The organism is Pseudomonas antarctica (assembly GCF_900624995.1).
GTDB classification, from domain to species: Bacteria; Pseudomonadota; Gammaproteobacteria; order Pseudomonadales; family Pseudomonadaceae; genus Aquipseudomonas; species Aquipseudomonas antarctica.
This window is the reverse complement of record NZ_UYXQ01000012.1, coordinates 57672-100490: the sequence shown is the minus strand read 5'-3', so window position 1 is coordinate 100490 and position 42819 is coordinate 57672. Positions and strand designations below refer to the sequence as shown.

Annotated in this window: 41 protein-coding genes and 1 pseudogene (1 of these 42 cut by a window edge); 23 read left to right on the top strand and 19 right to left on the bottom strand. The window is 60.4% G+C overall.

Annotation, left to right across the window (positions count from 1 at the left end):
• Positions 1–769 (bottom strand): PLP-dependent cysteine synthase family protein (locus tag E0F99_RS10915; RefSeq protein WP_130908762.1); only part of this gene is annotated, 769 nt, incomplete at its 3' end.
• Between the two features lie 216 nt (positions 770–985).
• Between E0F99_RS10915 and nhaA the strand changes: the two genes are divergently transcribed.
• From nhaA to E0F99_RS31090, 3 genes and pseudogenes are all read left to right on the top strand, one after another.
• On the top strand, positions 986–2161 hold the full coding sequence (gene nhaA, locus E0F99_RS10910) for a Na+/H+ antiporter NhaA (protein ID WP_083359762.1): 1176 nt from the start codon (positions 986–988) through the stop codon (positions 2159–2161).
• A 207-nt stretch (positions 2162–2368) separates the two neighbouring features.
• A pseudogene (locus E0F99_RS31095) lies at positions 2369–3133 on the top strand (MCP four helix bundle domain-containing protein); the annotation flags it as partial.
• Positions 3128–3991 (top strand): methyl-accepting chemotaxis protein, encoded by an 864-nt coding sequence (locus E0F99_RS31090; protein ID WP_408003452.1) that lies wholly within the window; start codon positions 3128–3130, stop codon positions 3989–3991. The pseudogene E0F99_RS31095 and the gene E0F99_RS31090, both read left to right, overlap by 6 nt.
• Before the next feature lie 390 nt (positions 3992–4381).
• Here E0F99_RS31090 and E0F99_RS10900 read toward each other — a convergent pair whose 3' ends face one another.
• The 6 genes from E0F99_RS10900 to dinG all read right to left on the bottom strand — a co-directional run bounded on the left by E0F99_RS10900 (position 4382) and on the right by dinG (position 12872).
• Complete coding sequence (locus tag E0F99_RS10900; RefSeq protein WP_016970370.1) at positions 4382–4846, bottom strand: outer membrane lipoprotein; 465 nt, start codon at positions 4844–4846, stop codon at positions 4382–4384.
• A gap of 263 nt (positions 4847–5109) precedes the next feature.
• Positions 5110–5757, bottom strand: a complete 648-nt coding sequence (gene pdxH, locus E0F99_RS10895) for a pyridoxamine 5'-phosphate oxidase (protein ID WP_083359764.1) — start codon at positions 5755–5757, stop codon at positions 5110–5112.
• 27 nt (positions 5758–5784) lie between these two features.
• Positions 5785–6960: an OmpA family protein gene (locus E0F99_RS10890; protein ID WP_083359765.1), complete on the bottom strand. Its 1176-nt coding sequence runs from the start codon at positions 6958–6960 to the stop codon at positions 5785–5787.
• Between the two features lie 143 nt (positions 6961–7103).
• Positions 7104–8249, bottom strand: coding sequence for a serine hydrolase domain-containing protein (locus E0F99_RS10885; RefSeq protein ID WP_083359766.1), 1146 nt, complete (start codon positions 8247–8249; stop codon positions 7104–7106).
• Positions 8250–8331: 82 nt separating this feature from the next.
• Positions 8332–10629 (bottom strand): beta-galactosidase, encoded by a 2298-nt coding sequence (locus tag E0F99_RS10880; protein WP_083359767.1) that lies wholly within the window; start codon positions 10627–10629, stop codon positions 8332–8334.
• A gap of 98 nt (positions 10630–10727) precedes the next feature.
• A complete protein-coding gene (gene dinG / locus E0F99_RS10875; protein WP_083359768.1) occupies positions 10728–12872 on the bottom strand; it encodes an ATP-dependent DNA helicase DinG in 2145 nt (714 codons plus the stop codon).
• A gap of 99 nt (positions 12873–12971) precedes the next feature.
• Here dinG and E0F99_RS10870 point away from each other — a divergent pair, with 99 nt between their 5' ends.
• On the top strand, positions 12972–13436 hold the full coding sequence (locus E0F99_RS10870; protein ID WP_083359769.1) for a CopD family protein: 465 nt from the start codon (positions 12972–12974) through the stop codon (positions 13434–13436).
• Between the two features lie 102 nt (positions 13437–13538).
• Here E0F99_RS10870 and E0F99_RS10865 read toward each other — a convergent pair whose 3' ends face one another.
• From E0F99_RS10865 to E0F99_RS10855, 3 genes are all read right to left on the bottom strand, one after another.
• Positions 13539–14297, bottom strand: a complete 759-nt coding sequence (locus E0F99_RS10865; RefSeq protein ID WP_083359770.1) for a collagen pro alpha-chain precursor — start codon at positions 14295–14297, stop codon at positions 13539–13541.
• Positions 14290–14583, bottom strand: a complete 294-nt coding sequence (locus E0F99_RS10860; protein WP_083359771.1) for a DUF1145 domain-containing protein — start codon at positions 14581–14583, stop codon at positions 14290–14292. The genes E0F99_RS10865 and E0F99_RS10860 overlap by 8 nt, the downstream gene beginning before the upstream one ends.
• Before the next feature lie 160 nt (positions 14584–14743).
• Positions 14744–15439, bottom strand: coding sequence for a PA1041 family peptidoglycan-binding anchor lipoprotein (locus E0F99_RS10855; RefSeq protein WP_083359772.1), 696 nt, complete (start codon positions 15437–15439; stop codon positions 14744–14746).
• 190 nt (positions 15440–15629) lie between these two features.
• Here E0F99_RS10855 and E0F99_RS10850 point away from each other — a divergent pair, with 190 nt between their 5' ends.
• The 4 genes from E0F99_RS10850 to E0F99_RS10835 are packed head-to-tail and all read left to right on the top strand — an operon-like array spanning position 15630 to position 17308.
• Entirely contained in the window at positions 15630–16127 is a 498-nt protein-coding gene (locus tag E0F99_RS10850; RefSeq protein ID WP_083359773.1) for a DUF6231 family protein, read from the top strand.
• A 2-nt stretch (positions 16128–16129) separates the two neighbouring features.
• Positions 16130–16600, top strand: a complete 471-nt coding sequence (locus E0F99_RS10845; protein WP_083359774.1) for a YchJ family protein — start codon at positions 16130–16132, stop codon at positions 16598–16600.
• Positions 16601–16619: 19 nt separating this feature from the next.
• Positions 16620–17102 carry an LEA/WHy family protein gene (locus E0F99_RS10840; RefSeq protein ID WP_083359775.1) on the top strand — a complete coding sequence of 161 codons (483 nt, stop codon included), beginning with the start codon at positions 16620–16622 and terminating at the stop codon, positions 17100–17102.
• Positions 17099–17308 carry an SEC-C metal-binding domain-containing protein gene (locus E0F99_RS10835; RefSeq protein ID WP_065890089.1) on the top strand — a complete coding sequence of 70 codons (210 nt, stop codon included), beginning with the start codon at positions 17099–17101 and terminating at the stop codon, positions 17306–17308. Before E0F99_RS10840 ends, E0F99_RS10835 begins: the two co-directional genes overlap by 4 nt.
• Positions 17309–17372: 64 nt before the next feature.
• Here the strand turns inward: E0F99_RS10835 and E0F99_RS10830 are convergent, their stop codons facing one another.
• Entirely contained in the window at positions 17373–18758 is a 1386-nt protein-coding gene (locus E0F99_RS10830) for an ATP-binding protein (protein WP_083359776.1), read from the bottom strand.
• Positions 18755–19465, bottom strand: a complete 711-nt coding sequence (locus E0F99_RS10825) for a response regulator (RefSeq protein ID WP_083359777.1) — start codon at positions 19463–19465, stop codon at positions 18755–18757. The genes E0F99_RS10830 and E0F99_RS10825 overlap by 4 nt, the downstream gene beginning before the upstream one ends.
• Before the next feature lie 265 nt (positions 19466–19730).
• Here E0F99_RS10825 and E0F99_RS10820 point away from each other — a divergent pair, with 265 nt between their 5' ends.
• The 14 genes from E0F99_RS10820 to pdeM all read left to right on the top strand — a co-directional run bounded on the left by E0F99_RS10820 (position 19731) and on the right by pdeM (position 36681).
• Positions 19731–20846, top strand: coding sequence for an ABC transporter substrate-binding protein (locus tag E0F99_RS10820; protein WP_083359778.1), 1116 nt, complete (start codon positions 19731–19733; stop codon positions 20844–20846).
• Between the two features lie 79 nt (positions 20847–20925).
• Positions 20926–21984: a FecCD family ABC transporter permease gene (locus tag E0F99_RS10815; RefSeq protein ID WP_083359779.1), complete on the top strand. Its 1059-nt coding sequence runs from the start codon at positions 20926–20928 to the stop codon at positions 21982–21984.
• Positions 21981–22766: an ABC transporter ATP-binding protein gene (locus E0F99_RS10810; protein WP_083359780.1), complete on the top strand. Its 786-nt coding sequence runs from the start codon at positions 21981–21983 to the stop codon at positions 22764–22766. Before E0F99_RS10815 ends, E0F99_RS10810 begins: the two co-directional genes overlap by 4 nt.
• 93 nt (positions 22767–22859) lie before the next feature.
• A complete protein-coding gene (locus E0F99_RS10805) occupies positions 22860–23504 on the top strand; it encodes a glutathione S-transferase N-terminal domain-containing protein (protein WP_083359781.1) in 645 nt (214 codons plus the stop codon).
• A gap of 209 nt (positions 23505–23713) precedes the next feature.
• Entirely contained in the window at positions 23714–26155 is a 2442-nt protein-coding gene (locus E0F99_RS10800) for a penicillin acylase family protein (protein WP_083359782.1), read from the top strand.
• A 211-nt stretch (positions 26156–26366) separates the two neighbouring features.
• Complete coding sequence (locus E0F99_RS10795; protein WP_083359783.1) at positions 26367–27371, top strand: ligase-associated DNA damage response exonuclease; 1005 nt, start codon at positions 26367–26369, stop codon at positions 27369–27371.
• Positions 27368–29002 carry an ATP-dependent DNA ligase gene (locus tag E0F99_RS10790; protein WP_083359784.1) on the top strand — a complete coding sequence of 545 codons (1635 nt, stop codon included), beginning with the start codon at positions 27368–27370 and terminating at the stop codon, positions 29000–29002. Before E0F99_RS10795 ends, E0F99_RS10790 begins: the two co-directional genes overlap by 4 nt.
• A gap of 310 nt (positions 29003–29312) precedes the next feature.
• On the top strand, positions 29313–30092 hold the full coding sequence (locus E0F99_RS10785) for a transporter substrate-binding domain-containing protein (protein ID WP_083359785.1): 780 nt from the start codon (positions 29313–29315) through the stop codon (positions 30090–30092).
• 59 nt (positions 30093–30151) lie between these two features.
• Positions 30152–30880, top strand: coding sequence for an ABC transporter permease (locus tag E0F99_RS10780; protein WP_083359786.1), 729 nt, complete (start codon positions 30152–30154; stop codon positions 30878–30880).
• A complete protein-coding gene (locus tag E0F99_RS10775; RefSeq protein ID WP_083359787.1) occupies positions 30877–31587 on the top strand; it encodes an ABC transporter permease in 711 nt (236 codons plus the stop codon). Before E0F99_RS10780 ends, E0F99_RS10775 begins: the two co-directional genes overlap by 4 nt.
• A 9-nt stretch (positions 31588–31596) precedes the next feature.
• Positions 31597–32715 (top strand): succinylglutamate desuccinylase/aspartoacylase family protein, encoded by a 1119-nt coding sequence (locus E0F99_RS10770; protein ID WP_083359788.1) that lies wholly within the window; start codon positions 31597–31599, stop codon positions 32713–32715.
• Between the two features lie 13 nt (positions 32716–32728).
• Positions 32729–33493: an ABC transporter ATP-binding protein gene (locus E0F99_RS10765; protein ID WP_083359789.1), complete on the top strand. Its 765-nt coding sequence runs from the start codon at positions 32729–32731 to the stop codon at positions 33491–33493.
• Positions 33494–33550: 57 nt separating this feature from the next.
• Complete coding sequence (locus E0F99_RS10760; protein ID WP_083360490.1) at positions 33551–36031, top strand: ligase-associated DNA damage response DEXH box helicase; 2481 nt, start codon at positions 33551–33553, stop codon at positions 36029–36031.
• Positions 36031–36681 carry a ligase-associated DNA damage response endonuclease PdeM gene (pdeM, locus tag E0F99_RS10755; protein ID WP_083359790.1) on the top strand — a complete coding sequence of 217 codons (651 nt, stop codon included), beginning with the start codon at positions 36031–36033 and terminating at the stop codon, positions 36679–36681. Before E0F99_RS10760 ends, pdeM begins: the two co-directional genes overlap by 1 nt.
• Before the next feature lie 29 nt (positions 36682–36710).
• Here the strand turns inward: pdeM and E0F99_RS10750 are convergent, their stop codons facing one another.
• Positions 36711–36908 (bottom strand): hypothetical protein, encoded by a 198-nt coding sequence (locus tag E0F99_RS10750; protein WP_083359791.1) that lies wholly within the window; start codon positions 36906–36908, stop codon positions 36711–36713.
• Positions 36909–37015: 107 nt separating this feature from the next.
• Entirely contained in the window at positions 37016–37582 is a 567-nt protein-coding gene (gene dcd, locus E0F99_RS10745) for a dCTP deaminase (protein WP_003189215.1), read from the bottom strand.
• Positions 37583–37971: 389 nt separating this feature from the next.
• On the opposite strand from dcd, the gene E0F99_RS10740 reads away from it, so the two are divergent.
• A complete protein-coding gene (locus E0F99_RS10740; protein WP_002554837.1) occupies positions 37972–38181 on the top strand; it encodes a cold-shock protein in 210 nt (69 codons plus the stop codon).
• 203 nt (positions 38182–38384) lie between these two features.
• Here the strand turns inward: E0F99_RS10740 and rpoS are convergent, their stop codons facing one another.
• The 5 genes from rpoS to truD all read right to left on the bottom strand — a co-directional run.
• Entirely contained in the window at positions 38385–39392 is a 1008-nt protein-coding gene (rpoS, locus tag E0F99_RS10735; protein ID WP_083359792.1) for an RNA polymerase sigma factor RpoS, read from the bottom strand.
• A gap of 106 nt (positions 39393–39498) precedes the next feature.
• A complete protein-coding gene (locus E0F99_RS10730; RefSeq protein ID WP_083359793.1) occupies positions 39499–40335 on the bottom strand; it encodes a peptidoglycan DD-metalloendopeptidase family protein in 837 nt (278 codons plus the stop codon).
• 209 nt (positions 40336–40544) lie between these two features.
• A complete protein-coding gene (locus tag E0F99_RS10725; RefSeq protein ID WP_169850588.1) occupies positions 40545–41180 on the bottom strand; it encodes a protein-L-isoaspartate(D-aspartate) O-methyltransferase in 636 nt (211 codons plus the stop codon).
• Positions 41181–41221: 41 nt separating this feature from the next.
• On the bottom strand, positions 41222–41971 hold the full coding sequence (surE, locus tag E0F99_RS10720; protein WP_083359794.1) for a 5'/3'-nucleotidase SurE: 750 nt from the start codon (positions 41969–41971) through the stop codon (positions 41222–41224).
• Positions 41959–42819: the 3' portion of a tRNA pseudouridine(13) synthase TruD gene (gene truD, locus E0F99_RS10715; protein WP_083359795.1), read on the bottom strand. 198 nt of this gene lie beyond the right edge of the window; the window shows 861 of its 1059 coding nt (coding positions 199–1059); its start codon lies beyond the right edge, outside the window — the gene reads right to left on this strand; the stop codon is at positions 41959–41961. Before truD ends, surE begins: the two co-directional genes overlap by 13 nt.

Here is a 42819-nt window from a genome sequence, read left to right as displayed (position 1 = left end):
TCACCTTAGGCAAAAAACTTGCCTCGACCCGTGGCCGGCCGATCCCCTCGATGCGCGAGCCACACTCCAGACGCAGGCTGGCGTCGCCGCTCTGGTAGAAGTCAAAGAACACCGAACGCTCGGCATCGGCACACAGCACGCGGGTGCAATGCTGGCGATAGCGCACATAACGCCCCAGGGTCGCCGTGGTGCCACCGGTGCCGGGGCTGGAAATCAACCAGCTCGGCTCAGGGTAATGCTCAAAACGCATCTGTTGGAAGATCGACTCGGCGATGTTGTTGTTCGCACGCCAGTCGGTAGCGCGTTCGGCGTAGGTGAATTGGTCCATAAAGTGACCGCCACTTGACTGCGCCAACCGTTCCGACTCGGCGTAGATCTGCGTCGGATCCGTCACTAGATGGCTCTTGCCACCGTAAAAGGCGATCTGGTCGATCTTCGATTGGGAAGTCGTGGCCGGCATCACCGCGATAAACGGCAGGCCAAGCAAACGCGCAAAGTACGCCTCCGAAACCGCTGTAGAACCGCTGGACGCTTCGATCACCGGCGCGCCTGGTTTTAGCCAGCCATTACACAGCGCATACAGAAACAGCGATCGCGCCAGCCGATGCTTGAGGCTGCCGGTGGGGTGGCTGGATTCGTCCTTAAAGTACAACTCGATACCCGGCAGGCCCGGTAATGGCAAAGGAATCAGGTGCGTGTCGGCGCTACGCTGGAAGTCCGCTTCAATGATGCGAATGGCTTCGCGGGCCCAGGTACGGTGGTCGCTCATAAGGTGCGTCTCTAAAGATTTCAGCCTTAATTTTAGGGGTTTTCCTAAACGACACACAGATACAGTGACGACTCAAATAGACGCACAATTGCTAGGCTTTGCTGCAATACCAAAGCGGCCTGCCGTTTATAACAAATAAGAATATAAATTTTGTTTTAACAACTAACAGTACGGGTTAGGGTAGCCACTTATTGAACCTGGATTGGAGAGCGTCCCTTGCCTCTGCGTAGCACTTTCACCCGTTTCTTCCAGCTGGAAGCCGCCAGCGGCCTGTTGTTGATCGCCGCTGCCGCCTTGGCGCTGATCATCAACAACTCACCGTTGTCGCACCTGTACAACGCCTTCCTCGACGTACCGGTGGTGGCACAAATTGGTGCGCTGAAAATCGCTAAACCCGCCCTGCTGTGGATCAACGACGGCCTCATGGCCCTGTTCTTCCTGCTGATCGGCCTGGAAGTTAAGCGCGAGCTGCTCGACGGCCACCTGTCCAAACCCTCGCAAGTGGTGTTGCCAGGCGCTGCGGCCATTGGCGGCATGGTGGTTCCGGCGCTGATCTACTGGGCGATCAACAAGGACTTCCCGGCGGCGCTCTCCGGCTGGGCTATCCCAATGGCTACCGACATTGCCTTCGCCCTGGGTGTGTTGGCGCTGCTGGGCAAGCGGGTTCCAGTGTCGCTGAAGCTGTTCCTGATGACCTTGGCCATTATCGATGACCTCGGTGCAATCATCGTCATCGCCGTGTTCTATTCGGCCGACTTGTCGGGCGCCGCCTTGGCGGGTGCAGGCGCTTGCCTGATTGCTTTGATCGCGATGAACCGACTGGGCGTGATCAAACTCGGGCCCTACTTGATCATCGGCCTGATCCTGTGGGTGTGCGTGCTCAAGAGTGGCGTGCACGCCACGCTGGCCGGGGTAACGCTGGCCTTCTGCATTCCGATGCGCACCAAGAATGCCGAGCCCTCGCCGTTGATGACGCTGGAACACGCCCTGCACCCGTGGGTGGCCTACGCTATCCTGCCGCTGTTCGCGTTCGCCAACGCCGGAGTGTCCCTCACCGGCGTCAGCCTGGAAAGCTTCACCCATCATGTGCCTCTGGGCATCGCTGCTGGCCTGCTGATCGGCAAAACCGTCGGCGTGTTCGGCCTTACCTGGCTCGCGATCAAGACCGGTCTTGCTGCCCTGCCCAGTGGCGCGAACTGGGGCCAGGTGTTCGGGGTGGCGATCCTGTGCGGTATCGGCTTCACCATGAGCCTGTTTGTCGGCTCACTGGCCTTTGTGCCGGGCGCCAGCGAGTTCGCGGGTGAAGATAGAATGGGCATCCTTACCGGGTCGATCCTGGCGGCTTGTATTGGTTATGCAGTAACGGCGATGGCGAGTCGCAAGAAAGCCTGAGCCCCTGACACACGCCAAAAACCCCAATCGGTCATCCGGTTGGGGTTTTTCTAGTTCCGCAGCCTACGTTTAGCCAGTAATCCGCCTGTGCGGCCTAAAGACTTTCATCCTCGCGCCGACTATCTGTTGTGGCGATTTCACCGTCCCGGCCTGGGATGCCCGCCCGACCTTGCTCCCCAACGCGTTTCCAGCCCGAGCGACAAGCCTATGTTCCTGAGAAATATAAGAATCGCAGCCAGAGCCTTCATCGGCTTCGCCGCTATTGCGTCACTGAGTGTGTTTCTCGGCCTGTTCGCCCTCAAGCAGATTGGCGAAGTCCAGTCCCAGGCAACAGACATTCAAAACAATTGGATGCAGCGCGTCCGGCTGCTGGCCTTGGCGAATGCTTCACTCGATCGTTTTCGTCTCGGAGAAATGGCGCACATCCTGTCCTCAAGCGATGCGGATATGCAGACCTATGAAGACAAATCCGCAGGCCGCTTGAAAGCGGTTAAGGAGCAGATGGTTCACTATGCAGGGCTACTGCGTACCTCAGAGGAAAAATCACGCCTCGACGCGTTCAACCAGAGCCTCGAGGGCTATGCCAAGAACCACACCGAGATGCTCAAGCGCTCACGCTCAGGCGACAAAGCCGGCGCCCGCGACTTTCTCAACAGCATTCGAGAAAGCTATGAGCAGATGACCAAGAACTTCGACCAACTGATAGACCTCGCCAACAAAGGCGCAGAACACGCCGCACGCATGTCCGAAGACGCTTACCAGCACGCGGTGAACGGTATCGCGATCGTCATCCTGCTGGTGAGTGCCGGCACTGTCTTGGTAGCGTGGTTGCTGACCCGAAGCATTACCGGGCCGATCATGGAAGCGGTACAGGTGGCCGAAACCATCGCCAAGGGCGACCTCACCCAGCCCATTACACCCACGGGCAACGACGAGGCTACCCGCCTGCTCCGCGCGCAAGAAACCATGCGTAATAACCTGGTGCAGACCCTGCGCCAGATTACCGGATCATCCAGCCAACTGGCCGCGGCCGCCGAAGAGCTTAATGCCGTCACCGCCGAAGGTAGCCGCGACCTGCAGCAGCAACACGGGGAGATCGAGCAGGCGGCCACCGCCGTCACCGAGATGACCACCGCGATTGAAGAGGTGGCGCGCAATGCGGCCTCGACCTCTGACCTTTCGCAGGAGTCGCGCAGCATTGCGTTGAAAGGCCAGCAGCGCATGGTCGAGGCGTTGAATGCCATCCAGGCGCTGACCCGTGGTGTTGAGGTCAGCTCCGGGCAAGTGGGCGGCCTGGCTGAACAAGCCAAAGGCATCGGCAAAGTACTTGATGTGATCCGCACCATTGCCGAGCAAACCAACCTGTTGGCCCTGAACGCGGCCATCGAAGCGGCGCGTGCCGGTGAGGCCGGGCGTGGTTTTGCAGTGGTCGCCGATGAAGTGCGCGCCCTAGCCCACCGAACGGCCCAATCGACCCAGGAAATCGAACAAATGATCGGCAGTATTCAGACCAATACCGCCAGCACCGTCCACACTATGCTCGACAGCAGCACCATGACCCAGCAGACCCTGGCGTTGGCCGAGCTGGCTCAGCAAGCGCTGGCGGATATCCTGGCGGCTAACGATGAGATCAACGACCGTAACCTGGTGATTACCACGGCGGCGGCAGAGCAGGCCGACGTTGCACGGGCGGTTGATCGCAACTTGCTGAATATTCAACAGCTGTCGACTCAGTCGGCGCAAGGCTCAACCCAAACGACGGCTGCCTCGCAATCCCTCGCCAGCCTGGCGCATGAATTGAACACGATGGTGAAGCACTTTCAGGTCTGAAGTAGCAACGCAAAAAATCAAGAAGCCGCCTCGGCTCAAGCCGAGGCGGCTCCACTTCTCAGACCTTAGAGGTCATCGAAGCTGTCCCGCAGGAATACCCACGTGATAAACACGCAGGGCATTCACTACGAGGTTCCACGTACGTCGTGCAAACTTCGACATACTCGGCCCGCCATGAGTTGGGCCTTACTTCCAGCCTACTTACCGGAACACGTTGGCCTTTGGATACAGGTCATGGTTTCCTGTGAAAGCGCAACCTCAGCCGCAAACTGAGTTTGCAATAAAAAACCGCCTGACTAAGGCGGTTTTTTATCGCCTGCGTTTTGAGAAAAACATCAAAAAACCCCAACCGGTCACCCGGTTGGGGTTTTATGTTTCTACGACCGGCGCTTAACGCGTAACGCGGCTGGTGCCGTTAACGGTCATGATGCGCACGCGGTCGCCGATGCGGAAGATTTCATTTTCCTGCACGGCTTGTACGTAGGCGCGCATGCTGCCGTCGTCTTCGCGAACGGTGATTTCCACGCCCTGGGTACGGGTCAGGCCTTCTTCGGTGGCGGAGCCCAGCAGGCCGCCGGCTACCGCGCCGATCACAGCGGTGACGATACTGCCACGGCCGCCGCCGATGGCGCTGCCGCCAACGCCGCCGATGACTGCGCCAGCAGCGCCGCCGATTGGGGTCTTGGTGCCTTCGATTTTCACCGGACGCAGGGATTCAATGGTGCCCATGCGAACGGTCTGTACACGGCGCGCCTCGTCACGGGAGTACGAGTCGCCGGTCAGACTCGAGGCGCAGCCACCCAACAACAACGACAGGGTGGTAAAGCAGGCAACTAGTAAAACGGACTTACGCATAGCATCAACTCCAAAGGACAGGTATTCATTAGACGCCGCAGCTTGGCGCCTGTCACGGCAAGCACGTCAGAAAATTGCTTTCATTCAGCCTTAGTACAGACTGCCAGTACCAGAAAACTCGACGAACGGTAGCTCTCACCTTGCTCCAAACAATGTCATGGAAGCGTTGATCATAGTAGTCGCACAGCAAAACGCCGAAGCCTCTTGGTGAGAGACTTCGGTGCGGCAGACAACATTCAGGAGAATGTGACGAAAGGTGAAGCTCAGGGCGCAAGGCGCTCGCGAGTCCACTCGCCGGTTTGCAGGCGATAGTTCAGGCGGTCATGCAGGCGGCTGGCGCGGCCCTGCCAGAACTCGATGCGCTCGGGCAGCAGGCGATAGCCGCCCCAATGCTCAGGGCAGTCGGGTTGGGTATCGCTGAAGCGCTGCTCGGTGGCCTTGAGCAAGTCCTGCAGTTCTTCGCGATCACGAATGACCTGGCTCTGCGGTGATGCCCAAGCGCCAAGACGGCTACCCAACGGGCGGACCTGATAATAAGCGTCCGATTCCTCAGGCGTGACCTTGACCACCCGCCCTTCGATACGCACCTGGCGCTCCAGGCTAGGCCAGAAGAACGTCATGGCCGCAAAAGGCCGCGCCGCAAGCTGTTCACCCTTGGCGCTCTGATAATTGGTGAAGAAGGTAAAGCCCTGCGCATCCAGGCCCTTGAGCAGCAGGATGCGGCAGTGCGGACGACCTTCCTGGTCGACCGTGGCCAAGGTCATGGCATTGGCCTCCACCGGGGGCTGTTCGGTTTTCACCGCGTCAGCAAACCACTGGTGGAACAACGCAAACGGCTCGCTCGGGGCCTGGGCCTCGCTCAAACCATCGCGTGTGTAGTCACGGCGCATATCGGCCAGTGGCTGGGTCATGCGGCTTTATCCTTCTGGTTCAGCAGATCAGTTTTTCGCCTGGTCGTTGGCAACCGGTGCAGCGGCCTTGGCCTTGGCTTTGGCTGGCGCTGGCTTCTTGGCAGCTGGCTTGGCCGGAGCTTTTTTTGCGGCGGGCTTGGCTGCGGCTTTCTTCGCAGCGGGTGCCTTTTTCGCCGGCGCTTTTGCAGCTGGGGCCGGAGCCGGAACATTCTGCACAGCGACCAATTCCGCCACAGGCGGTGTCTTGCCCGAGTTGTACTTGCTCAGCAGGGCCAACATAGTTGTACGCTGAGTGAACATGATTTCCATGCGACGGTTCAGCGCACGCCCCTGATTACTGTCGTTGGCAGCACGCGGCATAAGGTCGCCCATGCCACGCAGCATCAGGCGATCTTGCTTCAGGCCGCTGAGGCTGAAAATCGAAGCGATGGACTGCGCTCGCTCGCGGGTCAAAGCCTGGCTCACAGGTTCGGCACCACTGGTGTCGACGTGGCCAAGAACCAGCACGGCGGTCTTGGGATCGGCTTCAACAGCCTTGGCGACACGGGTGAACGGCCCCAGAGTGACCGGCAGCAACATCGCTGGGCGTTTCGGGTTGTAGGAACCATCTACCGGAGCAATTACCACCAGTACGTTGTCGCGACGTTCCAGTTGCAGGTTGCTGTCCTTGATCGCAGCGCGCAGGCGCGGCTCATAGTCGTCCAGCCAGGCTTGGGTGATTTTCGGGTCCGGCATCGGCACGTTGGTCACGTCAACCTTGGCCAATGGCTTTGGCTTGCTTTCGAACGGCCACCACCATTTGGTCTCGGTGCTGGTCTTGGCGACAGCAGGCGCGGCGTCCGGAGTCGAAGCCGGTGTTGCGGCCTTGAGGTCGGCTTTCAGATCAGCCTTGGCATCCGCGGCCTTTTCATCAGCGCTCTTGGAGAAAAACGGCCACCAGCTGCCGGTGTCAGCTTTGGCTACCGGGGCGGCAGCAGCGGCAGGTGCTGGAGCCGCAGCTGCGGCAACCGGCGCGACAGGCTTAGCGCCCGCAGCAGGTTTAGCATCCGGCTTGGCATCGGTTTGGGTCACTGCGTCCTTGGTAGCAGCCTTGTCAGATCCAAATGACCACCAATGCCCACCTTCGGCATCACTTTGTGGAGTTTGTGCGCAGCCAGTAATAGTGAGGCACAGCGCCAGTGCCAAGGACTTGTTCGATAACATGAGATATCCACAAAATGAGAAGAAACCGGGGGGTCTGGTTGACCCGTTAAACAGACGCTTACAGAACATTAAAGTTACAAAATTTCGTTCAGCGCCTTCTTATAGTTGCCTTTGTAACAAAAAAACGTGAAACAGCAAGCTCTTTACAGACAACCGGCCAATATTCCGACCAACTTCTGTGCACGCGGGTCCATAAGTACGTAAGGCCCCAGTGTATTAGTCACAAAACCGAACGCTACATCATGTTCCGGATCGGCAAACCCCACCGAGCCACCGGCGCCAGGATGGCCAAACGCACGTGGGCCAAGGCCGAACGTGGCATTGGGTAATTGCGGTTGATCCAACATACAGCCCAAACCGAAACGGGTTTGGGTCAATAAGGTTTTATCCGGTCCGATACTGTGTTCGCGCGTCAATTGTTCGAGCATGTCACTTTCCAGCAAACTACCGTCCAACAAGCCGCTATAAAAACCCGCCAGGCTGCGCGCATTGCCATGACCATTTGCCGCAGGCTGCTGCATGCGCCGCCATTCGGGCTTATTAGTGCTGGTCAGAATGGACGGTGGATTGGCAAATGCACGCGTAGTCATGGCCGCAGGCTCGCGCATCATTACTTGCAGTAATCGTTGCGCAGCCTCATCGCCCATATTGCCTTTGCTGCGTGCTATATGGGCAACACGATAAAACTCTTCATCCGCCAGGCCCACATGAAAGTCCAGGCCCAGTGGCCGCGCAACCCGCGCCACAATGGACTCGCCCGGGCCGCGGCCGTCGGCGCGGCGCAGCAATTCACCGATCAGCCAGCCGTAGGTGATGGCCTCGTAGCCATGCCCTTGGCCCGGCGTCCACCACGGAGCTTCGGCCGCCAGGGTTTCGACCATCAGTTGCCAGTCATACAAGGCCTCGGCAGGCAGCATCTCGCGAATCGCAGGCAGCCCAGCCTGGTGGCAGAGCAACTGACGCAAGGTAATAGCTTCTTTACCGGCCGCCGCAAACTCCGGCCAATAGTCAGCGACGGGCGCGTCGAGTTTCAACTTGCCCTCGGCCACCAATTGCAAGGCCGTAACGGCCGTGAAGGTCTTGGTGCAGGAGAACAGGTTGACGATAGTGTCGCTGTGCCAGGCATCAGCCCCATCCTTGTCCGCCGTGCCGGCCCACAGGTCGACGACGGTTTCGCCGCCGATTTGGATACACAGCCCGGCACCACGCTCCTGCGGATCATCGAACAACGCGGCGAACGCTTCGTGTACCGCTTCGAACTGGAGCGCGTAATGACCCTGAATCTGCACCTAAGCCGCCTTGGAAAACCCTGTAAGAAGTGGCCGACATTGTTCCAGTCATTAGGGGTTTTGTGAACCCGTCAACGATGAATCAATGGCCGTTTCCAGCGTGCCCACCGGCGTGTCCGGCGCCCTGCCCCGCGCCCTTGCCTGCACGCCCCGACCTGCCGCCTTCGCGCTCACGAACCGCGCTGGCGGCCTTGGCCTTTTGCGCCTCTTTACCCAACTGGTCGACCGCCGCCAGGTTGCTTTTACGCACGCTGTCGACAAAGCCCTGGAACGGCACATCGGTGATGCCGACAAGGCCAAAGTGGCCGTTCTCACCATCCAGCAGACGGCCGGTCACCGGTTGGTCCAGGTACTGGAACCAGTGCACGCCGACGATCGACGGCTCAGCCATAGCCTGCTTGAGGAAGTTGCTGTAGGCCGCGCCACGGTCCTCTTCCTTAGCCAACTGCGTCACGCCGCCCCAGAAGGGGCCACGGTCCGCCGAGCCGAAGTTGAACTCGGTGATCAGCACCGGCTTATCCAGCGCGTGCAAAGCAGTAAAGTCATAACCGTCCTGCGGCTTGAGGGTGTACATGTTGAAACTCAGCACATCGCAATACTGGGCGCAGGACGCCACGGCTTCCGGCGTGCTCACGGCATAACGGCCGCCCAGCAGCAACTGGTTGGGCGCGTGCCATTTCAGCGAATCAGAGAGGGTCTTGAAATACGCATCGGCGAAGGTCTTCTGGAAGTATTTGAAGTCGGCTTCGATCGCCGGATGCTCAGGGTTTGGCATCGGCGGCTCGAAGCCTGGGTCTTCCATCAGCTCCCAGCCCGCCAGGTGAATGCCCCAAGCCTTAGACAGGCCGTCTTCATTGCGGTACTTGTCGCGCAGTTGTTTGAGGAATGCGCGCTTGGCCGGTACGTCGGTGGTCATGCGCAGCGTGCCGTAGGCCAAGGCGTAACGGGATTTTGCATCGTCGCCGGGCCCGGCCCAAGCCAGCTCGTTATCGGCAAAAAAGCCGATCAGCCAAGGGTCGTCGCGGTGATCGCGAGCAGCAATGGCCACGGCACGTTCAGTGGCCATGGCAAAACGCGGGTCGAACGGGTCGGGCATGCCGCCCCACCAGTCGGTGCCGGTGCTGATGCTGGCGTAGTCACCGACAATCGACAGCGGCAAGGTGTAAGGCACGCGGTCGGCACGGGCCAAACCTTCGTCGCTCCAGTTGCCTACGGTGTTGAAACCCCAGGCTTGCAGGCGGTCCAGGGTGTGCGTGACCCAACGCTTCTGATCAAAACCGTCAGTGCCGTAAGTACGCTGCAGGTTGGCGCCGTAGAAGTCGTACCAACGCCCCACATTGAAGCCCCGGCCCTGGTCAGCGCCGTTGCCACCGCGGTTATCACCACTGCCGTAGTACGTGTCGAACGGCTCGCCGGCCTGGGGCAGCGCGGCAAACATCCACTCGCGACCGGCCACATAAGTCTGGTTGTTGTCCGGCGCCACAGTGTTGACGCCCAGGGAGTAGAACGGATGGCCTTCCGGCGTTACCAGGAACCAGCGACCGTCGCGCTTCTCGGTGCGAAAAAAGCCGCTGGCTTCGAACGCCGGGCCTTTGTTCCAGCCGCCGTATTGGTCCAGCGAAGACTTGTCGCGCTCAGCCAGCCAGCCCTTGAGTTGTAGCTGCTCTTTGGCTGCTGCAGCTTTGAGTTGTTCGTCGCTGCTGACCTTTTCCGGCCAGCGCGCGCGGGTCGACTGGCCATACGCATCGACCAGTTCGCTGTAGGCCGCCTTCAGCACCGGCTCGCTGTCCTGCACGCCGAAGCGTTCCAGCAGGATACTTTGCGCGGCGTTGGGCTTGATCATCGACAGGGTGACCGAAGCCACTTGGCTGCGGTCGATTTCCCCGACACTGCCAGCCAGCAATACGCGCTGCCCCTCCACGGTGATCGGCATCGGCGGCCCGGCCTTCATGCCCTGGCTCAGCGGCGTGTTGGCCTGCAGCGGAATCAACAGGGTCTGGGCCGGGCCAGCTGGCAGGTCGATGCGGCTGACCAGGGTTTTGCCGTCGGTGCTTTGCACTTTGACGTAGAGGGTCAGCGCCCAGTCCATGGCGCTCTGGATGCGCAGGCTCATGGCGCCGGACTGCGACCAGTCCCAGACGCCGGTTTGCGGGCTGAGCACCAGGCTCGGTTCGGCCGCCGGGTTGAAGGTGATGCGGCGCAGCACTTCGCCTTCGGGGGTTTGTTCGGCATTGTATTGCGGCAGGCTGGCATCTTGGGTCGCCACCTTGACCACATCGGCAGGCCGCACGAAGTTGAACAGCGTTTGTTGCCCACCGGGCGCGGCCATCAAGGGTGCGGCGAACAGCAAGGCAAAAAGAACAGGCAGCGTGCGAATCATACGAACAAGGTTCTCCCAAACGGCCGGTGAATGGCCTGATGACATAAATCGATAACAGTGAGATAGACCACGATGTGGGCGAGTTCGCCCACGGTGGCTTAAGAAATTTCGCGCCTGAACGGCGGCAAAGCATTGAGGATAGCTTTGCCATAGCGCTGCGTGACCAAACGACGGTCGAGCAAGGTGATGGTGCCCCGGTCTTCCTCGGTGCGCAGCAAGCGCCCGCAGGCCTGGACCAGCTTCAAGGAAGCATCCGGCACCGAGATTTCCATGAACGGGTTACCGCCCCGTGCTTCGATCCATTCGGCCAAGGCCGCCTCGACCGGGTCATCCGGCACCGAGAACGGGATCTTGGCGATCACCACGTGCTCACAGTAGGCGCCAGGCAAGTCCACGCCTTCGGCGAAACTGGCCAGGCCGAACAGCACGCTGGAATCGCCGCCATCGACACGCGCCTTGTGCTTGTTCAGGGTTTCCTGCTTGGACAGGTTGCCTTGGATAAACACCTGCTTGCGCCAGTCGCGGTCGAGGCCGTCGAACACGTCCTGCATTTGCTTGCGCGAGGAGAACAGCACCAGCGTGCCGCGCGAGCCTTCAACCAACGCTGGCAGGTCACGGATGATCGCCGCCGTGTGCGCCGGCGCGTCCCGAGGGTCGGCCTTGAGGTCCGGCACCCGCAGCACACCCGCGTCGGCATGGTGGAACGGGCTCGGCACCACGGTGGTGACGGCTTTTTTCGGCAGGCCGGCACGCATGCGGAAGCGGTCGAAGGTGCCCAGGGCCGTCAGCGTGGCCGAGGTCACCAGGCAACCGTAGGCCACGTTCCACAGGTTGCGGCGCAACATTTCGGCGGCAAGGATCGGGCTGGCGTTGACCTCGATATCAAACAGCGCGCCGCTTTCCGACAAGGTCAGCCAACGCGCCATCGGCGGGTTGTCTTCAGGGTCTTCGACGGTGAAGGCGGTCCACAGCTCCCAGTTACCCTGGGAACGCGACAACAGGCTGCCGAACAACGGATACCACTCTTCAGCCTGGTTGCTGGCGATGCCAATATTGACCTCGCCGTCCATGCCTTCCTTGAGTAAGTCGGTCAGGCGGGTAAACAAGTCAGTCAGGCGCGAAAAGCCCTTCTTCAGCTCGATACCCATTTCACGCATGTGCTCGGGGATCAACCCGCCGACGAAGCGGTGACGCGGCCGCTCGCGGCCTTCCACGTCTTCGCCGGGTTTAAAGTCGGCGACCTGCTCGCAGGCGCTGAACATGAATTGCTGCTGGGTCTTGATCTCGCGCGCGAGCTCCGGCACCTGCTCGATCAACTTGCCCAGGTCGCCGGGCAGCGGGTGCTGGGCCAGCAGTTTGGTGAGGTTCTTGGCGGTGGTTTCCAGCCAGTCGGCGGTGGAGCGCAAGCGTGTGTAATGGGCGAAGTGGCCAATGGCCTTGTCCGGCAGGTGATGGCCTTCGTCGAATACGTAAAGGGTGTCGCGCGGGTCCGGCAGCACGGCGCCGCCGCCCAGGGCCAGGTCAGCCAGGACCATGTCGTGGTTGGTGACGATCACGTCGACCTTGCCCATGCCTTCGCGGGCCTTGTAGAAGGCGCACTGGCCGAAGTTGGGGCAATGGCGATTGGTGCACTGGCTGTGGTCGGTGGTCAGGCGCGCCCAGTCGGCGTCTTCCAGAGCGGTGGGCCAGCTGTCGCGGTCGCCGTCCCATTTGTTGCCGGCAAGTTTCTCGATCATGCTGGTAAACAGCTTCTGGCTGACTTCATCAACCTCAATCTTGAAGCCTTCTTCTTCGAACAGCGACGCCGTGGCGGTTTGCGCATGGCCTTCCTGCAGGAGTACGTCGAGCTTGGACAGGCACATGTAACGGCCACGGCCCTTGGCCAAGGCGAAGGTGAAGTTCAGGCCGCTGTTGCGCATCAGATCGGGCAGGTCTTTGTAGACGATCTGCTCTTGCAGGGCGACGGTCGCGGTGGCAATCACCAGGCGCTTGCCGGCGGCCTTGGCGGTCGGGATCGCGGCCAGGCTGTAGGCCACGGTCTTACCCGTGCCCGTGCCGGCTTCGACGGCCACAACCGCAGGGTCGCCACTGCGCCGACCTTCGTCGTCGGTGTCGATAGCCCCGAGGACTTTGGCCACTTCGGCGATCATCAGGCGTTGGCCGTAGCGCGGTTTCAAGCTCTTGGCTTCGAGAAAACGCGAATAGGCGCCCTGGATCGTGGTTTTGAGTTCAGTGCTGATCATGGATAGTCGGGCGCAAAAAACGCTGGATAAATTTTCAGTGGTTCGGATCGGCCGCTATCATACCCCGCTAATTAATCCCGCGCAGAACGGAGTACCACAATGACCGCGTTTAGCCTCGTTTACACCCTGCATGTACTGGCCGCCTTGATCTGGGTCGGCGGTATGTTTTTCGCCTGGATGATCCTGCGCCCCGCCGCCATGGCGGCACTTGAGGGCCCTGCCCGGCTCAAGTTGTGGGCGAATGTGTTTCAACGTTTTTTCGTGTGGGTCTGGGTCGCGGTGCTGGTTTTGCCGATCAGCGGCATCGGCCTGCTGCAACTGCGTTTCAGTGGGTTTGAGACCGCGCCGCGCTATGTGCAAGTGATGATGGGCTTATATCTGGTGATGACGGCGCTGTTTATCCGTATCCAGGCGTTGAAGTTCCCGGAACTGCGCAAGGCGGTGGCAGCCGAGGATTGGCCGACAGGTGCGGCTGCGCTGGGGCAGATTCGCAAGTTGGTGGGGATTAATCTGATTGTTGGGTGGGTGGTGGTGGCGATTGCTTCGGCTCGGCCGATGTTCTGAGGCGATTTTTATTCCGCCATCGCGGGCAAGCCCGGCTCCCACAGGTAATCGCATTTCAATGTGGGAGTCGGGCTTGCCCGCGATGGCGTCAGACCAGGCGACTCAGAGCCGCTGAATAGTCACAGCCCCCGCAGGCCCTGCCGGCCCCGGTTGCCCTTCCAAGCCAGGCCGGCCCTTGTCGCCGCCGTCGGCGCGATACACCAGGCAACCCTTGGACTGCCCGCCTTTGCCAGGCTTACCGGCGGTACCGGCCAAACCGCCTGCCCCGCCGTCCACCCAAACCTTGATCTGCTCAGCCGGGAAGCTCTGCGGCAGCTCGACACGCACGGTCGCGCCCGCCGCGCCTGGCAGGCCATCACCGCCGTTATCACCGTTGGCACCACGCCCGGCTGAACCCCAGGTGCAGCCCGGGTCGACGCCGTTGGCGCCGTCAAGCCCAGCATAACCTTGGGCACCGGCGCCGCCACGCGCGTCCACCGACAGTTCGTCAGCGGTCAGGGCGTTAATGCGCAGGACCAAGTCACGCCCAGCTTTAGCAGGCCTTTCGTGCGTGCCGGGAGCACCGCGCGAGGTGATCTGGCTGCCATGTTCCAACTGCGCGTTGCGCACCTGCAATTGCAGCGCGGTATTGCCGGGGGCGATGGCGATGCGCGCCTCACGCCCCAAGTGCAACTCGTCCACCGAGACTTGGCTGATGGTCGCCGGCACCAACAATGTGCCGTAGTCGGCCACATCCAGGCGTTCCAGCTGCAACACGCTGGTACTGCTGGGCAGGCGCATCAGCGAGTTGGTTTCAACACTGACGCTCTGGGCCAGGGCAATGGGGCTGACCAACAGGGCCAACAGAAAAACCTTACGCATGATTGGCCTCCTTGTTCTTTTCATCAATGGCGGCAGGTGCCGACAGGCCCCGCACATGGAACATTCCCACCAACAGAATCTGCAAGCGGTCACGCCAGGGGTAGGCACGGTGTTTCAAGCTGCTGTTGAACAACAGCAACTCCAACAGGTGGGTAAGAAACAACAGACTGCCGGCCAGGTTGACCAACAGGTGGAACGGATTGGCGAGCGGTATGAACAGATTGACCACCACCACGACCCAGAACAACAACGTCAGAAACTTTCCCAGCCCCCAAAACACCTTCATCCCGCATGCCCCTGCCTATTATTCTTTGGGCGCACAGTACCGACTTCTACAGGCGATTTGCCAGTGAAGGATGAAAAAACTTGATAAAGGGACGGTTTTCCTGCGGTTTCGGCGAGGATCGCCAGCAATGCCCCTGTGGCTCCCACAGGGGCAAAGGCTGTCAGCGGTTGATTTTTATTTCCACGCGACGGTTCAAGGCACGGCCATCGGCGGTTTTGTTATCGGCCACCGGCTGGCTTTCGCCCGCGCCGACCACTGACACAAAGCTGCTGCGCGGCACACCCGCGCCCACCAGGTAATCCGTCACCGAGTGCGCGCGTGTTTGCGAGAGTTTCTGGTTGTAGGCATCTTTGCCGACGCTGTCGGTGTGCCCACTGACCCGCAGTTGCGCGCTCGGGGCTTCCTGTTTCAGGCGCGTGGCAATGGTGTCGAGCTTGGTTTTGTCCGCCGCCGTCAGCTTCGCCGAGTCGAACTGGAAGTGCACATCGCGGATCACGATGGTCTCCTCTTTGACCACAACCACCTCCTCTACCATGGCCGCCACCGGCGCCGGAGGGCAACCATTGGCATCCACCTGCACGCCTTTCGGTGTGCCTGGGCACTTGTCGCGGCTGTCCGGCACACCATCACCATCTTCGTCGCCATCGCCGTGCACCCAGCAATAGGCGCCCGCCATGCCGCCGACCAGCAACGCGCCATAACCCGCGTACGCCGAACTTTCAGTGGCGCCAATCGCAGCGCCCGTCACACCACCGACCGCTGCACAGGTGGGCCAATCGGTTTTTTGCAAACCTGCGCAACCTGTCAATACTCCGGTTAGCAGAACCAAGGGTAGAGCTGTCCGCATGATGCTCATCTGATTTCTCCTGAGGGGATCGGCGGGGGCCGACAGGTGGAGTAAAGACGGCTCTTTTCATCTGCGCCACTGCGCCACACCCCCGTATTTATTGGAGATCGCCGTTAACTCGCGACTTTTCGACGCCGCCCGCTCTAGGCCCGCACGCGTAGCCGCGCTAGTCTCTACGGTCCTGATGTGAGGATCTCTGATGACCGCTGGTATTTCTTCCCGTACGCCGCAGCAAGCGCTGGCCGCTTTGCTGGATTTGCACCAGCCCAAACGCCTGTTGCTGTTGGGCGCCAGCCAGTTTCCGGCGCTGGAGGCCTTTCAAGCCGAGCACCCGGACACCCAGGTGGCCATTGCTGCGCCCGGGCCATTACCGGCAGAACTTGCTGCGCAACGTTTTGACTTGGCGCTGGTGGTTGATTGCCTGGAGCACCTGTCAAAACCGCAAGGCCTGACCTTGCTCGGCGGCATTCGCAACCTCAATGCCAGCCGCATTGCGGTGCTGGTGGACCTGGGCGCCTGCGGTTGGAAGGACACCGACTTCTTCTCCCTGGCCCTGCAGGCTGGCGAACGCTTCCAGCGTGATGATCAGGTGCTGACGCTGTTTACCTATGATCTGCTTGACTATAAACAGGTGCCGGACTGGCTCAACGCCCGCTTCTGGGCCAACCCGGAAAACTTCGGAAAGTATTGGTGGTAACCATGAGTACATCCATTTGCCCCTGCGGCAGTGGCAACCTGCTGGATGCCTGCTGCGGCCATTATCACGCCGGCCACCCGGCGCCCTGCGCCAGTGCGCTGATGCGTTCTCGCTACAGCGCCTACGTGTTGGGCCTTGTGGACTATCTGGTAGCCACTACGTTGCCGGCGCAACAAGCGGGCCTGGACCGCGCCGCCATCGGCGCCTGGAGTGCCCAGAGCACTTGGCTCGGCCTCGAAGTGGAAGGCTCCGAGGTGTTCGGCGGCCAGCCGGAACATGCGTTCGTGACCTTCACCGCGCGCTGGCACGACAGCACCGGTGAACACAGCCACCGCGAGCAGTCCTCTTTCGTACAGAATGATGGACGCTGGTACTTCATCGACCCGACGGTAGAGGTGAAGGCCGGGCGCAATGATGTATGTTTGTGCGGCAGTGGGCATAAATTCAAGAAGTGCTGTTCCAGCTACCTCTAACCCTCAAAGGATTAACGCCATGCTTCGGATGTACAGCTTGATGCTGGCGTTAACCTTTGGCCTGACTGGCTGCGCCTCGTGGTTCGAGGACACGTCCCCCCCGCCCCACGTATCCCTGGTGAAAGTCGAAGTGGTGCGGGCCAAGTTGCTGGAGCAGAAATTCAAGCTGTTCTTTCGTGTGGACAACCGCGACGACGCCGACCTCACAGTGCGCGGCCTGATCTATAAGGTCAGCTTGGGCGATTTTGTGCTGACCGAAGGCGAATCCAACGAGTGGCTCACCGTACCGCCGCGCGGCCATGCTTTTTTTCGGGTGTCGGTGCGCACCAACCTCTGGCCGCAGATACGTGACGTGGTGCAGATGCTGAAAAAACCGAGCAAACCCGTGCCGTATCGGTTGGAAGGCGAACTGAAAACCGGATTATTCATCGGTAATGACGTGCAGGTGAACCACAATGGCGAGATAATCCCCGGCGATTTTATTCCGGAGCGACATCGATGACTCAGCAACCCCATGTCCATGGTCCTGACTGCAACCACGATCACGATCACCATGATCATCATGATCACGACCACGGTCATGTCCACGGCCCGAACTGCGGCCACGCTCACCAGGAGCCGGTGCGCAATGCCTTGAAGGACGTTGGTCGTAACGATCCTTGCCCGTGCGGCAGCGAGAAGAAATTCAAGAAGTGCCACGGGGCATAAGCCGCGCTGGATTTCTCACTGGGGAAGGGAGCTTGCTCCCTCCCACATTGGGTCGCACGACCCATCAGGTTTTTCTCTGAAACTGCAACACCGCCTCCAATCCCCCGCCATCCCGATTGCTCAAACTCAACCGCCCCTCATGCGCCCGAGCAATCGTGTGCGCAATACTCAACCCCAACCCATACCCGCCCGTCTCGGCATTGCGTGAATCTTCCACGCGGTAAAACGGCTCCATCACCTGTTCCAGCTGTTCCTGGGGAATCCCCGGGCCGCGGTCGCTGATGACAATTTTCAAGCTGTCCGCCTGGTCCTCGACCTGCATCACCACGTCGCAGCCATAACGCACCGCGTTTTCCAGCAGGTTTTGCACACAACGCTTGAGGCTACGTGCGTAGCCCGGCAAAGGTTGCTTCGCACGGCCGACGATGGTCACGCGCTCGCCCACATCTTCCAGGTCCGCCTGCAGGCTTTGCAGTAAGGCGTTGATGTCGATGCTCTGCCGCGTCTCGTTGATTTCGCCGCTGCTGACAAAGTCCAGGGTACTCGACACCATATGTTCCATTTCTTCCAAGTCACTGCGAAAACGCTCTTTGGTGCGCGTGTCTTCGAGCATCTCGGTGCGCAGTCGCAGACGTGTGATCGGCGAGCGCAAGTCGTGGGAAATCGCCGCGAGAAACCGCGTGCGCTCGGCGATGTTGGCGATCAGGCGTTGCTGCATCGCATTAAACGCCTGAGCGGCGCGGCGCACCTCCGTGGGGCCGTTGACCGCTAACGGCGGGCGCTGGATATCCCGGCCCAGCGCTTCGGCGGCCTTGGCCAGGGCATTCAGCGGGCGGATCGCCACGCGCACCGCCACCAACGCGATCACTACCAGCACCAACACCCGCAGCAAATAGATGCGCATCACGTAGTCGAACAGCACATCCAGCGGCGAGGTGCTGGTCCAGCCCTGCTCTTCACTGGCGTCCACCTGCAACCAGCGCCCATCGGGTAGGCGCAACTCGATCAGAAATTGCCCCACCACCGGCGTGGAACGAAGCAACGTCGACAGCCCGGCGGTTTGCCCTTCGCCATCCACCAACGACAGGCGCAGCAGGGTCAGCGACTGGGCATAGCCGACCTGCTCCGACAGCACCTTCTTGATCAGGCGTTCGGTGGGCCGGTCGCTGTCGGTAAGGGCGCTGGGCGTGTTGCTGGCCTGGTCGCTCAAGCTCAGCTGAAAGTGCGGCGTGTTGAGCAGCTTGATCAGCAGGTCGGCCTGCTGCGGGTCGCTGTGCATCAGGCGCACCACGTCCGCCAGCCGCGCGGCGATCAGGCGTGCGGGGATTTCCAGTACCTGGCCATGACGCCGGTCGTACCAGATGCTGCTGGTCAGCGCCTGGGCCGCGAGCATGCCGCTGACCAGAATCAGCACCAGCCGCCCGAACAGCGAACGCGGCAGCAGTCTCACGACGCCAGCACCACGTCATCAGCGGTGAGCATGTAACCCTCGTTGCGCACCGTTTTGATCAGCCCTGCCGGCAGTTGTGAACGCAGGCGACTCACGCATACGTCGATGGAGCGGTCGAACGGCGTGCTGTCCTTGTCGAACACATGGTTGCGCAAAAAGTCGCGGCTCAGCGGCCGGTTGGGGTGCTGCAACAACAGGCGCAACACGCGGTAATCGGAGTTGCCCAAGCTCACCACCACGCCTTCTGGTGTGAGCAATTGCCGCGCCCGCGTGTCGAGTTGCCAGCCGGCAAAACGAATGCTGGGCGCCTCGTCCAGCCGCGCGCGATCCGGGAAGCTCTGCACCCGGCGCAACACCACTTTGATGCGCACCAGCAACTCACGCGGGTCGAAGGGTTTGGGCAGGTAATCGTCGGCGCCGATCTCCAGGCCAACGATACGGTCGATCAACGACCCCTTGGCGGTGAGCATCACCACCGGCGTGTTGGTACTCACGCGCAGCTCGCGGTACAGGCTCAGGCCATCTTCGCCGGGCAGCATCAGGTCGAGCACGATCAGGTCGATCACATTCAGCGCCAGGCGGCGGCGCATTTCCTTGCCGTCGGCGGCGGTGGACACCTGAAAACCCGCGTCACTTAAATAGTCGCAAAGCAGTTGGCGGATTTGCGGGTCGTCATCGACGACCAAGAGGTGGTCAAGCTTTGCCATGGGCATTCAATCCGAAAACTCAAAACGCAGGAGATAGCCGAAAGCTCAGCCAGCAGTGCGCGCAAATGTAATGGAATGTTGTGGGAAACCATAATCACGCATCAGCGATACAAACCTGAGGTATGGCGGGCCGAATCGCTCTTTAGACTACCGAACCTAAATGAGAGTAATTGTAATTTAGACGCGAAAGTAGCTCATGTCATTGCCCGCGCCTTACCGCCAGTGTCGATTATGAGTTCTAACTTTCCCTCATCAGGAACCTGCCATGTTCAAACCCCGTAACGTGCTCACGCTTGGCCTGCTGTTCGCCGCCCTGCTCCTGGGCCACGCCGAAACCGCCGCCGCCCATGAAGTCACTGACGTGCTGGGCCGTAAAGTTGAAGTGAAGGATGACGTCCAGCGCGTGGTGCTCGGCGAAGGCCGCTTGATTTCGGCGTTTGCCTTGCTCGACAAGGACGCGCCGTTCCAGCGCATCGTCGGCTGGCAGAACGACTTGAAGCTGCTGGACCCGCACACTTACAACGCTTATGTAGCGAAGTTTCCCAAAGTCAAAGACATCCCACTGATCGGGCAGGCGTCGGAGCAGAGTGTCAGTGCTGAGGAAATTCTCTCGCTCAAACCTGACCTGGCGGTATTCAGCATCTCCGGCCACGGCCCGACCGAACACAGCGCAGTCGCTGACGTGCTGACCAAGGCCGGCATACCGGTGTTGTTTGTCGACTTGCGCATCAACCCGGTAGAAGGCACCCACACCAGCATGAACGCGCTGGGCCAGGCCTTGGGGCGTGAAGCCCAGGCCAACGCCTTCCTGGATTTCTATGACCAGCACATCAAAGTCATCACCGACGCCGTCGCCACGCTGCCTGCCGGCCCGCGCCCAAGCGTGTTTCTGGAACTGTTGGCCGGTGCCTGGCAGGCGCCGGGGCACACCACCGGTAAAAGCGGTATGGGTGAAATGATCAAGCTGGTCGGCGGGCGCAACATCGCCGCCGAGGTGGTGCCGGGAGCGCTGGGTGACATCAGCGTGGAGTACGCGTTGAAGGCTGATCCGGATGTGTACGTGGCCACCGGCAATCACAAACCGGGGCTGATGCTGGGCGCTGGCGTGAGCACTGATGAAGCACGCGGGGCGTTTGATCGGGTGTTGGCACGTCCGGAGTTCGCCAATCTGCGTGCGATCCGCGAGGGCAAAGCCCACGGCCTGTGGCATGACTTCTACAACTCGCCGTACAACCTGCTGGCGATTGAAGCGTTGGCCAAGTGGGTGCATCCGCAGCTGTTCGCCAAGCTCGACCCGCAGGCGAGCATGGAGCAGATCAACCGGCAGTTCCTGGGCATCCCATTACAGGGTGCTTATTGGATTGATGCAAAAACTAAGTAACACACCGTTAAATGTACGAGGGGGCTTGCTCCCTCGCACATTTTCATATTTTCATCGCTTTCAAGATTGTGTGAGCCACATGACCACTCAAACCCTCGACCTCGCCAGCGCCACTCACGGCTACCGTCGCTTGCTGGCACGGCGTGCCTGGTTGCTGGCGCTGCTGGGCACGGCGCTGGTCTGCGCAATGCTGGTCGACCTGGCCAGCGGCCCGTCGGGCATGGGCCTGCTGGCGTTGCTCGACGGCATCCTGCACCCGTCGCACCTGAGCGCCACCGACCAGGTGATCATCTGGAACGTGCGCCTGCCCTACGCACTGATGGCGGTGCTGGTGGGCTGCGCGCTGTCGCTGGCGGGGGCCGAAATGCAGGCGATCTTGAATAACCCACTGGCTAGCCCGTTCACGCTCGGCGTGTCGTCCGCGGCGGCATTGGGTGCTTCGCTGGTCATTGTGTTTGCGGCCACTACATTGTGGGTGTCGGCCAACACTGCGATTTCCATCTCGGCGTTTATCTTCGCGGCAGCCTCGGTGTTTTTGCTGCAAGGCATGTCGCGCCTGCGCGGTGCGGGCGTGGAAAGTTTGGTGTTGTTCGGCATCGCACTGGTGTTCAGTTGCAACGCGGTGGTGGCCTTGCTGCAACTGGTCGCCACCGAAGATGTATTGCAACAATTGGTGTTCTGGACCCTGGGCAGCGTAACCCGCGCCAACTGGGACAAGCTCGGCATCCTGGCAGTGGTCGTGGCGGTGGTCATGCCGTTTTCCTTTGCCGCCGCGCCGCGCCTGACCCTGCTGCGCATGGGTGAAGACCGCGCACAAAGCTTTGGCGTGGACGTGAAGCGGCTGCGGTTTTTCTCGTTGCTGCGCATCAGCCTGTTGTCGGCCACCGCTGTGGCGTTCGTAGGCACCATCGGGTTTATCGGCCTGGTCGGTCCGCATATCGCACGGATTCTAGTGGGCGAAGACCAACGTTTCCTGCTGCCCGCCAGCGCCTTGACCGGCGCATTGCTGCTAGCGCTGTCGTCGATTGCCAGCAAGCTGATCATGCCGGGGGTGATCGTGCCGGTGGGTATCGTGACGGCCTTGGTGGGCGTACCGATTTTCGTGGTGTTGGTGTTCAAGCGCGGGAGGCAGCTATGAGTAAGGGCTTATCGGTACACAACGCCAATGTGAGTTATGGCCAGCGGCAAATCGTGCATGACCTGAGCTTGCCCACCCTACCCCACGGCAGCCTGACCGCGCTGATAGGGCCCAATGGCGCGGGGAAGTCAACCTTGCTGCGCGCTGTGGCCGGGCTGGAAAAGATGCAAGGCGTTGTAAGGCTAGGCGACCTGGACTTGTCGGCCATGTCCGTGGCCGAGCGTGCGCACCGTGTCACTTACATGCCGCAAAACCTGCCCCCGGGCTTGAGCCTCAGCGTGATGGAAAGCGTGATCGCTGCATTGCGCGTGGCCAATGTGCAAGGCTTTCCGTTATCCAGTGAGGCTTGCTTGCGCGAAGCCTTTGAGGCGTTGCAACGCATCGGCATCGCGCACCTGGCCGATCAACTGTTGAGCACCTTGTCCGGGGGCCAACGCCAACTGGTCAGCCTCGCCCAACTTATCGCGCGCCGCCCGCAAGTGATGTTGCTCGACGAACCCACCAGCGCCCTCGACCTCAATTACCAGTTGAAGGTCATGGACTGCGTGCGTGGGCTGGTGCGCGAGCACAACTTGATCGCGATGGTGGTGCTGCACGACATCAACCTCGCTGCGCGCTTTGCCGACCATATCGCGGTGCTACGCCAGGGCCGCCTGTATGCCAGCGGCTTAGCGGATGAGGTGCTCAACCCGGCGCTATTTGCCGAGGTGTATGGCGTGCAGGTGCGGATTGAGCGGTGCTCGCAGCAGTCGTTGCAGGTGCTGGCGGATAGGGCTGTGTGAAACGCGTCTAAGGTTAGACGCAAATGTTTGATTGAATTATTGCCCTTTAATCATCACCTATACCTGCAGGTATTCGCTCATTTGGAGAGCTTCATGATCGACCTGTATTACTGGACGACCCCCAACGGTCACAAAGTTTCACTGTTCCTGGAAGAAGCCGGTTTGCCCTACAAGGTGCACCCGATCAACATCGGCCAGGGCGACCAGTTCAAACCGGACTTCCTGAAGATCGCTCCCAACAACCGCATTCCGGCCATCGTCGATCAAAACCCAACCGATGGCGGCGCGCCGATTTCGCTGTTTGAGTCCGGCGCCATCTTGCTGTACCTCGCGGAAAAAACCGGCCAGTTCCTCCCCAAAGACCTGCGCGGTCGCCAGGAAGCCTTGCAGTGGCTGTTTTGGCAAATGGGCGGCCTGGGGCCGATGGCCGGGCAGAATCACCACTTCAGCCAATTCGCGCCGGAAAAAATCCCTTACGCGATCAAGCGCTACGTCGATGAAACCGCGCGCCTGTATGGCGTGTTGGACCGGCGCCTGGCGGATCGCCCGTTCGTGGCAGGCGATGACTACAGCATTGCCGATATGGCGATCTACCCGTGGATTGTTTCCCACAAGTGGCAGAGCCAGCGCCTGGAGGACTTTCCCCATGTGCAACGTTGGTTCAACAGCATCAAGGAACGCCCGGCTACGGTTCGGGCGTATGAGCTGGTGCAGAAAGTAAATCCGCCTAGAGCCTGATCTGAAGTCTTACTCGGTAAAACTGTGGAAGCGGGCTTGCTCGCGAATGCGGTGGTTCAGTCAGACCTTCGTTGACTGACACACCGCATTCGCGAGCAAGCCCGCTCCCACAGTTGATTTGTGCAAGACTCAAACTCCTGCTTGCGTCGTTTCGCCGCGCTCACTAACGTAGCGCCTTTAATGACGCTACCCCCCGCAGGAGCTTTGCCATGGCCTCGCCAGCCCTCTCACATTTTCTTCCCCGGTTCGGCGTTGCCGCGGCAGTGGCCAGTGCGTTAAGCCTGGCCGGTTGCCAGCTCCAGAGCACCCAGGACACCCTGCCGCCCGTTGCCGGCGTGCAGCCGATCAAGGGCCTGGCCCAAAATGTTTCGGTACGCCGCAATGCCCAGGGCATGCCGTTGATCGAAAGCAACACCTTTCATGACGCGCTGTTCAGCCTCGGCTATGTACACGCTAGCGACCGCATCACGCAGATGCTCACCTTGCGCCTGTTGGCTCAGGGCCGCCTGGCGGAAATGTCCGGCCCAGAGGTGCTGGATGTCGACCGTTTCATGCGTGCGGTCAACCTGAAAAAAAGTGCCGGCGAGCTGTATAACGCCTCATCGCCGCGTCTCAAGCGCTTCTTTGAAGTCTATGCACGCGGCGTCAACGCCTACCTGTTCCGCTACCGCGACAAGCTGCCGCCGGACCTGGCCCAGACCGGCTACAAACCCGAGTACTGGAAGCCGGAAGATTCGGCGCTGTTGTTCTGCCTGCTGAATTTCAGCGAGTCGAGCAACCTGCAGGAAGAACTCTCGTCGTTGGTGCTGGCGCAGAAAGTCGGCGTCGACAAGCTCGCCTGGCTCACGCCAAGTGCGCCGGATGAGCCGGTCCCACAGGCCGAAACCGACAAGCTCAAGGGCGTGAACCTGAGCCAGATCACCGGCCTTGCCGGGTTGGACGCCGTCGGCCAGCAACTCAACAGCCTCAACGCACTCGCGGTGACAACCTCCAGTAACTGGGCGATCGGCCCACAACGCAGCCGCAGCGGCAAAAGCCTTTTGGCCAGTAACCTTGCCGCCCAACCGCAAGCACCGTCGCCGTGGAGCTACGTGCAGATTCGCGCACCGAAATACCAGGCGGTCGGCGCCTCGATTGCCGGCCTGCCAACCCTGTTGTCCGGCTTCAACGGCAAAGTGGCGTGGAGCATGAGCGCGGTCAAAGGCGACACTCAGGACCTGTTCCTGGAAAAGGTCAAACGCCAGGGCAGCGCGCTGTACTACGAGAACAACGGCAAATGGCTACCGGCCATCGTGCGCAATGAAACCTTCTTCGCCAAGGGCCAGCGGCCGATTCGCGAAGTGGTGTACGAAACCCGTCATGGCGCCCTGCTCAACAGCAGCCAAGCGCTCACCACCGGTTTCGGCCTGGCCCTGCAAACCGCCGACTTCAAGGACGACAAGAGCCTGGACGCGTTCTTCGACCTGTCCCGTGCGCAAAACGCCGGCAAGGCTTCGGACGCGACCCGGGAAATCCGCGCCATCGCACTGAACATGATCTTCGCCGACGCCAGCAACATCGGCTGGCAAGTCACCGGCCGCTTCCCCAACCGCCGCGAAGGCGAAGGCCTGCTGCCCTCGCCGGGCTGGGACGCACGCTTTGACTGGGACGGTTACGCCGACGCGATGCTGCACCCCTACGATCAAGACCCGGCCCAAGGCTGGATCGGCACCGCCAACCAGCGCACCGCGCCGCGCGGCTATGGCATGCAGTTGTCCAACTCCTGGGACGCGCCGGAGCGCAGCGAGCGCCTGGCGCAACTGGCCAACGCCGGTAAGCACGACAGCCGCAGCATGATCGCCATGCAATACGACCAGACGACCACCTTTGCCGCCAAGCTCAAAACGATGTTCCAGGCGCCGGGCATGGCTCAGCCACTGAAACAGGCGATTGATGCACTGCCGGCGGCCGACGCGACCAAGGCCCGCGAGGCGCTGAACCGCCTGATGGCGTTTGATGGGCGCCTGGCGCCGACGTCAGCCGACGCGGCGATCTACGAGCTGTTCCTACAGGAAAGCACGAAGCAGATCTTCCTCGACGAACTCGGCCCGCAAAACAGCGCCAGCTGGAAAGCTTTTATCAGCAACGCCAACCTGTCCTACTCCGCCAATGCGGATCACTTGCTGGGCCGCGAAGACAGCCCGTTCTGGGACGACGTACGCACCGCGCAGAAAGAAGACAAACCGGCAATTCTGGCGCGCAGCCTGGCCGCCGCAATCACAGCGGGCGACAGCCAACTGGGTGGCGATCACAAGGCCTGGCAGTGGGGCAAACTGCACACCACCACCTGGAAAAACACCAATGGCCAGGTGATTCGCGGCCCACTGGCCAGTGGCGGCGACCACAACACCTTGAACCCCGCGCCCTATACCTGGGGCCAGGACTTCAACACCACCCAGGTGCCGGCGTTGCGCATGATCGTCGACTTCGGCCAGGTGGAACCGATGATGGGCCAGGGCGGCATCGGCCAGTCCGGCAACCCGGCCAGCCCGAACTATGCGAACGGCATCGATGCGTCGCTCAAGGCGCAATACCTGAGCTTCCCGATGCAGCCGCAGAACGTTGAGAAGGTGTATGGAAAGACTCGGTTGACCCTGACGCCAGGCAAGTAACCCGGTTTCTCACTGAAGAAAACGAAGCAAAAATGTGGGAGCGGGCTTGTGTGGGAGCCGGGCTTGCCCGCGATGCAGGCACCTCGGTGTGTCAAGCACACCTCGGTGATGCTATCGCAGGCAAGCCCACATTTGGACCGCATGCATTTCGATAGAACTTCTGCGCTGCGCCTCTCCTCCTATTTGATAAGCCCATTGCCCCGGCACGCCCATGGACCTTGTCATCGCCCGGCCCGAAGGCCTCTACTGCCCCGCCGCAGATTTCTACATCGACCCGTGGCGCCCGGTCGAGCGTTCGGTCATCACCCACGCCCACGGCGACCACGCCCGCACGGGCAACCAGCACTACTTGGCCGCCGCGCCCGGTGAAGGCATCCTGCGCTCGCGCCTGGGCCAGGACATCAACCTGCAAACCCTGGCCTATGGCGAGAAACTCGTGCACCACGGCGTGACCTTGAGTTTTCACCCCGCCGGGCATGTACTCGGCTCCGCCCAAGTACGCCTGGAATACCAAGGCGAAGTCTGGGTCGCGTCCGGCGACTACAAGGTCGAACCCGACGGCACCTGCGCGCCGTTCGAGCCGGTGCGTTGCCACACCTTTATCACCGAATCCACCTTTGGCCTGCCGATCTACCGCTGGCAGCCCCAGGCGCAGATCTTTGCCGGCATCAATGACTGGTGGCAGGCCAATATCGCCGCCGGCAAAGCCAGCGTGTTGTTCTGTTATTCGTTCGGCAAGGCCCAGCGCATTCTGCACGGTATCGACGCCAGCATCGGCCCGATCCTCAGCCACGGCGCGGTCGAGCCGCTGAACCGGGTATATCGCGAAGCCGGGGTCTATATCCCCGAAACGCTTTACGCCGGCGACTTCAAAAAAAATGATCCGCTGCTGCGCCAAGCGCTGATCATCGCGCCACCTTCTGCCGGCGGCAGCACCTGGATGCGCCGCTTCGGCGACTACAGCGACGCGTTCGCTAGCGGTTGGATGCGCCTGCGTGGCACACGGCGGCGGCGCGGTGTGGACCGGGGTTTTGTGCTCTCGGACCATGCCGACTGGCCCGGGCTGTTGTGGGCCATCGAGCAAACCGGCGCTGAGCGGGTGATGGTCACCCACGGTTCTGTCGGCGTATTGGTGCGTCATCTGCGGAAAAAAGGCTTGGATGCCCAGGGTTTCACCACCGAGTACGGCGATGACGAAGAGGAAGCCACGGCATGAAAGCTTTCGCCGAGCTGTACGCCAACCTCGACGCCACCACCTCCAGCAACGCGAAGCTCGCCGCCTTGCAAGCCTATTTCCGGCATGCACCACCGGCAGATGCGGCATGGGCAGTGTACTTTCTGTCTGGCGGGCGACCTCGGCAACTGGTGCCTACACGCCTGCTGAGGGACATGGCCACCGAAGCATCGGGCATCGAGCCGTGGTTGTTTGAAGAGAGCTACCAATCCGTAGGTGACCTGGCCGAGACCATTTCCCTGCTGCTACCGCAATCTTCCTATACCTCAGAACACGGCTTGGCAGTGTGGCTGGAAGAAAAGCTTTTGCCCCTGCGTGGTCTGCCGCCCCTGGAACTGGCCGAACGCCTGCCAGCACTCTGGTCGCAACTGGATCAACCGAGCCTGATGGTGTGCATCAAATTGATCACCGGCAGTTTTCGCGTGGGCGTGTCCAAATTGCTGGTGACCCGCGCCCTCGCCGCCATGGCTGACCTGGACAGCAAACGCGTGGCCCAGCGGCTGGTGGGCTACACCGACTTGTCCAATCGTCCGACCGGCGAAGGCTACCTCAAGCTGATTGCTGCCGAATCATCCGACGAACATGCGCAACGTGGCGGGCAACCGTATCCGTTTTTTCTCGCCCATGGTCTGGCGCAACCGGTGGAGCAATTCGACGTCGCACTCGGCTCACCCGCTGACTGGCAGGTGGAATGGAAGTGGGATGGGATTCGCGCACAACTGGTCAAGCGTGACGGTCGGCTATGGGTCTGGTCGCGAGGCGAAGAACTGGTCACCGAGCGCTTTCCCGAACTGCACAGCCTGGCCAGCGGCTTGCCGGATGGCACGGTGATCGACGGCGAAATCGTGGTGTGGAAGGACACGGTGCAACCCTTCGCCCTCCTGCAACAGCGGATTGGCCGCAAGACCCTGAGCAAAAAAGTCCTCGAGGACGCGCCGGTCGCCGTCTTGGCCTACGACCTTTTGGAGCACCAGGGCGACGATTGGCGCAACCACACCCAGGCCGAGCGTCGTGCAAAGCTTGAGCAGGTGATTGAACGGTGCAACCAAGCCGTGCTGCGGCCCTCGCCCCTGCTGACAGGCACATCGTGGGCCGACCTGGCAGAGCAACGCGAAGACTCTCGTCGCCTCGGCGTGGAAGGCATGATGCTCAAAGCCAAGGACGGCCTGTACGGCGTGGGCCGCACCAAGGACATGGGTGTGTGGTGGAAGTGGAAAGTCGACCCGTTCAGCGTCGATGCGGTGTTGATCTACGCCCAGCGCGGCCATGGTCGCCGCGCCAGCCTTTATAGCGACTACACCTTTGCAGTGTGGGACGGACCGCCCGGCCCGGAGCGCACGTTGGTGCCTTTTGCCAAGGCCTATTCAGGGCTGACCGACGAGGAAATGCGCAAGGTCGACGCGATAGTGCGCAAAACCACGGTGGAGAAATTCGGCCCGGTCAGCAGCGTGACGCCAAGCATGGTGTTTGAGCTGGGTTTTGAGGGGATTGCCCTGTCGAAGCGGCACAAGAGCGGGATTGCGGTGCGGTTTCCGAGGATGCTGCGGTGGCGGCAGGATAAAGCGGTGGATGAGGCGGACAACCTGGCCACGCTGCAAGACCTGCTGGCGTGACACACATTCCGGTGGGAGGGCGCTTGCCCCCGGTGGCGGTAGATTAGTTACAGATAAGTTGACTGGCCCACCGCTATCGGCAGCAAGCCCCCTCCCACCGCTTGATCCGAGAAAAGATCCAAAATAGTGCACTGAAAAATCAATGCCCATTTTCGGGCATCTCCTACACTCATATCTCCCTTATCCCACCTTTTAAAAAGCTCATTCGGAACTATGGTGCAGAAATTGCTACTTGTGATCCGTCTGACACCGTTCAGTAACAGTCCTAAACGCGCCACAGGCGCTTATCTTGGTTTCCAGGGATTACATAATGAAAAAAGCATTGCTGACCCTTTCTGCACTGGCTCTGTGCATGGCTGCTGGTGTTGCTACAGCCAAGGAATACAAGGAATTGCGTTTTGGTGTCGATCCTTCCTACGCGCCGTTCGAATCCAAGGCCGCCGATGGCAGCCTGGTAGGCTTCGATATCGACCTGGGCAATGCGATCTGCGCCGAACTGAAGGTTAAGTGCAAGTGGGTCGAAAGTGACTTCGATGGCATGATTCCAGGCCTGAAGGCCAACAAGTTCGACGGCGTGATTTCATCGATGACGGTGACCGAAGCCCGTGAAAAGGCGATCGACTTCTCCAACGAGCTGTTCTCCGGCCCGACTTCTCTGGTGTTCAAAAAAGGCGCGAACTACTCCACGCCTGAGTCCCTGAAGGGCAAAACTGTGGGCTACGAGCAAGGCACCATTCAGGAAGCCTACGCCAAGGCGGTGCTGGACAAGGCTGGTGTGGCCACCAAAGCCTACGCCAACCAGGACCAGGTGTATGCCGACCTGACTTCCGGCCGTCTCGACGCTTCGGTGCAGGACATGCTGCAAGCCGAACTGGGCTTTTTGAAGTCGCCAGCAGGCGCTGACTACGAAGTCAGCAAGGCCATCGACGACCCATTGCTGCCATCCAAAACGGCGGTCGGTATCAAAAAAGGTAACAAAGACCTCAAGGCCTTGCTCGATAAAGGTATCAAAGCGTTACACGATGATGGCACCTACGCCACCATTCAGAAGAAACACTTCGGCGATCTGAACCTGTACAGCGGTAAATAACACCCCGGCGCCCACCTGTTTCAGGTGGGCGCTTTTTTATCGCCATAGGTCCTGAATTCATGTTTGAAGATCTTTTGCAAACCCTGGGCCTGAGTGCCTTCAGTTTGAAGGGGTTCGGCCCGCTGTTGCTGCAAGGTACGTGGATGACCGTGAAACTGTCGGTCGCCTCCCTGACTGTCAGCGTCCTGCTCGGCCTGATCGGCGCCAGCGCGAAACTGTCCCGCGTCAGCCTGATCCGCATCCCCGCCCAGCTCTACACCACCTTGATTCGCGGCGTGCCCGACCTGGTGCTGATGTTGCTGATTTTCTATAGCCTGCAAATCTGGCTGACCGGTTTTACCGACTTTATGGAATGGGACTACATCGAGATCGACCCATTCAGCGCCGGGGTTATCACCTTGGGCTTTATTTACGGTGCCTACTTCACCGAGACGTTTCGCGGCGCCATCCTCGCCGTGCCGCGTGGCCAGTTGGAAGCGGCGACCGCCTACGGGCTCACGCGCGGGCAACGGTTTCGCTTCGTGACCTTCCCGCAGATGATGCGCTTTGCCCTGCCGGGCATTAACAACAACTGGTGCGTGATGCTCAAGGCCACGGCACTGGTGTCGATCATCGGCCTGGCGGACCTGGTCAAGGCGGCTCAAGACGCCGGCAAGAGCACTTATCAACTGTTCTATTTCCTGGTGCTCGCGGCGTTGATCTACCTGCTGATCACCAGCGCGTCCAACGTCGTCCTGCGCTGGCTTGAGCGCCGCTACTCCGCTGGGTCCAGGGAGGCCGTGCGATGATCGAACTTATTCAGCAATACTGGCGCCCCTTTCTGTATAGCGACGGCCAGCACATCACCGGGCTGGCGATGACCCTGTGGCTGCTCAGCGCCTCGCTGGTGATTGGCTTTCTGGTGTCGATTCCGCTGTCCATCGCCCGCGTCTCGCGCAAACGCTACATACGCTGGCCGGTGCAGTTCTACACCTACCTGTTTCGCGGCACGCCGCTCTATATCCAACTGCTGATCTGCTACACCGGCATCTACAGCATTGCGGCCGTGCGCGCGCAACCAGTGCTGGATGCGTTCTTTCGTGATGCGATGAACTGCACCATCCTCGCGTTCGCCTTGAACACCTGCGCCTACACCACCGAGATTTTCGCCGGGTCGATCCGCAGCATGGCCCACGGCGAAGTCGAAGCGGCCAAGGCCTATGGCTTGAGCGGCTGGAAACTGTACGCCTATGTGATCATGCCGTCGGCGCTGCGCCGCTCATTGCCGTACTACAGCAATGAAGTGATCCTGATGCTGCACTCGACCACCGTGGCGTTTACCGCGACGGTGCCGGACATTCTCAAGGTGGCGCGGGACGCTAACTCGGCCACTTACATGACCTTTCAATCATTCGGCATCGCTGCGCTGATCTACCTGACCGTGACCTTTGCACTGGTCGGGCTGTTTCGTCTGGCGGAGCGCCGCTGGCTGGCCTTCCTCGGGCCGAGCCACTAAGGAGCCTTCATGCGTCATCAGGTACATGATCTGATCGCGCCGGTGCCAGGCACGGCGCGGCAGATTCACAGTTTCCACTTCGGCCCGGAACAGGCCGAAGGCAAGGTCTACATCCAGTCATCGCTGCATGCTGACGAACTGCCGGGCATGTTGGTGGCCTGGCACCTCAAGGCGCGCCTGGCTGAGTTGGCGGCGGCCGGTAGGCTGGTGAGCGAAATCGTGTTGGTGCCCATCGCTAACCCGGTCGGCCTGGAACAGGTGTTAATGGACATTCCGCTGGGCCGTTATGAGTTGGAAAGCGGGCAGAACTTCAATCGCCTGTTTGTCGACCTCAGCGAAGAAGTCGGTAACCAAGTCGAGTACCTGCTGGGCGATGATCCCCAGCACAACGCGCGGTTGATCCGCGCCGCCCTGGCCACAGCCCTGGCCGCGCAAACCGCCGACACCCAGTTGCACTCTCAGCGGCTGGTGCTGCAACGCTTGGCCTGTGATGCCGACATGGTGCTGGACCTGCATTGCGACTTCGAAGCCGTGGCGCACCTATACACCACGCCCCAGGCCTGGCCGCAGGTGGAGCCGTTGGCGCGCTATATCGGTTCGGAGGCCAATTTGCTCGCCACCGATTCCGGCGGGCAATCCTTTGATGAGTGTTTCACCCTGGTGTGGTGGCAGTTGCAGCAACGCTTCGGCGAGCGCTTCCCGATTCCCATGGGCAGCTTTTCGGTGACCGTCGAACTGCGTGGGCAGGGCGACGTCAACCACGGCCTGGCCAGCCTTGACGGCCAGGCAATCATCGACTATCTGATCCATTTCGGCGCGATTGAAGGCACTGCGGCGCCACTGCCCGAGCTGCCCTACCCGGCCACTCCACTGGCGGGCGTTGAGCCTGTGGCCACGCCGGTCGGCGGCTTGCTGGTATTCAGCGTCCTGCCGGGTGAATACCTGGAGGCCGAGCAACTGATTGCCGAAATCATCGACCCCATTACTGACCGCGTAACGCCCGTGCACTGTAAAAACGCCGGCCTGCTTTACGCCCGTTCGCTGCGGCGCATGGCCACTGCCGGGATGGTGATCAGCCATGTCGCTGGCACTGAAGCCTACCGCAGCGGCTATCTACTTTCGCCTTGAGGATGCACGCCCCATGTACAAATTGACCGTTGAAGGCCTGCATAAAAGCTATGGCGACAATGAAGTGCTCAAAGGTGTCTCGCTCAAGGCCAAGACCGGCGACGTGATCAGCCTGATCGGCGCCAGCGGCTCGGGCAAGAGCACCTTTTTGCGCTGCATCAACTTCCTGGAAACGCCCAACGACGGCGCGATGACCCTCGACGGCCAGCCGATCCGCATGGTCAGCGACCGCCACGGCATGCGCGTGGCCGACGACGCCGAGCTGCAACGCCTGCGAACACGGTTGGCGATGGTGTTCCAGCATTTCAACCTGTGGAGCCACATGAGCGTGCTGGAAAACATCACCATGGCCCCGCGTCGGGTGCTGGGTTGCAGCAAGAAGGACGCCGAAGATCGCGCCCGTCGCTACCTGGACAAGGTGGGCCTGCCGGCACGCGTGGCCGATCAATACCCGGCGTTTCTGTCCGGTGGCCAGCAGCAACGGGTGGCCATCGCCCGCGCCCTGGCCATGGAGCCGGAGGTGATGCTGTTCGATGAACCCACCTCCGCCCTCGACCCGGAGCTGGTCGGTGAAGTGTTGAAGGTGATCCAGGGGCTGGCCGAAGAAGGCCGCACCATGATCATGGTTACCCACGAAATGAGCTTTGCGCGCAAGGTGTCGAACCAGGTGCTGTTCCTGCACAAAGGCCTGGTGGAAGAGCAAGGCGCGCCCGAGGATGTGCTGGGCAATCCGAAGAGCGAGCGCCTGCAGCAGTTCTTGAGCGGCAATTTGAAGTAAACCTTTGTGGCGCCTGGAGGGTCTTTGGAAGAGAGCCTCCAGAGCGTCAGCCACCGCATGGCAAAACCCTTCGACTTCGCCAAACACTGGTTTGCCGCCAAAGGCTGGAAGCCGTTCGCCTTTCAGAAAGAGGTGTGGGCAGCGGTCAAGCAGGGCCAGTCAGGCTTGCTGCATGCCAGCACCGGCGCGGGTAAAACCTATGCGCTGTGGTTTGCCGCCCTCAATCGCTTCGCCGTTACCCGCCCGCCCGCCACCGGTAAACGTAAAGCGCAGGCTGAGCCGCTGACGGTGCTGTGGATCACGCCGATGCGTGCGCTGGCCGCCGACACCGCACGCGCCCTTGAAGCGCCGCTGACGGCCTTGCAGATTCCCTGGAGCGTCGGCCTGCGTACCGGCGACACCAGCAGCAGCGAACGCGCCCGGCAGACCCGCCGCCAGCCCACTGCACTGGTCACCACGCCGGAAAGCCTGACGTTGATGCTGGCGCGGGCGGACAGCGAGACGAGCCTGGCGCACCTGCGCATGGTGATTGTGGATGAGTGGCATGAACTGATCGGCAATAAACGTGGCGTCCAACTGCAGCTGGCGCTGGCGCGCTTGCGGCGTTGGCATCCGGAGCTGATGGTGTGGGGAATTTCCGCGACGCTGGGCAATCAATCCCACGCCTTGGACGTTTTGGTCCCACAAGGCGGCGGGATCAATGTGCGGGGGCAAACGGCCAAAGAGTTGAAGGTCGATACCTTGTTACCGCCCACCGCCGAGCGCTTTCCCTGGGCTGGGCATATCGGTTTGAAAATGTTGCCCCACGTGGTGGCCGAGGTAGATTCCAGCAGCAGTTGCCTGGTATTCACCAATACGCGGGCGCAGTCGGAGATGTGGTACCAGGCGTTGCTCGAAGCCCGTCCGGACTGGGCGGGGTTGATTGCTTTGCATCACGGCTCACTGTCGCGCGAAACCCGCGATTGGGTGGAGCGGGCCTTGAAAGAGGGTCAACTGAAAGCCGTGGTGTGCACCTCCAGCCTGGATCTGGGTGTGGATTTCCTGCCAGTGGAGCGCGTCTTGCAGATTGGCTCAGCCAAAGGCGTGGCACGGCTGATGCAGCGCGCCGGGCGCTCCGGGCATGCGCCGGGGCGGCCGTCACGCGTGACGCTGGTGCCGACCCACAGCCTGGAACTGGTGGAAGCCGCCGCTGCCCAGGACGCGATTGCACAGCGACGCATTGAAGCCCGTGAATCGCCTTACAAACCTTTGGATGTGCTCGTACAGCACTTGGTGAGCATGGCATTGGGCGGTGGCTTTATACCGGATGCGCTGCTGGCGGAGGTCCGCAGCGCCTGGGCCTATCGTGACCTTACGGAGGCCGATTGGGCCTGGGCGCTGGGGTTTGTGCGCCATGGCGGGCTGTCGCTGACCGCTTACCCGGATTACCGCCGCGTCGAGCCTGATGAACATGGCGTCTGGCGGGTGCCGGATGCGCGCTTGGCCCGTCGTCATCGCATGAGTGTGGGCACTATCGTCAGCGATGCGAGTATCCAGTTGAAGTTCTGGAGCAAGGGCGGCGGCGGGAAGCACTTGGGCAGTGTCGAGGAAGGTTTCATCGCACGGTTAAAGCCCGGCGATGGCTTCTTGTTTGCCGGGCGTTTATTGGAGTTGGTACGGGTGGAAAACATGACGGCGTATGTGCGCCGCAGCACTGCGAAAAAGGCTGCCGTGCCACGTTGGAATGGCGGGCGCATGCCACTTTCCAACGAGCTGGCCCACGCGGTGGTCGAGCGTTTTGATGCGGCGGCACATGGGCACTACGACGGCCCTGAGATGCAGGCGGTGCAACCTTTGCTGCAAACCCAGTTGCGCTGGTCCGGCCTGCCGACGCGCGATCATCTGCTGGCCGAGGCGTTGAAATCACGTGAGGGATGGCACCTGTTTCTTTATCCCTTTGCGGGGCGCCAGGTGCATTTGGGGCTGGCGAGTTTGTTGGCGTGGCGGGTCAGCCAACAGCAACCTGTGACCTTTTCGATTGCCGTGAATGATTACGGGTTGGAGCTGTTGAGCGCCACCGAGGTGAATTGGCCGGTGTTGTTGAACGAGGTGCTGCTGAGCCCGACTGATTTACTGACCGACGTCGTCGCCAGCCTTAACGCCGGGGAACTGGCCCTGCGCCGTTTCCGCGAAATAGCGCGCATCGCCGGGCTGGTGTTTGCCGGCTACCCAGGCGCGCCAAAGAGCACGCGGCAGGTGCAGGCCTCCAGCGGCTTGTTCTTCGAAGTATTCAAGCAATATGACCCGCAGAACTTGCTGCTGACCCAAGCTGGGGAAGAAGTCCTGCGGGACGAGTTGGATATTCGTCGGCTGGAACAGACATTGCGCCACCTGGCCGAGCTGAAACTGGACCTGCACATGATCGAACGGCCTACGCCGCTGGCTTTCCCGCTGCTGGTTGAGCGGATGCGAGAGAGCATGAGTTCGGAAAAGCTCTCGGAGCGCATTGCGCGAATGGTCAGGGATTTGGAAAAAGTCGCAGATAACAGGAAGCGCTGATGCATTGCTCGGTGACGCTTGAGGGAGAGGAGCTGTGGCTGATGGCGGAAAAGGCCGTGTATTGGCCCTCACGTCGGTGCCTACTGATTGCCGACGTGCATTTTGGCAAGGCCTCCGCCTACCGCAGCCTGGGGCAACCGGTGCCACAAGGCACCACAACTGAAAACGTGCAGCGCCTGGACCGGCTGCTATCGGCCTTGCCGTGCGAGCAGGTCATCTTTCTCGGTGACTTCCTGCACGGCCCCGGCTCTCACGCCAGCGGTACCCTGAGCGCCTTGAGGAGCTGGCGCGAGCGCAATTGCGGCTTGAGCATGACGTTAATTCGCGGCAATCACGATAAACGCGCGGGCGACCCGCCTGCCGACTTGAGGATTGCGGTAGTTGCGGAGCCATTACTGATGGGCCCGTTTGCCCTGCAACACGAACCGGACGCGCATCCCAGCCATCATGTGCTGGCAGGGCATGTGCACCCGGTCTATCGCTTGCGCGGCAAAGGTCGCCAGAGCCTGCGCCTGCCTTGCTTTCAGCTGGGGTTGCGGATCAGCCTACTGCCGGCGTTTGGCGCCTTTACCGGGGGTTATGCAGTGGAGCAGGACGACGGACAGCAGATCTTTGTGATTGGTGACCAGGCCGTATGGCCAGTTCGATGAAGAACTGACCATTTCCTGATCCACACGGATCAGGCGACCGGTGCGGGTGGCGGCTCGTCGGGAATTGTCGGCACACCGGGTTCGGTGGGCTGCGGGTAATCTTCGTCGGGCTGGCCAGGAATGCCGCCTGCATACGCAGGATCGGCCATCAGGGACCAGGCCAGAACACCAATCTGGTTGGGTTCAAGCCGGGCGAGTTCGGCGCTGATTCGCGGGTCGATCTTCATAAAGTACTCCTCAAGCGTGGCTCGGTGCGTTTTGCACGCACCGAGGCAGTACACCCAATAGAGTCACTTCCTGCAGACTAATTCCCTTTACGTGTAAGACCTTTCTATCAAGCGCGTGGGAGTGTGACGCCGCGCTGGCCCTGGTACTTGCCGGCACGGTCTTTGTAGGACACCTCACAGGCCTCATCGGACTGCAGGAACAGCATCTGTGCCACGCCTTCGTTGGCGTAGATCTTGGCCGGCAACGTGGTGGTGTTGGAGAACTCCAGGGTCACGTGACCTTCCCACTCTGGCTCAAGTGGCGTCACGTTGACGATAATGCCGCAACGCGCGTAGGTGCTTTTACCGAGGCAAATGGTCAGTACGTCGCGCGGAATGCGGAAAAACTCCACGGTACGCGCCAGAGCGAAGGAGTTTGGTGGAATGATGCACACGTCGCTTTTGACGTCGACGAAGCTCTTTTCGTCGAAGTTTTTCGGGTCGACGATTGCCGAATTGATATTGGTGAACACCTTGAACTCATCGGCGCAACGCACGTCGTAGCCGTAGCTGGAAACACCGTACGAAATCACACGTTCATCGCCTTCGCCACGGATCTGGCGTTCAACGAACGGTTCGATCATGCCGTGTTCTTGCGCCATGCGGCGAATCCACTTGTCCGATTTGATGCTCATGGCGGGTGTCCTGAATAGCGAGGTGGAAAAATTCTGTTGGGCATCTTACCGGGGCCGGCCGTGGGGTTCAAAGGGCGCGGGGCTTTTCTTGATGAATGCACTGCCTGCTATAAGCCGCAGCCAGCGGGGCCGGGGCTCATATTGCAGCCAGCAGTGACGAAAAATACCACCGCCAGTCACGAAAATAGAGAAACCTTAGGAAATACCATTGGCACGTTCCGGAAAAAGGGTTAAGGTGGCGCCACTGTGCTGCTTGTGTCACTGAGAATCTCTACACGATATGTTGAATTTCGATCCAACCATCTCCAAGAATTTTTCCTGCTCTTTGCACTCAGTCTCGGCCAGGGCTTTTCCTGAGTCGCAGTTAACTTTGTCCAAGGAGATACACCATGTCTAATCGCCAAACTGGTACCGTTAAGTGGTTCAACGATGAAAAAGGCTTCGGCTTCATCACTCCACAATCCGGTGACGACCTGTTCGTTCACTTCAAAGCTATCCAATCCGACGGCTTCAAAAGCCTGAAAGAAGGCCAACAGGTTTCTTTCATCGCTACCCGCGGTCAGAAAGGCATGCAAGCTGAAGAAGTTCAAGTTATCTAACTTGTACTGACTTAGTCGAAAAAACCCCGCCCTTAAAAGCGGGGTTTTTTTATGCCTGACGTTTGGGGACGCCCGGATAAAATGTCAGGCACAAAAAAATGTGGGAGAAGACTTGCGCCCGATGGCGGTGGGCCAGTCAATACATCTGCTGACTGCCACACTGCCATCGGGCGCAAGCCCCCTCCCACATTCAAACGGCGTCGTTACTGAAACAACGACTCACTCGACAAGCCGTTCTTCTCGAGGATCTCACGCAAGCGCTTAAGGCCCTCTACCTGGATCTGCCGGACTCGCTCACGCGTAAGACCGATCTCCAGCCCTACATCCTCCAGGGTGCTGCTCTCATGGCCACGCAGGCCGAAGCGGCGAATCACCACTTCACGCTGCTTGTCCGTGAGCTCCGACAGCCACTGGTCAATACTTTGCGAAAGATCATCGTCCTGCAACAGCTCACAAGGATCTGTCGGACGATCATCCGTCAGGGTGTCCAGCAGGGTTTTATCCGAATCCGGACCCAGCGAGACATCGACCGAAGACACGCGCTCGTTCAAGCCGAGCATGCGCTTGACCTCGCCTACCGGCTTCTCCAGCAGGTTGGCGATTTCTTCAGGCGAAGGTTCATGATCGAGTTTTTGTGTCAGCTCACGCGCCGCCCGCAGGTAGACGTTGAGCTCTTTGACCACATGGATCGGCAACCGAATCGTACGGGTCTGATTCATGATCGCCCGTTCGATGGTCTGGCGAATCCACCAGGTGGCGTAGGTCGAAAAGCGGAAGCCCCGCTCAGGGTCGAACTTCTCCACCGCCCGGATCAAGCCCAGGTTGCCCTCCTCGATCAGGTCCAACAGCGACAGGCCACGATTGACATAGCGTCGAGCGATTTTCACCACCAGCCGCAGGTTGCTTTCAATCATGCGCTTGCGCCCAGCCGGGTCACCCTTTTGCGACAAGCGCGCAAAATGAACTTCTTCTTCGGGAGTGAGCAGAGGGGAGAAGCCAATTTCATTGAGGTACAGCTGCGTTGCGTCGAGCGCCCGCGTGTAGTCAATGTACTTGTGTTGCTTTAACGCAGTGGAGTTCTTGGATTTGGTACGAACTGAAGGTACAGACCCTTCATCATTCGACATCGATTCCTTTTCGGTGAGGTTCTCCATTTCAAGGAGAACCTCATCGTCGATGTCAAACTCCGGCGCTTCTTTACTGAGAGCCATTGTTATAGTCCTTTGGTGAGTTCGACCTCAAGCTCAAGCGACGCCTTTATCCTTGGCAGCGCTGGAGCCTGTTCCTTCTACGTGAGGGAACAGGCTGTGCAACACATCAACGGCGGGGTAGGAATTGCAGTGGATCTACAGGCTTCCCTTGGCGGCGAATCTCAAAGTGCAGTTTCACCCGGTCCGTACCAGTTGACCCCATTTCGGCAATTGTCTGTCCAACCTTGACCTGCTGCCCCTCCCGAACCAACAGCCTACGGTTGTGACCGTAAGCACTGACGTAGGTATCGCTGTGTTTGATGATGACCAGCTCGCCGTAGCCCCGCAAACCACTCCCGGCGTACACCACTGTCCCATCAGATGCAGCTAAAACAGGCTGTCCCAAATCCCCGGCGATATCAATGCCTTTATTCAAACTACCGTTTGAAGAGAATTTTCCAATTAATACCCCGTTGGAAGGCCACCCCCAACCGGTCGGCGCAGGGCCTGCAGGCGGTAATGGCGCGGGTGCCGGCTTGCTCGAAACCGCAGTCGCGGTGGTGCCTGCGGGCCGGGTGATGATCGTGGTTTTGCTCGACGACGAGGGCGAAGATCCGGACTTTGTCACAACTGCCGTAGGCGCCGAACCACTGCGCCCATCGAAACGAATGGTCTGCCCCGGATGGATCGTATAGGGCACAGGAATGTTGTTACGCGCTGCGAGTGCCTTGTAATCCCAGCCGTAGCGGAAGGCGATCGAGAACATCGTGTCCCCCTTTCGCACTACATACTGCCCGGTGGTGACCGTCGGTTTTTTCGGCACTGCATTATTACGGTCAACTACCCGCGCGCCCCCGGAAGGCGTGCTCGAACAAGCAGCCAATAAGGAACTCAAGACAAGGCCAAGCACCAGTCGCTGAAAACTTGTTTTACTCATACGCTGCGCAAGACCTGTGAGACTCACCCGCCGCTCCCTTTGTGGTGGCTGAACATGAACGCCTGTATCAGGCTTGAAATATGACGCCAGTATAACTGGGCATTGAGTTTTTACCGGCACACGACTGAAACGAAAAACGCATCATGTTTAAAGTCGGGCTCCATTCATGTTGACTCAATAAGCTCCGCTGTAAGACACATCCCCACCCACAGAATTCACTGTTTGCGAATAAATGATCAGGCCAGCGGGCCATTGAGCAAGGGTACGAAGCGCACAGCGCCCAACACATGCCGGGAAAAGCCTTCGTCTTCTCGGATAATGAGCATCAATTGTTGCACTTCGCCGGAACCCACCGGGATGACCAGCCGCCCGCCGGGCGCCAGTTGATCGAGCAACGCCTGCGGCACATCGGTGGCAACGGCGGTGACAATGATGCCGTTATATGGCGCCAGGGCTGGCCAACCTTCCCAACCATCGCCCCAGCGGAACACCACGTTGCGCAGGTTCAACTCCACCAGGCGCTCCTTGGCACGGTCCTGCAGGACCTTGATGCGCTCCACCGAAAACACCCGCTCCACCAATTGCGACAGCACGGCGGTCTGGTAACCCGAACCGGTGCCGATTTCCAGCACCTTGTCCAACGGCCCCGCTGCCAGCAACAGCTCACTCATGCGCGCAACCATATAAGGTTGCGAGATGGTCTGGTTGTGGCCGATCGGCAACGCGGTGTCTTCATAGGCGCGATGGGCCAGCGCTTCGTCCACAAACAGGTGGCGTGGTGTGCGCCGGATCACTTCCAGCACTTGGGCGTTTGACAGCCCTTCTTCGTACAGACGCTGGATCAAACGCTCGCGAGTACGCTGAGAGGTCATCCCGATGCCACGGCGCAGCAGATCGTCTTGTTCACGCGCCATCAACGCAGCCCCTCGAGCCAGCCATCGAGACTATTGAAGGCATCACTGAAGGTGCGATCAAGCTGCAACGGAGTAATCGAAACATAACCTTGCATCACCGCATGAAAGTCCGTGCCCGGGCCACCGTCCTCGGCGTCGCCGGCTGCCGCAATCCAATAACCCTCTTTGCCACGCGGATCAACCACCTTCAATGGCGCGGCAGCTCGGGCGCGATGGCCCAGGCGCGTTAACTGGATACCGCGAATATGGTCGAGGGGCAAGTTGGGGATATTAACGTTGAGCACCGTACGCGGTGGCAAGTCCAGGGAACTGTGGGCCTCCACCAGCTTGCGCGCGAAATACGCCGCCGTCGCCAGGTTATCCAATTGCCGCGAGGCAAAGGAAAAGGCGAACGAGGTTCGGCCCAGAAAGCGCCCTTCAAGGGCCGCCGCCACGGTGCCGGAATACAACACGTCATCGCCCAGGTTGGCGCCGAGGTTAATGCCCGACACCACCAAGTCCGGCTCCTGATCCAACAAGCTGTTGATTGCCAAGTGCACGCAGTCGGTAGGGGTGCCATTCACGCTGATAAAGCCATTGGCCAGAACCTGCGGGTGCAACGGACGGTCGAGCGTCAGCGAACTGCTGGCGCCACTCTTGTCCTGGTCCGGGGCAACCACCACACACTCGGCATAATCTTGCAGCGCAGCATAAAGCGCGGCAAGGCCAGGTGCGGTGGCACCGTCATCGTTTGATATCAGAATACGCATGGGCTGTCCGTCTGCCCCACCGGCACCAGATCAACAAGCTCGCGCACCAAGACAGTGGCGAAGCATCCGGCCGGCAGGACGAATTCCAATTGCAGAATGTCAGGACCGGGATAATGCCACGTCAACCCGCCAATGGGCAGTCGCAGAATGCGCCGCTCCTGGCTCATGCCGGCATTCACCAGCCAATCACGCAGGTCGGCTTCACTAGCGGCGACCGCTTGCTCCAGCTCATGCGTTGCACCGCTGGCCGGCGAATCGCCTTCGCCCCACTGTGGCCCGGTGGGGTGCAGGTCCAGAATCGCCAGGCGTGGGTCGCTGCATTCAGCCTCCCCGGCCGGGAAAAAACTGCGGCTGTCGGTAAACGCCAGCAGGTCGCCAATCTGGGCGCGCTGCCAGGAGCCATCCGCGACACGTGCCGCCAACACTTTGTTGAACAAGAAGCTACGTGCGGTCGACAGCAACCGCGAACGCACATTGCGCTGCTCCGGCAAAGCCTTGCGCGCCGCCCATTGACGCGCGTCCACCACATTGCCGCCGTTGTGGCCAAAGCGCTGGGCGCCGAAGTAGTTGGGGATGCCGTGCTGGGCAATCAGTTGCAAACGCGCGTCGATGGCGACGGTATCACCGGCCAACTGGGTCAGGCGCAAGGTAAAACCGTTGGCCGCATGCGCACCGCGCTGCAGCTTGCGCTTGTGGCGGGTCATTTTAAGGATCTTGAGGGTGTCGTTTTGCGCACCGCTCATGTCCGGGTCGACCTTGCCCGGCAATTGCACGCTGAACCACTGGCGGGTCAACGCCTGGCGGTCCTTGAGCCCGGCATAACTGACGGTGCGCAACGGCACGCCGGC

Coding starts and splice junctions, on each gene's coding strand:
- E0F99_RS31090 (WP_408003452.1), top strand. CDS start 3,128: ATGCGTAATAACCTGGTGCAGACCCTGCGCCAGATTACCGGATCATCC.
- E0F99_RS10900 (WP_016970370.1), bottom strand. CDS start 4,846: ATGCGTAAGTCCGTTTTACTAGTTGCCTGCTTTACCACCCTGTCGTTG.
- pdxH (WP_083359764.1), bottom strand. CDS start 5,757: ATGACCCAGCCACTGGCCGATATGCGCCGTGACTACACACGCGATGGT.
- E0F99_RS10890 (WP_083359765.1), bottom strand. CDS start 6,960: ATGTTATCGAACAAGTCCTTGGCACTGGCGCTGTGCCTCACTATTACT.
- E0F99_RS10880 (WP_083359767.1), bottom strand. CDS start 10,629: ATGATTCGCACGCTGCCTGTTCTTTTTGCCTTGCTGTTCGCCGCACCC.
- dinG (WP_083359768.1), bottom strand. CDS start 12,872: ATGATCAGCACTGAACTCAAAACCACGATCCAGGGCGCCTATTCGCGT.
- E0F99_RS10870 (WP_083359769.1), top strand. CDS start 12,972: ATGACCGCGTTTAGCCTCGTTTACACCCTGCATGTACTGGCCGCCTTG.
- E0F99_RS10865 (WP_083359770.1), bottom strand. CDS start 14,297: ATGCGTAAGGTTTTTCTGTTGGCCCTGTTGGTCAGCCCCATTGCCCTG.
- E0F99_RS10860 (WP_083359771.1), bottom strand. CDS start 14,583: ATGAAGGTGTTTTGGGGGCTGGGAAAGTTTCTGACGTTGTTGTTCTGG.
- E0F99_RS10855 (WP_083359772.1), bottom strand. CDS start 15,439: ATGAGCATCATGCGGACAGCTCTACCCTTGGTTCTGCTAACCGGAGTA.
- E0F99_RS10850 (WP_083359773.1), top strand. CDS start 15,630: ATGACCGCTGGTATTTCTTCCCGTACGCCGCAGCAAGCGCTGGCCGCT.
- E0F99_RS10845 (WP_083359774.1), top strand. CDS start 16,130: ATGAGTACATCCATTTGCCCCTGCGGCAGTGGCAACCTGCTGGATGCC.
- E0F99_RS10840 (WP_083359775.1), top strand. CDS start 16,620: ATGCTTCGGATGTACAGCTTGATGCTGGCGTTAACCTTTGGCCTGACT.
- E0F99_RS10835 (WP_065890089.1), top strand. CDS start 17,099: ATGACTCAGCAACCCCATGTCCATGGTCCTGACTGCAACCACGATCAC.
- E0F99_RS10825 (WP_083359777.1), bottom strand. CDS start 19,465: ATGGCAAAGCTTGACCACCTCTTGGTCGTCGATGACGACCCGCAAATC.
- E0F99_RS10820 (WP_083359778.1), top strand. CDS start 19,731: ATGTTCAAACCCCGTAACGTGCTCACGCTTGGCCTGCTGTTCGCCGCC.
- E0F99_RS10815 (WP_083359779.1), top strand. CDS start 20,926: ATGACCACTCAAACCCTCGACCTCGCCAGCGCCACTCACGGCTACCGT.
- E0F99_RS10810 (WP_083359780.1), top strand. CDS start 21,981: ATGAGTAAGGGCTTATCGGTACACAACGCCAATGTGAGTTATGGCCAG.
- E0F99_RS10805 (WP_083359781.1), top strand. CDS start 22,860: ATGATCGACCTGTATTACTGGACGACCCCCAACGGTCACAAAGTTTCA.
- E0F99_RS10800 (WP_083359782.1), top strand. CDS start 23,714: ATGGCCTCGCCAGCCCTCTCACATTTTCTTCCCCGGTTCGGCGTTGCC.
- E0F99_RS10795 (WP_083359783.1), top strand. CDS start 26,367: ATGGACCTTGTCATCGCCCGGCCCGAAGGCCTCTACTGCCCCGCCGCA.
- E0F99_RS10790 (WP_083359784.1), top strand. CDS start 27,368: ATGAAAGCTTTCGCCGAGCTGTACGCCAACCTCGACGCCACCACCTCC.
- E0F99_RS10785 (WP_083359785.1), top strand. CDS start 29,313: ATGAAAAAAGCATTGCTGACCCTTTCTGCACTGGCTCTGTGCATGGCT.
- E0F99_RS10780 (WP_083359786.1), top strand. CDS start 30,152: ATGTTTGAAGATCTTTTGCAAACCCTGGGCCTGAGTGCCTTCAGTTTG.
- E0F99_RS10775 (WP_083359787.1), top strand. CDS start 30,877: ATGATCGAACTTATTCAGCAATACTGGCGCCCCTTTCTGTATAGCGAC.
- E0F99_RS10770 (WP_083359788.1), top strand. CDS start 31,597: ATGCGTCATCAGGTACATGATCTGATCGCGCCGGTGCCAGGCACGGCG.
- E0F99_RS10765 (WP_083359789.1), top strand. CDS start 32,729: ATGTACAAATTGACCGTTGAAGGCCTGCATAAAAGCTATGGCGACAAT.
- E0F99_RS10760 (WP_083360490.1), top strand. CDS start 33,551: ATGGCAAAACCCTTCGACTTCGCCAAACACTGGTTTGCCGCCAAAGGC.
- pdeM (WP_083359790.1), top strand. CDS start 36,031: ATGCATTGCTCGGTGACGCTTGAGGGAGAGGAGCTGTGGCTGATGGCG.
- E0F99_RS10750 (WP_083359791.1), bottom strand. CDS start 36,908: ATGAAGATCGACCCGCGAATCAGCGCCGAACTCGCCCGGCTTGAACCC.
- dcd (WP_003189215.1), bottom strand. CDS start 37,582: ATGAGCATCAAATCGGACAAGTGGATTCGCCGCATGGCGCAAGAACAC.
- E0F99_RS10740 (WP_002554837.1), top strand. CDS start 37,972: ATGTCTAATCGCCAAACTGGTACCGTTAAGTGGTTCAACGATGAAAAA.
- rpoS (WP_083359792.1), bottom strand. CDS start 39,392: ATGGCTCTCAGTAAAGAAGCGCCGGAGTTTGACATCGACGATGAGGTT.
- E0F99_RS10725 (WP_169850588.1), bottom strand. CDS start 41,180: ATGACCTCTCAGCGTACTCGCGAGCGTTTGATCCAGCGTCTGTACGAA.
- surE (WP_083359794.1), bottom strand. CDS start 41,971: ATGCGTATTCTGATATCAAACGATGACGGTGCCACCGCACCTGGCCTT.